The sequence below is a fragment of the Arthrobacter sp. TJ-236 genome (assembly GCF_058269235.1).
Map to the genome: position 1 here is coordinate 1,207,877 of NZ_JBZCNI010000001.1, position 55,075 is coordinate 1,262,951.

Genomic DNA, 55,075 nt, shown 5'->3' on the forward strand with positions numbered 1-55,075 from the left:
ACGCGCCGAGCCGCGGCCGCCGCGGGAGCAGCAGCGCGGACTGGTGGTCGGCGTCTTCTCCCCCAAGGGTGGTGTCGGCAAGACGACGATCGCCACGAACCTCGCGGTGGGTCTCGGCCGGCTCGCACCCATGGGGGTCGTCGTGGTCGACCTCGACCTGCAGTTCGGTGACGTGGCCTCCGGGCTCTACCTCAAACCGGAGTACTCGGTGCTGGACGCCGTCTCCGGTGCCGCCACGCAGGACTCGATGGTGCTGAAGGCCTTCCTCACGCTGCACCCGTCCGGGATCTACGCCCTGTGCGGCCCCCGCAACCCGGCCGATGCCGACAGGATCACACCCGAGCAGATCTCCCGACTCGTGCAGCAACTCGCGCTCGAATTCCGCTACGTGGTCATCGACACCGGCCCCGGTCTGTCGGAGACGAGCCTCGCCGCACTGGAGCAGTGCTCCGACGCCGTGTGGGTCACGGGGATGGACGTGCCGAGCGTCCGCGGCCTGCGCAGCGGGCTCGACGTCCTCGCGCAGTTGAACCTCCTCCCGGACACACGGCACGTGGTCCTCAACTTCGCGGACACCAAGACGGGGCTGTCGGTCGAGGACATCGAGGCCACTCTGGGCACCCCCGTCGACGTCTCCATCCCACGCTCGCGCGCCATCCCGCTCGCCACCAACCGCGGCGTGCCGCTGCTGCAGGACAAGGTCCGCGACCCTGCGACGAAGAGCCTGCTGGAACTGGTGCAGCGCTTCGACGAGCAGTGGCGCGCCTCGTCGCAGCGCAAGGTGCACCGCCGGGTGGTGATCCGATGAAGCTGTCGGCGCGCATCCAGGCCGCAGGTCTCGCCCCCGCGCCCGTCACGGCGGAACCCGCCGCCGAGGCGCCGCAGGAGGAGCTTCGGCCGCCGGCACGCTCCCCCGCCGTGGCGCGTGAGGTGAAGGACAAGCCGGGATCGGCGAAGATCGACGTCTTCGCGGGCCTGAAGCAGCGCGCGGCGTCCGCCCTGTTCGAGCGCATGGGTGTCCGGGCGAGTGACACCTCCATCACGGAGGACGAGCTCAAGTCGATCGCCCGGGAGGAACTCAGCCAGATCATCGACGCCGAGCAGGTGCCGCTGACACCGGACGAACGCCGGCGACTGATCCAGGACGTCGCCGACGACGTCCTCGGGTTCGGCCCCCTCCAGCGGCTCCTCGACGACCCCTCGGTCACCGAGATCATGGTGAACCGGATGGACCAGATCTACGTGGAGCAGAAGGGCAAACTGACGCTCAGCGACTCCCGGTTCAGTTCCGAGCAGCACCTCCGGCGCGTCATCGAGCGGATCGTCTCGAAGGTCGGCCGGCGGATCGACGAGTCCTCGCCGTTCGTCGACGCCCGGCTCGAGGACGGCTCCCGCGTGAACGCCGTCATCCCTCCCCTGGCCGTCAACGGCTCCTCCCTGACCATCCGCAAGTTCAGCAAGGTTCCCCTGACGGTCCAGAACCTCATCGACTTCGGGACGCTCACTCCCGAGATGGCCGAGCTGCTCGAGGCGTGCGTGAAGGCGAAGCTGAACATCATCGTCTCCGGCGGCACAGGCACCGGGAAGACGACGCTCCTCAACGTGCTGTCCTCCTTCCTGCCCGAGGACGACCGCATCGTGACCATCGAGGACGCCGTCGAGCTGCAGATCCAGCAGCAGCACGTGGTGCGTCTCGAGAGCCGGCCGCCCAACACCGAGGGCAAGGGCGCCGTGACCATCCGCGACCTCGTCAGGAACTCCCTCCGGATGCGCCCCGACAGGATCGTGATCGGGGAGGTCCGCGGCGGGGAGTCGCTCGACATGCTGCAGGCCATGAACACGGGCCATGACGGCTCCCTCTCGACGGTGCACTCCAACTCACCGCGCGACGCCGTGGCCCGGCTCGAGACGCTCGTCCTGATGGCGGGCATGGATCTCCCACTCCGCGCCATCCGCGAACAGCTGGCCTCCGCGGTGCACCTGGTGGTGCAGATCTCACGCCTTCGCGACGGCAGCCGGCGCATCACGCACGTGACGGAGGTGCAGGGGATGGAGGGCGACGTCGTCACGTTGCAGGACGCCTTCGTCTTCGACTACTCAGCAGGCGTCGACAACAAGGGCAGGTTCCTCGGGAAGCCGGTCCCCACGGGCATCCGTCCCCGCTTCATGGAGCGCTTCGAGGACATGGGCATCACCGTCTCCCCCGCCGTCTTCGGCGCCGCACCCGTGCGCGGGCGGTGACCGGGTGATGCTCCAGTTCGTCCTGGGTGTGGCGCTCGTCCTCGGGGCGATCGGAGCGACGGCGATCGCCCTGGCACCGCGCCAGTCGCCGGTGCCCCTCGATCGGCGCAGGCCGCCGCTCGGCACCCCGGATTCGCAGCTGACGCGCTTCGCCGGCGCCATCGGTCGCGCGATGGATGCGTACCTCACACGCCATCCGATGCGCTTCCTGGCGCAGAACGTGCTCGAGATGGCGGGCATTAGGGTGAGTCAGGCCGAGGTGTACCTGCTGATCGTGCTCGGCGGCATCACAGGACTGCTCCTCGGATGGTTTCTGGTCGCACCCGTCGTCGGGGTGCTCCTGCTTCTCGCGTCACCCGCCATCGCTCACGCCGTCGTGTCCTTCCTCACCGGACGCCGTCGTCGGCGCTTCGACGGGCAACTGGGTGACACGCTCCAGCTGCTGACCGGCGGGTTGCGCGCCGGACACAGCATCCTCCGCGCCATCGACGCCGCCGCCACGGAGGCGGACAGCCCCACGTCCGAGGAGATGCGCCGGATCGTCGCGGAGACGAGTCTCGGGAAGGACCTCCTCGCCTCGCTCATGGACACCTCGCAGCGCATGCAGAACGAGGACTTCGCCTGGATCGCCCAGGCCATCCAGATCAACCGCGAGGTCGGCGGTGACCTCGCGGACGTCCTCGACCAGGTGGGCAACACCATCCGCGAACGCACGGAGATCAAGGGGCACATCCGCGCACTCGCGGCGGAGGGCAAGTTCTCCGCCTACATTCTCGGGGCCCTGCCCTTCGGCATCGCCGTCATGCTCACCGTGGTCAGCCCCGGGTACATCGACCCCCTCTTCACGAAACCCCTGGGGTGGGTGATGCTCGGAGGCGCCGCCGTGATGATGACGATCGGCGGGCTCTGGCTCCGCAAGATCATCGATCTGAAGTTCTGAGGAGGGCGCCGTGGATCCGCTGCTACTCACCTCGCTCCTGCTGACGTCCGCTCCCGTCGCGTACTTCACGTGGTCGCTCATGACCTCCGACACGACGCTCCGGCGTGCCATCCGACGGAACCTCGCGCAGGGAGCCAGAGCCTCGACGGCGGGTTCCGAGAGGCCCAACCGACTGCTCGCCCTAGGCCGCCGCGTCACTCCCGCTTCCTACATCACGAAGCTCGACCGTCTGCTGTCACTCGCAGGGCGGCCCGCGTCGATGCCTCTGGCGAAGGTCCTGACCGCCAAGCCACTGCTCGGTCTGGCAGGTGCGCTCGCGGGATTGCTGCTCCTGCAGGGAAACTCGAGCAAGACGTTCGTTCTCCTCGCTCTGTTCGTCACGGTGCTCGGGTACATGGTGCCGGACCTGCTCCTCTACAGCAGGGGCCAGGAACGCCAGAAGGCCATGGCCCTCGAGCTCGCGAACACCCTGGACCAGATGCTCATCTCCGTGGAAGCCGGCCTCGGCTTCGAGAGTGCCATGCAGCGGGCCGGTGAGACCGGCAAGGGGCCGCTGGCGGAGGAACTGGTGCGGACCCTCCAGGACATGCAGGTGGGGCGGAGTCGACGGGAGGCGTACCTCGCGATGGCGGACCGCAGCTCCATCCCGGAGCTTCGAAGCTTCGTGAAGGCCATCGTGCAGGCGGACGCCTACGGGATCGCACTGTCAGGCGTGCTGCGTACGCAGGCGAAGGTCATGAGGGTCAAGCGCAGGCAGCGCGCGGAGGAGAAGGCCATGAAACTTCCGGTCGCAGTCCTGTTCCCGCTGCTGCTCTTCATCTTCCCCGTGCTGTTCATCGTCATTCTCGGCCCGGCAGCACTGAACGTGATGGACACGTTCGCAGGCGGATGAGCACGTCAGGAAGAGGACAGTCAGTCATGTCACAACACGCACCCAGCACCTGCGACGCTCTCCCCGGCTCACCACCAGCCGATCACCAGAACCTCACCGTAGGCTGAGGCGATGCTCCAGGACACCTTGCCGCTCGTCGACCTCGCCACCCTCGCCCACCTCGAGAAGCAGCTCAACGACCCCCGCCCTGCCCGAGCCTTCGCACGCGACTACATCACGGCCTTCCAGGACCGCTACCTCCGGCTCACCCACGCCGTGGGGAACCGCGATCTGGAGGCCGCCCTCGAGGCCTCCCTGAGCCTGCGCAATTCATCCCGCATGGTGGGCGCCGAACGCCTGTCCGCGATGACCGCCGGCTTCGAGTCCGCCATCGTGTCCGCCGACCTCGAATCCGCCCGCCGTGCGCTCCTCGACATCGAGCGCTGTGGCCTCGACACCATCGGCGAGCTGGAGTCGCGCTACCTCGCCTGACCCGGGTCGGTCACCGGGGTGTAGGCCCTGACAGGCGTCAGGGCGCGGCGGACGGCCGCAGCGGCGTCAGGCGGTATCCGACGCCCCGCACGGTCTGCAGCCAGCGCGGGTTCTTCGGATCCTCGTCGAGCTTGCGGCGCAGGTTCCCGACGTGCACCTCGATGGCACGCTCGTCGGAATCGCTGATGTAGGTGTTCTCGCCGTAGTAGTCCCCCCGAACCACGCGTACGAGGTCCGCCTTCGTGCGGACCGCGCCGTTGCTCTTGAGCATCTCCTTCAGCAGGTCGAATTCGCTGCGGGTCAGGGGGAGGTCGCGCCCGTCCACCATCACGGTGCGCGCCGCGGCATTGAGGACGAGTCCGTTGTGCTCGATCGCCGGGGCGACGGGCGCGCTCGCGGCCTGGGCCGGTGCGGTGGCTGCCGCAGCGGGGACGACGGCCGCGGGCGCCGCGGGCGATGCGGCCCCGACCGGCTCGGGGACGGCCCGCGGTCTACGCAGCATCGCGGAAATGCGGGCACGCAGTTCGCGCGGCCGGAAGGGTTTGGTGAGGTAGTCGTCGGCACCTGATTGCAGCGCAGTGAGAGTGTCCAGTTCGTCGCCGCGAGACGTCAGCATCACCACGTAGCAGTTACTGAAGGCCCGCACCCTGCGCAGCACCTCGTACCCGTCGATGTCCGGCAGCCCGACGTCGATGGTCACCACCGTCGCATCGTTGGCGCGGATGAGTTCCACCCCCGACTTGCCGTCCGGCGCCACGTGCACCTCGAATCCCGATTGCCGCAGCACGGCCGCCACGAGGTTCCGCACGTCCGAATCGTCCTCGATGACGACCGCCACTCCTGGATCGCTCATTCCCCATGCACCCCGTTCCCTTGTGTGCCGGCATGCTCTTTCGCCGTCATAATTCCCATTGTGCCCATACTTCCGCAGGAACCAGCGCCGTTTCGGGCGCTGAACCGGACCTTCACGCCATAATGGGGTCAGTACGTAGGTCTCAGCGTCGGGAAGTATCGAATGCAGCTTGTCATCGTGTGCTGGGTAGTGCATGCCTAGGGGGGCTCGGACGCTCTGGATGCGCTCCGCGGTAGCGCGTGCAACCCTGGACCGATCCGTGGTGCTCTGCCAGCTTCCCCTGGCGCTCATCGTGGTCGTCCTCGGGGTCACCTCCCCCGTCCTCCGGCCCGGCCTCCTGACGAACAGGACGTTCGAGCTCGGCCTGTCCATCGTCCTCGTGCTGCTGGCACTCAGCGTGATCGTCCCCTGGCGGGAGCTACCACGGGGTCTGCTCCTGATCGTGCCCGTCCTCGACTTCCCCGCCATCGCCATGGTCCGCGCGGGCGCCATGGAGACGCAGCCTGCGCTCGGCGTCCTCGTCATCTTCCCCGTGCTCTGGCTCATGCGGTCCTCTCTGCACGCAGGTGTCGCGCTGTCGATCACGGCGCTCGGATCCCTGCTCGTCACCCTGTGGCCACTGCTGGGGCAACTCGGGTCGACGTCGCTCCAGACGTTCGTCGGTCAGCTGCTGCTTCCTGTCGTCATGCTCTGCATCGGCGGTGCGGTGCGCATGATGAACCTCACCGCCCAGGCGCGGGAGCGCGAACTCGAGCGGAAGGATCGCGAACTCCATGGGCTCCTCCAGTCGGCGATCGACCGTGAGCGGCTGCTGACGGCGATCCTGAACACGGTCGACGTCGGCCTCACGGCTGCCGACGCCAGCGGCGAGATCACCCTGACCAATCGCCAGCAGGAGCTGTTCAACCGGCTGGCCACGAGACACGACGGCGACGGCGAACGCGAGCTGGTCTTCGGCGCCGACAGGGTGACGCCGCTGCCCGCGGACAGGAGGCCGGTGTACCGCGCCCTCACGGGCGAGATCTTCGCGGACCAACTCATCTGGGTGGGTGAGGGCGACGCCCAGCGCGGCCTGTCCACCGCCGCGCGTCCGATCACCGATGCCGACGGCACGATCACCGGCGCCCTCATCGCCTGCAGCGACGTCACGGAACTGGTCGACGCCGTCAGCGCGAAGGACGCCTTCATCTCGAACATCTCCCACGAGTTCCACGCGCCGCTCACCTCCGTTCTCGGGTACCTGGAACTCGTGCTCGAGGACGAGCATCCCCTCCCGCCGCACCTGCACGGGTACGTCGACGTCGCCGGGCGGAACGCGGAGCGGGTGCTGCACCTCGTCGCCGATCTGCTGTCCACGGCGGGTGACCGCGTCCGCGTGCACCCGCGACCGGTCGATCTCGCGGCGCTGATCGAGATGAGCATCCGGTCCAACCGCCTGCGGGCCCAGGACAACCGGGTGAAGCTCCGCTCCACGGTCGAGGATCCCCTCTGGACCCTGCTGGACCCCCTGAGGATCTCGCAGGTCCTGGACAACCTGCTCTCCAACGCCATCAAGTACTCGCCCGGTGGCGGGATCGTGACCATCACGGCCGAGGAGACCGACTCCACGATCGACCTCCACGTCGAGGACAAGGGGATGGGCATGACCGAGCAGGAGGCGCAGCAGGTCTTCTCGCGGTTCTACCGCACTCCTGCGGCGCGCAGCGCGGACATCGCGGGAGCGGGGCTCGGGCTCGCCATCACCAAATCCATCGTGGAGAGCCACGGCGGGCACATCGCCTGTTCGAGCGTCCCCGGCAAGGGCACGCGATTCACCGTGACCCTCCCGGTCAACGGCGAAGTGAGCCGTGTGGCCCACGATTCCTTCGAGGAATCCGTCTAGGTGCTGCCGGTCATCGTCGCCGCGGTGGTCGCGGCCGTTCTCGGCTTCCTGCTGTTCGGCCTCGCCGGCAGGGACGAGCGGACGGTCCTGCCGGTGGCCTGGCGAGTGCCTGTCACCCTCGTGTCCGGTCTGCTGGCGGGCGCTGGAGCGGCTGCGACCGACCTTCTCGCGGACGTGCCGCTGGTCGTGGCCCTCGCAGCATTCGGCACCCTGCTCTCCGCGATCGACGCGCGGTCCAAGCTCCTGCCGAACGCCGTGCTGGTGCGGTTCCTGGCACTGACAGTCACGCTCCTCCTGGTCGGCGCGGCGGTCACGGGTCAGTGGGTCGGCCTCGCCGGCGCTGCGGCGGGAGCCGGAGCCCTCTTCGCCGTGTACCTCCTGCTCGCGCTGATCTCGCCCGCGGGCATGGGCATGGGTGACGTGAAGCTCGCCGCGGTCCTCGGACTGTACGGCGGCTGGGCAGGGGCCGCCGCCTGGATGGGCACGCTGCTGGGCGGTTTCCTCCTCGGCGGCCTCGCGGGCGTCGCGGTCCTCGTGTTCCGTCGGGGATCGCGCGGCTCCACGTTCCCGTTCGGTCCCGGCATGCTGGTCGCAGCGTTCGCGAGCTTCGTCCTGCTCGGCTAGTCGCTCGCAGGCCGAGGCCCGTCGAGGTGTGCGGCGGTGCGCCGGGCCCGGGTGAGCCCTGCCCGCGCCGCCACGCCGTCGTCGTCCGGGTAGGCGATCTCCTCGAGCACCAGCGGGTGCGGTGCGGCGAGGATCGAGCGCGCGTCCTTGACGCGCGCGGCGAGCCTCTCCCCCAGCCATGCCGGAGGCATCTCGCCCTCACCGACACGCAGGGTGGAGCCGATCAGCGCCCGAACCATGTTGTGGCAGAACGCGTCGGCCTGGATCGTCGCGGTGATCACCCCGTCGTCGCCGCGCCGGAACGCGTAGCCCTGCAGTTCACGGATGGTCGTGGCGCCCTCACGCGGCTTGCAGAAGGCCGCGAAGTCCTGCATCCCGACGAGATGCGCCGCGCCCTCGTTCAGCAGAGCGACGTCGAGCGCGGCCGGATGCCACAGCGTCACATGGCGCCGCAACGGGTCCTGGCCCGTCACGGCATCCGCGATCGCGTAGCTGTAGCGGCGCCACAGCGCCGAGAACCGGGCGTCGAACCCCGGCGGCGCGAGTGCGGCGGCGCGGACGACGACGGCGGGCACGGAGTTCCGCACCGAGCGGCCCCTGCCCGTGATGCCGTCGGTCAGCTCCCGGTTGATGGTCCCCGTGAGACGCCGGAGGAAGGCGATCTCCGGGCCCACGTCACGCCCGCGCGCCATGCCCTGCCACTCGAGGGGCGTCAGATCGGCGTGGGCCACCTGGCCCCGTGCGTGCACCCCGGCGTCGGTGCGGCCGCCCACCGTGAGCCGGACCGGCCGCTGGAGGAGGGTGCCCAGGGCATTCTCGAGCACCCCCTGCACGGAGGGCAGGCCCGGCTGCAGCGCCCACCCGGAGAACGGCGAACCGTCGTAGGCGATGTCGAGCCGGACACGCAGAAGCCCGCCGTCCCTTGCGGGAACGGCGGGCTCAGGCGTGTTCATACGGTGTGAGGTGGCGAGAAGCTACTTCTTCTCGTCCTCGACCGTGCCTTCGACGACGACGACCTCGTCAGCGGCACCGGACTCGCCATCGATGGTGGTGTCCTCGGCGGACACCTCCTCCGTGGGCTCGACGGTGGTGGCATCCGTGGCGTCCGACACGGCGTCGACCGAGTCGGCGGATTCGGTGGACTCCGGAGCCTCGACGGGCGCTGCAGCAGGCACGGCGGCGGGGGTCGACGCGGCACGCTCGGCCTCGGCCACGACGGACTGCTTCGCGGACATGGGCTCCAGCACCAGCTCGATGACGGCCATGGGGGCGTTGTCGCCCTTGCGGTTACCGATCTTCGTGATGCGCGTGTAGCCACCCTCGCGGTTGGCGACGGCAGGAGCGATGTCCGTGAACAGCTCGTGGACGATGCTCTTGCTGCTGATGACACCGAGAACACGACGACGCGACGCGAGGTCGCCCTTTTTCGCGAACGTGATGAGACGCTCCGCGTAGGGGCGCAGGCGCTTGGCCTTCGTCACGGTCGTGGTGATGCGCTTGTGCTCGAACAGTGAGGCGGCCAGGTTGGCGAGCATCAGGCGCTCGTGCGCCGGACCGCCTCCGAGGCGTGGGCCCTTGGTGGGTGTGGGCATGATTGATTCTCCTCAGTGGGTGCCCGTCCCGCTTCCCAGCGGGCGGACGGATGGTGTTTTAGAGCTCTTCGTCGCCGTAGCCGGCGTCGTCGTCCTCGATGGCGGCTGCACGTGCGGCGAGGTCGAAGCCCGGAGGGGAATCCTTCAGGGACAGACCGAGCTCCACGAGCTTCGCCTTGACCTCGTCGATGGACTTCGCACCGAAGTTGCGGATGTCCATGAGATCGGCTTCGGAGCGTGCCACGAGTTCACCCACGGAGTGGATGCCCTCGCGCTTGAGGCAGTTGTACGAGCGGACCGTCAGTTCGAGGTCCTCGATCGGCAGCGCCATGTCGGCGGCGAGCGCGGCATCCGTCGGCGACGGGCCGATCTCGATGCCCTCGGCCGCCGTGTTCAGCTCGCGGGCGAGACCGAACAGTTCCACGAGCGTGGTGCCGGCGGAGGCGACGGCGTCGCGGGGAAGGATCGCGTCCTTCGTCTCGACGTCGACGATCAGCTTGTCGAAGTCGGTGCGCTGCTCCACACGGGTCGCCTCCACGCGGAAGGTGACCTTCAGGACGGGCGAGTAGATGGAGTCGACCGGGATACGGCCGATCTCCGAGTCGCCGGACTTGTTCTGCGATGCGGACACGTACCCGCGGCCACGCTCGATGGTCAGCTCGAGCTCGAACTTGCCCTTCGAGTTGAGGGTCGCGATGTGCAGGTCCGGGTTGTGGAACTCGACACCGGCGGGCGGCGCGATGTCCGCAGCGGTGACGACGCCGGGACCCTGCTTGCGCAGGTAGGCGACCACGGGCTCGTCGTGCTCCGAGGAGACGGCGAGGTTCTTGATGTTGAGGATGATCTCGGTGACGTCCTCCTTCACCCCGGGAACGGTGGTGAATTCGTGCAGCACGCCGTCGATGCGGATGCTGGTCACTGCGGCACCGGGGATGGAGGACAGCAGGGTGCGGCGGAGCGAGTTGCCGAGGGTGTAGCCGAAACCGGGCTCCAGGGGCTCGATGATGAACCGCGAGCGGTTGTCGGCGACTACTTCTTCAGTCAGGGTGGGGCGCTGTGCAATGAGCACGTACATTTCCTTTCAGGGAGCATCCGCTATATGACGCTTCCACATGGGTGGGACTGCTGGTCGGCCTGCTCGAAACTGCTGAACGGCACCGAACCGCCCTGCCTGAACGGATGTTCCTGCAGGGCGGCACGGTGACCGGGAGAGCTGACTAGACCCGGCGACGCTTCGGCGGGCGGCAGCCGTTGTGGGCGCTCGGAGTGACGTCCTGGATGGACCCGACCTCGAGGCCGGTCGCCTGCAGCGAGCGGATCGCCGTCTCGCGGCCCGAACCGGGGCCCTTCACGAAGACGTCGACCTTCTTCACGCCGTGCTCCTGTGCGCGCTTCGCAGCGGCCTCGGCGGCCATCTGCGCCGCGAACGGAGTCGACTTGCGCGAGCCCTTGAAGCCGACCTCGCCGGCCGAGGCCCACGAGATGACTGCACCGCTCGGGTCCGTGATGGAGACGATGGTGTTGTTGAAGGTGCTCTTGATGTGCGCCTGACCGAGCGCGATGTTCTTCTTGTCCTTGCGACGCGGCTTGCGCACCGCTCCACGAGTCTTGGGGGGCATTACTTCTCCTACGAAGGTATTGGGTAAAGCAGTGATCGGCTGATCGGACGTTTTCCGGTGATTTGGACCATCACCGAGCGGATGGGCCCCTGGTGGCGGGGTTCCCTGGCCGGGCGAGCGCTAGCGAGCCCGGTTAGGGGGCCATCAGGGATTAGCGTCCGACCTTCTTCTTGCCTGCGACCGTACGCTTCGGGCCCTTGCGGGTACGTGCGTTCGTCTTCGTGCGCTGTCCGCGCACAGGAAGGCCGCGGCGGTGCCGAATGCCTTCGTAGCTGCCGATCTCCACCTTGCGGCGGATGTCGGCGGCAACTTCGCGTCGGAGGTCACCCTCGACCTTGAAGTTACCCTCGATGTAATCGCGGAGCTGGACCAGCTCGATGTCCGAGAGATCCTTGACGCGCGTGTTCGGGGAGATCCCCGTGTCGACGATCGTCTTCTCCGCGCGGGTCTTGCCCACGCCGTAGATGTAGGTGAGCGCGATGACAACCCGCTTTTCGCGGGGAATGTCTACGCCTGCGAGACGTGCCATGGTGGCGGTGCTCCTTCAGTGGTGCCGGAGGTGTGGAGCAGAACGATCCCGGACGGTTCGTCCGGTCCCCGGCCTCCGAGCCGGGGGTGTACGCGCCGCGTGGCGCGCCGTTCTGCCGTTGATGTACTTCTACGCGTGGGTTTCGACCTCGGAGGAGGTCGTCAGCCCTGGCGCTGCTTGTGGCGCGGGTTCTCGCAGATGACCAGCACGTTGCCCTTACGGCGAACCACCTGGCACTTCTCGCAGATCCGCTTCACGCTCGGATTGACCTTCATGGCGTTCCTTCGAGTCGGTTCTTATTTGTAGCGGTAGACGATACGGCCCCGGGTGAGGTCGTACGGGCTGAGTTCCACGACAACCCGATCCTCGGGGAGGATCCGGATGTAGTGCTGGCGCATCTTTCCCGAGATGTGGGCGAGAACAATGTGACCGTTGGCGAGCTCAACGCGGAACATCGCGTTGGGCAGCGCCTCGTTCACAGTGCCTTCAATCTCAATGACACCGTCTTTCTTGGCCATATCCTCCGCTAACGTCGATTCCCGCTCATGTGAATGGCGGGTGGTGTGGGGTTTCGGTTGCCGGACCGCGCGAAGCCGGAGCTCGAACACGGAAGGTTCTCGGGGCCCTCGAGGGCACGAAAAGCAGAGACAACCAACAGACAACAGTACGCTACGTGCGCCGTGATCGTTAAATCAGTTCCCCAGCGGCGCGGGCGTCACTCCGAGGGGCTCCAGACGGGACGCTCCCCCGTCAGAAGCCGAGAGCACCCAGATGCCGTCCTCGTGCACGGCCACACTGTGCTCCCACTGGGAGGCGCGGGCGCCGTCGGTGGTGACGACGGTCCAGTCGTCGTCCACCACACGGGTCTCGAGACCACCCTGGACGAGCATCGGCTCGATCGCGAGGCAGAGACCGGGCCTCACCTTCGGGCCCCGGTTCGAACTCCGGAAGTTGAGGACGTCGGGCGCCTGGTGCATGGCGGTCCCGATGCCGTGACCCACGTAGTCCTCGAGGATCCCGAGCGGCGGGCCGGGTCGGGAGGACACGAAGTCGTCGATGGCCGCGCCGACGTCCCCGACGAAACGAGCCGAGGCGAGAGCAGCGATACCGTGCCAAAGGGCGTCCTCGGTCACCTCCGACAGGCGGACGTCCTCAGGTCGTGGTGTTCCCACGATGACGGTGCGTGCCGAGTCGGAGTGCCAACCGCGCACCACGGCGCCGCCGTCGATCGAGATGATGTCGCCGTCCTGCAGCACGTATCCGCCGGGGATCCCGTGCACCACCTCGTCATTGACGGATGTGCAGATGCTGGCCGGGAAGCCGTGGTATCCGAGGAAGTTCGACGTCGCACCGGCCTCCCGCAGGACACCCTCGAACACCTCGTTCAGGTGTTCGGTCGTGACGCCGACGGCCGCAGCGGCGACCGCTCGGTCCAGAGCGTCGGAGAGCACAAGACCTGCCTCGCGCATGACGCGCATCTGGGCGGTCGACTTGTACTCGACCTTCGGCTGGCGGAACACGGTGCGCTAGCTCGCCACCTTCAGGGCCGTCATGACCCGCTCGGTGACCTCGTCGATGCTGCCGATGCCGTCCACCTTCGTGACGATCCCGCGCTCGTCGTATCGCGAGACGACCGCCTCGGTCTGGTCGTGGTAGAGGCCCAGGCGATGCCTGATCACGGACTCCTGGTCGTCGGACCGCCCGTCGAGAGCGGCGCGGCCGAGCAGGCGCTTGACGAGTTCCTCGTCGTCGGCCGTCAGCTGCAGGACGACGTCGAGGGCCAGCTCGTTGGACTCGAGAATGTCATCCAGTTCCACCACCTGCGACGCCGTGCGAGGGTAGCCGTCGAGGAGGAAGCCCTCCTGCACGTCGTCCGCCGCGAGCCGGTCACGCACCATGCTGTTGGTGACGCTGTCCGGCACGAAGTCGCCGGCGTCCATGAACTTCTTGGCCTCCACACCGAGCGACGTCTCGCGCCGCACGTTGTCCCGGAAGATGTCGCCGGTCGAAATCGCCACGACACCGAGGCGCTCGGAGATCCGTGCGGCCTGGGTGCCCTTGCCGGAACCGGGCGGACCGATGATGAGCATCCTCGTCATCGCAGCAACCCTTCGTAGTGACGCTGCTGGAGCTGAGCGTCGATCTGCTTCACCGTCTCCAGTCCCACGCCGACCATGATGAGGATCGAGGTGCCTCCGAACGGGAAGTTCTGGTTGGCACCGATGGCCACGAGGGCGATCAGCGGGATCAGTGCCACGAGACCGAGGTAGATGGCGCCGGGGAGGGTGATCCGTGAGAGCACGTACTGCAGGTACTCCGCCGTGGGACGCCCTGCGCGGATGCCGGGGATGAAGCCGCCGTACTTCTTCATGTTCTCCGACACCTCGTCCGGGTTGAACGTGATGGCGACGTAGAAGTAGGTGAAGAACACGATCAGCAGGAAGTACATCGCCATGTAGAGCGGGTGATCACCGGTGGTGAGGTACGTGGTGATCCAGTTGACCCAGGCGGGGGGCGCGGAGCCGTCCTGCGGCGTGTTGAACTGCGAGATGAGGCTCGGCAGGTAGAGCATCGACGACGCGAAGATCACGGGGATGACGCCGGCCATGTTGACCTTGATCGGGATGTAGGTGCTGCTGCCCCCGAGGGTGCGGCGGCCGACCATACGCTTCGCGTACTGCACGGGGATACGGCGCTGCGACTGCTCCACGAAGATGACGAGGGCGACGACGACGACACCCATCGCGATCACGAAGGCGAAGACGGTGCCGCCCTGGGTGCGGAGGATCTCGCCGAGCGAGGTGGGGAAGCCGGCGGCGATGGCCGTGAAGATGAGCAGCGACATGCCGTTGCCCACGCCCTTCTCGGTGATGAGCTCGCCCATCCACATGATCAGGCCGGTACCCGCGGTGAGAGTGATGATGAGCAGGATGATCGTGATCAGCGAATCGTCCGGGATGATCGGCACCGGGCAGTCGCCCAGGAGCGCGCCCGAGCGGGCGAGGGACACCAGGGTGGTGGCGTTCAGCAGGCCGAGGGCGATCGTCAGGTAGCGCGTGTACTGGGTGAGCTTGGACTGACCCTGCGCGCCTTCCTGGTGCAGCTCCTGGAAGCGGGGGATGACCACCCGGAGGAGCTGCGTGATGATGCTCGCGGTGATGTAGGGCATGATGCCCAGCGCGAAGATGGAGACCTGGAGGAGGGCCCCGCCGCTGAAGAGGTTGACGAACTGGTACAGACCGCCCTCGGTGTTACCGAGCGCGAGGCATGACTGCACGTTGCTGTAGTCGACCCCCGGGGCGGGGATGAAGGCACCCAGACGGAAGATGGTGATGATTCCCAGCGTGAACAACAGCTTGCGCCGCAAGTCTGGCGTCCGGAATGCCCGGCCAATAGCGCTAAGCAAGCGTCCTCCTGAAGGTCTGGTGGTCCTGACGCGGACCGTGCACGACAACCGAGTCTAGCGGTTGGTCACCAGCGCGAGAGACCGCGCCGGTGGGAAGTGGCCGGAGCCGAAAAAAGACTCCTGGTGGGCTGGTCCAGCCCTGCCCACCAGAAGTCTAGTTCCTGAGTGCCGCGTATCACAGCCGGCCCTCCCCCGGCTCGCCGGGGAAGGGCCGCGATGATCGGCTACAGCTCGGTGACGGTCCCGCCGGCTGCGGCGATCTTCTCCGCAGCGGATGCGGAGAAGGCGTCGGCCGAGACGTTCACGGCCACCGTGATCTCGCCGGTCCCCAGCACCTTGACGGGCTGGTTCTTGCGGACGGCACCATTGGCCACCAGGCTCTCGACGGTGACGTCGCCGCCGGCCGGGTAGAGCTCGGACAGCTTGTCCAGGTTCACGACCTGGAACTCGACGCGGAACGGGTTCTTGAACCCGCGCAGCTTCGGAAGGCGCATGTGCAGTGGCAGCTGGCCACCGGCAAATCCGGCCTTCACCTGGTAGCGGGCTGCGGTTCCCTTGGTACCACGGCCTGCTGTCTTACCCTTCGAACCCTCACCACGGCCGACACGGGTCTTCGCCGTCTTGGCACCCGGTGCGGGGCGGAGGTGGTGGACCTTGAGCGTGTGAACGCGTTCGGCCTTCGCCTCGGTCGCGGCCGGAGCCGCGCTGTTGTTCTCTGCCATTAGTTGGCCTCCTCAACCTTCAAGAGGTGCGGAACCGTGTTGATCATGCCGACGGTGACGGCATCCGCTTCACGGACCACGGTGTGGCCGATCCGCTTCAGACCGAGCGACCGCAGCGTGTCACGCTGGTTCTGCTTGCCGCCGATGGCGGACTTGATCTGGGTGATCTCCAGCTTCGCTGTGCTGACACGCACGCGCTTCGGGGTAATCGCGGTCATCACGCACCTGCCTTCTGAGCTGCGATCGCGCGCAGCATCTGGTGGGATGCGACCTCGTCCAGCGGCAGGCCACGGCGAGCCGCGACTGCCTGCGGCTCCTCGAGGCGCTTGAGCGCATCGACGGTCGCGTGAACGATGTTGATGGCGTTCGAGGACCCGAGGGACTTCGAGAGGACGTCGTGGATGCCGACGCACTCGAGGACCGCACGCACCGGACCGCCGGCGATCACGCCGGTACCCGGGGACGCGGGACGCAGGAGGACGACGCCGGCTGCTGCCTCGCCCTGCACCAGGTGCGGGACGGTGCCACCGATCCGCGGAACGCGGAACATCGTCTTCTTGGCTTCCTCGACGGCCTTCTGGATGGCGGAGGGAACTTCCTTTGCCTTCCCGTAGCCGACGCCGACCATACCGTTGCCGTCACCGACGACGACGAGGGCGGTGAAGCTGAAGCGACGACCACCCTTCACCACCTTGGCGACACGGTTGATGTTGACCACGCGCTCGATGAACTTGTCCTTGTCATCGTTGCGTCCGCCGTCGCGGCCGCCGCGTCCTCCACGCTCGCCACCGCGGGCGTTGCCGCCACGCTGGTCGCCGCCGCGCTGGTCGCCGCCACGGGAGGTGCCGCGCGCGTTGCCGCGGTTGGCGTCAGTCGACGCGGTCTCCGTTGCGCCCGTCGCCGGAGCTTCGGCCGCGGGCTGCTCTGTAGCCGTATTCACTGTGGCTTCCTTTGCCTTGATTTCCTCGGTCACAGTGCCAGCCCACCCGTCCGTGCGCCGTCTGCGATTGCTGCAACGCGACCGTGGTACTTGTTGCCGCCGCGATCGAACACGACCGCCTCGACACCCACGGCCTTCGCACGCTCGGCGACGAGCTCGCCGACGCGCTTGGCCTTGGCGGTCTTGTCACCGTCGAAGGTGCGGAGGTCGGCTTCGAGCGTGGACGCCGATGCGACGGTCACACCCTTGGTGTCGTCGACGACCTGCACGAAGACGTGGCGGGCCGACCGGTTGACGACCAGGCGAGGCCGGACCGCGGTACCCGATACGCGCTTGCGGACGCGGAGGTGGCGGCGACTGCGCGAGGCGGACTTGCTCTTCGAGCTGCGCTTCTTGTTGATGCTCAGACCCATGATTACTTACCAGCCTTTCCGACCTTGCGGCGGATGATCTCGCCTGCGTAGCGGATGCCCTTGCCCTTGTACGGGTCTGGCTTGCGCAGCTTGCGGATGGTTGCAGCGACCTCGCCGACCTGCTGCTTGTTGATGCCGGCCACCGAGAGCTTCGTGGGGCTGTCGACCGTCAGCGTGATGCCCTCGGGCGCCTTGACGGCGACCGGGTGGCTGTAGCCCAGAGCGAACTCGAGGTCACTTCCCTTGGCCTGGACACGGTAACCCGTGCCCACGATCTCGAGGTTCTTCTTGTAGCCCTCGGTCACTCCGACGATCATGTTGGAGATCAGCGTCCGGGTGAGGCCGTGGAGCGAACGCGACTCGCGCTCGTCGTTCGGCCGGCTGACGGTGAGAGTGCCGCCGTCGAGGGAGACCTCGATGGGGCTGGGAACCGTGTGGTTCAGCTCGCCCTTCGAACCCTTGACGAAGACCTGGTTGCCGTTCACCGTGATGTCGACACCCGCGGGGACGGTGATGGGGAGACGTCCAATACGTGACATGGTGTGGTCCCTTTCCCGTTACCAGACGTAGGCGAGGACTTCCCCACCTACGCCCTTCTTGGATGCCTGGCGGTCGGTGAGCAGACCGGAGGACGTGGACAGGATGGCGATGCCGAGTCCGCCGAGCACGTGGGGCAGGTTGGTGGACTTTGCGTACACCCGGAGCCCCGGCTTGGAGATACGGCGGATGCCGGCGATGGAGCGCTGGCGGTCCGGGCCGAACTTGAGGTCGATGGTCAGCTTCTTGCCGACCTCCGCTTCCTCTTCCTTCCAGCCGGCGATGTAGCCCTCGGCCTTCAGGATGTCCGCGACGCGGGCCTTCAGCTTGCTGTACGGCATGGACACGGAATCGTGGTAAGCCGAGTTTGCGTTGCGCAGACGCGTGAGCATGTCTGCGACAGGATCTGTCATTGTCATGTGGGCTCTTGCCCTTCCTCGAAACGGTTTCCGTCATCCTGCTGCCACGCGTGGTGGTGGCCGGAGCGGACCTGCGACGTAGTTAGATTAATCTTCGGATTTGAAGGGGAAGCCGAGTGCCTTGAGGAGCGCGCGGCCCTCGGCGTCGGTCTTGGCGGTGGTGACGACGGTGATGTCCATGCCACGCACGCGGTCGATACGGTCCTGGTCGATCTCGTGGAACATGGACTGCTCCGTGAGGCCGAAGGTGTAGTTGCCGTTGCCGTCGAACTGCTTGCCGTTGAGTCCGCGGAAATCGCGGATACGGGGCAGGGCGAGCGAGACCAGACGGTCCGTGAACTCCCACATGCGGTCACCACGGAGGGTGACGTGGGCGCCGATGGGCATGCCCTCGCGGAGCTTGAACTGCGCGATGGACTTGCGGGCCTTCGTCACCTGGGGCTTCTGGCCCGTGATGGCGGTGAGGTCCTTGACGGCTCCGTCGATCAGCTTGGAGTCCTTCGCGGCGTCACCGACACCCATGTTGACGACGACCTTGACCAGGCGGGGAACCTGGTTGACGTTCGCGTAGGCGAACTGCTCCTGCAGGGTGGACTTGATCTCGGACGCGTAGCGCGCCTTGAGACGGGGAAGAACCTTGGTCTCCGTGGTTTCGACAGTCATGACAGATCCTTCCCTGATGACTTGGCCACGCGGATCCGGACCACGCGCTCGCGGCCGTCACGCTCGACGGTCTCGGTGCGGTACCCGACGCGGGTCGGCTTCTTGGTCTCGGGGTCGACGACGGCCACGTTGCTGATGTGCACGGGCGCCTCGATGACCTCGATGCCACCGGTCGTGGTGCCGCGCTGCGACTGCCCGACCTTGGTGTGCTTGGTGATCCGGTTGATGCCTTCCACGAGGACGCGGTTGGTCTCGGGGAACACCTTGAGGACCTTGCCCTGCTTGCCGCGGTCTCCGCCGCGCTCCTGCTTGGCTCCGGTGATGACCTGCACGAGGTCACCCTTCTTGATCTTGAGCTTCGTGTTCTGTGCCATGGACTACAGCACCTCCGGCGCCAGCGAGATGATCTTCATGAAACGCTTGTCGCGCAGTTCGCGACCGACAGGGCCGAAGATACGGGTACCGCGGGGGTCGCCGTCGTTCTTCAGGATGACTGCTGCGTTCTCGTCGAACTTGATGTAGGAACCATCCGCGCGGCGGCGTTCCTTCTTGGTGCGGACGATGACCGCCTTGACGACGTCGCCCTTCTTGACGTTGCCACCGGGGATGGCGTCCTTGACGGTGGCGACGATGACGTCTCCGATGCCTGCGTAGCGGCGTCCGGATCCTCCGAGAACACGGATGGTCAAGATTTCCTTGGCCCCCGTGTTGTCGGCGACCTTGAGCCGCGACTCCTGCTGAATCACTTGTTACTCCTGTCGTCGCGCCGGTTCTCTCATCGAGCCTTGCGGAACGGATATGGGTGGGCCCCGTAATACTGGTACTCACCACGCACGCGCCTGGGCGCACTCCCTGCGGGTCGATGCGCGCACGGACGCACAGGGATCAGTGGTGAACAAGATTATCGGGCTTTTGCCTATGTGCCCGGTGTGAGGGGAAGCATCCGAAGAGGCCGACGGCGAACGGCGACCTCTCGAGGGCATGCGCCAACCCACCAGACAGACAAGATTCTCATGGTATCGCGAGAATGCCCCGGACACGAAATCGCGTCCGGGGCATCCTGCGTGGGGACGGCTGTGCCGCCCCCGGGTGGAACGGGTGCTACTTGGCCTTCTCGACGACCTCGACCAGGCGCCACCGCTTGGTCGCGGACAGCGGCCGGGTCTCACTGATCAGAACCATGTCGCCGATGCCGGCGGTGTTCTGCTCGTCGTGAGCCTTGACCTTCGAGCTGCGACGAAGCACCTTGCCGTACAGGCCGTGCTTCACGCGGTCCTCGACCTCGACGACGATGGTCTTCTCCATCTTGTCGGAGACGACATAGCCGCGGCGTACCTTGCGGTAGCCACGCGAGGTGGCGTCGTGCACGGCCTTCTCGCTGCCTGCGGTCGTCCCGGTCTCGCTCTGCTGCTCACTCATTTGGCGTCCTCCTCAGTGGCCTCGGCGGTGACGGGCGCGTCGTCCTTGGAGGCCTTCTTCGCTTTCTTCGGCTTCTCCGCCTTCTCGGGCTTCGCTTCCTCGACGGGAGCTACCACCTCAGGACGGATACCCAGTTCGCGCTCACGCAGCACCGTGTAGATGCGGGCGATGTCGCGCTTGACCGACCGAAGGCGACCATGGCTCTCCAGCTGACCGGTGGCCGACTGGAAACGGAGGTTGAACAGCTCCTCCTTGGCCTTGCGCAGTTCTTCCACCAGACGGTCCTTGTCGAAGCCGTCCAGCTGGTCTGATGCCAGTTCCTTTGAACCCAGAGCCATAACTATTCACCACCCTCACGACGCACGATGCGTGCCTTCAACGGCAGCTTGTGGATCGCGAGGCGCAGGGCTTCGCGGGCTACCTCTTCGGTTACACCGGACAGTTCGAACAGAACACGTCCGGGCTTGACGTTGGCCACCCACCACTCGGGCGAACCCTTGCCGGAACCCATGCGGGTCTCGGCGGGCTTCTTGGTCAACGGGCGGTCCGGATAGATGTTGATCCAGACCTTGCCGCCACGCTTGATGTGGCGGGTCATGGCGATACGAGCGGACTCGATCTGCCGGTTCGTGACGTATGCCGGGCTCAGAGCCTGGATACCCCACTCGCCGAAGCTGACCTCGGTACCGCCCGTGGCAGCCCCGGAACGACCCGGGTGGTGCTGCTTACGGAACTTGACTCGACGTGGGATAAGCATTTAAGCCTGTCCTCCTTCAGTCGCAGCGGGAGCTGCGGCGGTCTCGCCGGATGCTGACGCACCCTGGCCCTCGGAACGCTCGGGAGCGCGACGACGACGGTCGCCTCCACGGTCGCCACCGCGGTCGGCGCCGGCAGGGCCGCGGCCCGGACGGTCTCCACCACGGCCGCGGGAGGGAGCTGCGGCAGCCTGGGCTGCGAGCTCCTTCGCCGTGACGTCGCCCTTGTAGATCCAGACCTTCACGCCGATGCGGCCGAAGGTGGTCTTCGCTTCGAAGAAGCCGTAGTCGATGTTGGCTCGGAGCGTGTGCAGGGGAACGCGTCCCTCGCGGTAGAACTCCGAACGGCTCATCTCGGCGCCACCCAGGCGACCGGAGCACTGGACACGGATGCCCTTCGCGCCGGCACGCTGTGCGGACTGCATGGCCTTCTTCATCGCGCGGCGGAACGCCACGCGTGAGGAGAGCTGCTCGGCGATGCCCTGGGCCACGAGCTGAGCCTCGATCTCGGGGTTCTTGACCTCGAGGATGTTCAGCTGTACCTGCTTGCCCGTGAGCTTCTCGAGCTCGCCGCGGATGCGGTCCGCTTCTGCTCCACGGCGTCCGATGACGATGCCGGGACGTGCCGTGTGGATGTCCACGCGGACTCGGTCACGGGTGCGCTCGATCTCGACCTTGGCGATGCCGGCGCGGTCCATGCCGGTCGACATCAGCTGACGGATCTTGATGTCCTCGCGGACGAAGTCGCGGTAGCGCTGGCCCGGCTTGTTGCTGTCGGCGAACCAGTGCGACCGGTGATCGGTGGTGATGCCGAGTCGGAACCCATGCGGGTTTACTTTCTGTCCCACTTAGCGGACCTCCACTTTCTCAGGGGTAGCGACGACAACCGTGATGTGGCTGGTCCGCTTGTTGATGCGGAACGCGCGGCCCTGGGCACGCGGACGGAACCGCTTCATCGTGGGGCCCTCGTCGACAAACGCTTCGCTGATGATGAGGTTGTCCTCGTCGAAGGCGACGCCGTCGCGGTCCGCGAGGACCCGTGCGTTCGCCATCGCCGACTGGACGACCTTGAATACCGGCTCCGAAGCAACCTGGGGGGCAAACTTCAGAATGGCCAGAGCCTCACTCGCCTGCTTGCCGCGAACAAGGTTGACGACGCGCCGGGCCTTCATGGGCGTTACGCGGATATGACGCGCAATAGCCTTGGCTTCCATTGCTTTCCTTCTCTCGTGGAAGAGCAGCGCCTAGCGGCGCTTGCCCTTGCGGTCGTCCTTCACGTGGCCGCGGAAGGTCCGCGTCGGAGCGAATTCGCCGAGCTTGTGCCCGACCATCGACTCGGTGACGAACACCGGGATGTGCTTGCGCCCGTCATGCACCGCGATCGTGTGCCCGAGCATGTCGGGGATGATCATGGAGCGGCGGGACCACGTCTTGATGACGTTCTTCGTGCCCGTTTCGTTCTCGCGAGCGACCTTTACGAAAAGGTGCTGATCGACGAAGGGGCCTTTCTTCAGGCTGCGTGGCATGTCTCCAGGCTCCTATCGCTTGTTCTTGCCGGAACGACGGCGACGCACGATGAGTGAGTCGCTCTCTTTGTTGGGGCGACGCGTACGGCCTTCGGCCTTACCGTTCGGGTTGACCGGGTGACGTCCACCGGAGGTCTTGCCCTCGCCACCACCGTGCGGATGATCGACCGGGTTCATGGCGACACCGCGGACGGTCGGGCGGATGCCCCTCCAGCGGTTACGGCCGGCCTTGCCCCAGTTGATGTTCGACTGCTCGGCGTTGCCGACCTCGCCGATCGTCGCGCGGCAGCGGACGTCGACGTTGCGGATCTCGCCGGAGGGCAGTCGCAGCTGGGCGAAGCGGCCCTCCTTGGCGACGAGCTGGACCGAGGCACCGGCGGAGCGTGCCATCTTCGCGCCGCCACCGGGGCGGAGCTCGACGGCGTGGATGACGGTACCCACGGGGACGTTACGCAGCGGCAGGTTGTTGCCGGGCTTGATGTCCGCGCCGGCCCCTGCCTCGACGAAGTCGCCCTGCTTCAGCTTGTTCGGGGCGACGATGTAGCGCTTCGTCCCGTCCACGTAGTGCAGGAGGGCGATGCGCGCGGTGCGGTTGGGATCGTACTCGATCTCGGCAACGCGGGCGTCGACGCCATCCTTGTCGTGGCGACGGAAGTCGATCAGACGGTACTGGCGCTTGTGTCCACCACCCTTGTGGCGGGTCGTGATCTTACCGGTGTTGTTACGTCCACCCTTCTTGGGAAGGGGACGGACCAACGACTTTTCCGGAGTCGACCGTGTGATTTCAGCGAAGTCGGCAACGCTCGAGCCACGACGGCCCGGGGTTGTCGGCTTGTATTTACGGATTCCCATAACTCAATTCCTCGTTAAAGTGGTCTCCGCTCTAGGAGAGCGGACCGCCGAAGATGTCGATCGAGCCCTCTTTGAGGGACACGATGGCACGCTTGGTGCCCTTGCGCTGGCCCCAGCCGAACTTGGTCCGCTTGCGCTTTCCGACCCGGTTGATGGTGTTGATGGAGTCGACCTTCACGGAGAAGATCTTCTCGACGGCCAGTTTGATTTCTTCCTTGTTCGAGCGGGGGTCGACCAGGAAGGTGTACTTGCCCTCATCGATCAATCCGTAGCTCTTCTCCGAGACGACGGGTGCAATGACGACGTCGCGCGGATCCTTTGCGATGCTGCCGCTCATTCTGCATCCTCCTCGGAGATGACATCAGCCGAACCGACGAACTGGTCGTAGGCGGCCTTGGTGAAGATGACGTCATCGGAGACCAGCACGTCGTACGTGTTGAGCTGGTCCACATAGAGGACGTGCACCTCGGGGACGTTGCGCACTGACAGTGCGGCGACGTCGTTGGCCCGCTCGATCACGACGAGCAGGCGGGGCCGCTCGGAGATCGCGCGAAGTGTCTCGATGGCGCCCTTGGTGGTCGGCTTGCCGCCGGCGACCAGTGACTCGAGGACGTGGATACGACCGTTGCGGGCCCGGTCCGAGAGGGCTCCGCGCAGGGCGGCGGCCTTCATCTTCTTGGGGGTGCGCTGGCTGTAGTCGCGGGGTGTGGGTCCGTGGACCACGCCACCACCGGTCATGTGGGGGGCGCGGATCGAACCCTGGCGGGCGCGGCCGGTGCCCTTCTGCTTGAACGGCTTGCGGCCTGCGCCACTGACCTCGGCGCGGGTCTTCGTCTTGTGCGTACCCTGACGGGCGGCAGCGAGCTGAGCGACGACGACCTGGTGCAGCAGCGGCACGTTGGTCTGGGCGTCGAAGATCTCCGCGGGGAGATCGACGTTGACGGTGTTGGCAGCCATCTGGCTATGCTCCCTTCACGGCGGTGCGTACGAGGACGACCTGTCCGCGGGCGCCGGGGACGGCACCCTTGATGAGCAGCAGCGACTTCTCGGTGTCGACGGCGTGAACCGTGAGGTTCAGCGTGGTCTGACGAACGGCACCCATGCGGCCTGCCATTTTCATTCCACGGAAGACGCGGCTGGGGGTGGATGCTCCACCGATGGAACCGGGCTTGCGGTGGTTCTTGTGTGCACCGTGTGATGCACCGACGCCGTGGAAACCATGGCGCTTCATGACACCGGCGAAGCCCTTGCCCTTGGTGGTGCCGATGACGTCGACCGTTTGGCCGGCCTCGAACATCTCGACGGAGAGTTCCTGACCGAGCGAGTAGGTGTCGACGTCGGACGTGCGCAGCTCGACGACGTGACGGCGAGGCGTCACCCCTGCCTTGTCGAAGTGACCGGCGAGGGGCTTCGTGACCTTGCGCGGGTCGATCTGGCCGAAGCCGATCTGGACGGCCGAGTAGCCGTCCTTGTCCGCGGTGAGGAGCTGCGTGATGACGTTGGAATCGGCCCTGACGACCGTGACGGGGATGAGGATGTTGTTCTCGTCCCAGACCTGGGTCATGCCGAGCTTGATGCCCAGCAGGCCCTTGACCTGACGTGTAAGTGAAGTAGACATGTGTATCCGCTCTCCCTTACAGCTTGATTTCGATGTTCACGTCCGCGGGCAGATCGAGACGCATCAGCGAATCGACGGCCTTGGGCGTGGGGTCAATGATGTCGATCAGACGCTTGTGAGTCCGCATTTCGAAGTGCTCACGGCTGTCCTTGTACTTGTGCGGAGACCGGATGACCACGAAGACGTTCTTCTCCGTCGGCAGCGGCACGGGGCCGACCACCGTCGCGCCAGCGCGCGTCACCGTCTCAACGATCTTCCGCGCTGATACGTCGATGACCTCGTGGTCATACGACTTCAGCCGGATGCGGATCTTCTGTCCCGCCATGGCGTCTCGACTCTCTCTCTGACTGCCTGAGCAGTTCCGATACGTTCGTACATTTCCTGCGTCCGTTGTACGACGCGCCCCGAACAGGCTGAATCCGGACGGATCCGGGTTCCTCACCCTGCCAGGGGCTCCGACCCCCGCGCTCGGGCGTGTCGCTCTGTGCGGCAATAAAACACAGTGTGGACATACGCGCTCCGCAGATTCCGGCGGAGCCGGACGGGGTGGAGTTTATTTTGGGCCGCACGTCCCGGTGGACCCCGACCCCGCATCAGGCATTATCCTGACCGGGAAGAAGCCGCTGACCGCGCGCGCGAGCGCTTGAACAACTTATCCAGTGTGGCAGATACCCGCCCCGATTGCGAACCGGGGCCGTGGTGCAACGCAGAAGGCCCCCGTCGTGTCGACGGGGGCCCTCTGTTCTCCTACCGGCGTCAGCCGGCGGGAAGGTGGTGCTGGACTACTTCAGGATCTTCGTGACACGTCCCGAGCCGACCGTACGGCCGCCTTCACGGATCGCGAAGCCGAGGCCCTCTTCCATGGCGATCGGCTGGATCAGCGCGACGGTCATCTCGGTGTTGTCACCGGGCATGACCATCTCGGTGCCCTCGGGGAGGGTGATGACACCGGTGACGTCCGTGGTACGGAAGTAGAACTGCGGGCGGTAGTTCGAGTAGAACGGGTTGTGACGCCCGCCCTCGTCCTTCGCCAGGATGTAGACGTTGGCCTCGAAATCGGTGTGCGGGGTGATGGAACCCGGCTTGACGATGACTTGGCCGCGCTCGACGTCCTCGCGCTTGATGCCGCGGAGCAGGAGCCCACAGTTCTCGCCGGCCCAGGCCTCGTCGAGCTGCTTGTGGAACATCTCGATACCGGTGACCGTGGTCTTCTGGACCGGACGGATACCGACGATCTCGATCTCCGAGTTGATCTTCAGCGTTCCACGCTCGGCGCGGCCGGTGACGACCGTTCCACGACCGGTGATCGTGAAGACGTCCTCGACGGGCATCAGGAAGGGCTTGTCCTTGTCACGCACCGGGTCGGGCACGTTGTTGTCGACAGCTTCCATCAGTTCCTCGACGGACTTGACCCACTCGGCGTCTCCTTCGAGGGCCTTCAGGCCGGAGACGCGCACCACGGGGGCGTCGTCGCCGTCGAAGCCCTGGGCGCTGAGGAGCTCGCGCACCTCCATCTCGACGAGGTCGAGCAGTTCTTCGTCGTCGACCATGTCCGACTTGTTCAGGGCGACGAGCAGGTACGGGACACCGACCTGGCGGGCGAGCAGAACGTGCTCACGCGTCTGGGCCATCGGACCGTCGGTCGCGGCGACCACGAGGATCGCGCCGTCCATCTGGGCGGCACCGGTGATCATGTTCTTGATGTAGTCGGCGTGACCGGGGGCGTCGACGTGCGCGTAGTGACGCTTCTCGGTCTGGTACTCGACGTGCGAGATGTTGATCGTGATGCCGCGCTGCTTCTCCTCGGGAGCCGAGTCGATCGACGCGAAGTCACGCTGCTCGTTGATGGTGGGGTACTTGTCGTACAGCACCTTCGAGATGGCAGCCGTCAACGTGGTCTTACCATGGTCGACGTGACCGATGGTGCCGATGTTAACGTGCGGCTTAGTCCGCTCGAACTTTGCCTTCGCCACGGGTTCCTCCTAGAACGTTTGAGAAGAATTGCTTCCCAGCCACGCTTGTCGCGGCTGAAACTCATGCAAGTCTACTGGGGGCTTTTGGTTTTGATGAAATTGCTCTACGCCGCCGGGAACAGCTGATCCGGCGGTCGGGGCGGGGGGTGGTCGGCACTCCTGCCGGCCACTCCCCCGCCCCTGGAATTCCCGTTCCCGGGAGGGCGATCTACTCGCCGCGCGTCTTCTGGATGATCTCGTCGGCGACTGCCTTCGGGACCTCCGAGTAGCTGTCGAACTTCATCGAGTACACGGCACGACCCTGGGTCTTCGACCGGAGGTCACCGATGTAGCCGAACATGCCCGAGAGGGGCACGTGGGCCGTGATGACCTTGACACCGCTGGCGTCCTCCATTGACTGCATCTGGCCACGACGCGAGTTGAGGTCACCGATGACTTCACCCATGTACTCCTCGGGCGTGCGGACCTCCACCTCCATCAGGGGCTCGAGCAGCACGGGCTTCGCCATACGGGCGGCTTCCTTGAACGCCATACGGCCGGCGATCTTGAAGGCCATCTCCGAGGAGTCGACGTCGTGGTAGGCGCCGTCGAGCAGAGTCGCCTTGATGCCCACCACGGGGTAGCCCGCGAGGACGCCGTCGTTGAGAGCATCCTGGATGCCGGCGTCGACGCTCGGGATGTACTCGCGCGGCACGCGGCCACCGGTCACCTTGTTGTCGAAGGCGTACAGCACGCCGTCCTCGACCTCCATCGGCTCGATGGCGATCTGGATCTTGGCGAACTGGCCCGACCCACCCGTCTGCTTCTTGTGGGTGTAGTCGTGCTTGGCGACCTTGCTCTTGATCGTCTCGCGGTAGGCGACCTGGGGCTTGCCCACGTTCGCCTCGACGCGGAACTCGCGGCGCATGCGGTCCACCAGGATGTCCAGGTGGAGCTCGCCCATGCCGGCGATGATCGTCTGCCCGGTGTCCTCGTTGAGCGACACCTGGAAGGTGGGATCCTCGGCCGAGAGCTTCTGGATGGCCGTGGAGAGCTTCTCCTGGTCACCCTTCGTCTTCGGCTCGATCGCGACGGAGATGACCGGAGCGGGGAAGCTCATGGACTCCAGGACGATCTGGTTCGTCGAGTCGGAGAGGGTGTCACCGGTGGTGGTGTCCTTCAGGCCGATGGCCGCGTAGATGTGGCCGGCCGAGGCCTCCTCGACAGGGATCTCCTTGTTGGCGTGCATCTGGAACAGCTTCCCGACGCGCTCCTTCTTGTTCTTCGTCGAGTTGACGAGCTGCGTGCCGGCCGTGACGTGCCCGGAGTACACGCGGATGAACGTCAGCTGTCCGAAGAACGGGTGCGTGGCGACCTTGAACGCGAGGGCCGAGAAGGGCTCCTCGGTGCTCGGCTTGCGCGTCATCTCGATCTCCTCGTTGCGAGGATCGTGACCGATCATCGGCGGGACGTCGAGGGGCGACGGCAGGTAGTCGATGACGGCGTCGAGCATCGGCTGCACACCGCGGTTCTTGAACGCGGAACCGCAGAGGATCGGGTAGAGCTCGGAGTTGATCGTCATCTTGCGGATGCCGGCCTTCAGCTCCTCGATGGAGATCTCCTCGCCCTCGAGGTACTTGCCCATGAGCTCGTCGGAGGACTCCGCGACCGTCTCCACCAGGGTGGCACGGTACTGCTCAGCCTTCTCCTGGAGATCCGCGGGGATCTCCTGGATCTCGTACTTGGAGCCCATGGTCACGTCGCCCTTGGCGTCGCCGGGCCACACCAGTGCGCGCATGTAGAGCAGATCCACGACGCCGACGAAGTCGTTCTCGGCACCGATGGGGAGCTGCAGCACCAGGGGCTTGGCGCCCAGGCGGCTGATGATCGTGTCGACGGTGAAGTAGAAGTCCGCGCCGAGCTTGTCCATCTTGTTGACGAAGCAGATGCGAGGGACCTCGTACTTGTCGGCCTGACGCCAGACGGTCTCCGACTGGGGCTCGACGCCCTCCTTGCCGTCGAACACGGCGACGGCACCGTCGAGGACGCGCAGCGAGCGCTCCACCTCGACCGTGAAGTCGACGTGCCCGGGGGTGTCGATGATGTTGATCTGGTTGTTCTCCCAGAAGCAGGTCACGGCGGCAGACGTGATCGTGATGCCGCGTTCCTTCTCCTGCTCCATCCAGTCGGTCGTAGAGGCGCCGTCGTGCGTCTCGCCGATCTTGTGGTTCACACCCGTGTAGAACAGGATGCGCTCGGTAGTAGTGGTCTTGCCGGCGTCGATGTGGGCCATGATGCCGATGTTGCGGACCTTGTTGAGGTCTGTAAGCACGTCCTGTGCCACGGTGTCTCCCTTATGACGAGAATGGAGTTCTGCTGGACCGGCGGCCGGGCTGCTCCTCGTGGGAGGCGGCCCGGCCGATCGGCCTGCTACCAGCGGTAGTGTGCGAAGGCCTTGTTCGACTCGGCCATCTTGTGCGTGTCCTCGCGACGCTTCACGGCTGCGCCGAGACCGTTCGAGGCATCGAGGATCTCGTTCTGCAGACGCTCGGTCATGGTCTTCTCGCGGCGGGCCTTCGAGTAGCCGACCAGCCATCGCAGTGCCAGTGCCGTGGAACGGCCCGGCTTGACCTCGACGGGGACCTGGTAGGTGGCGCCACCGACACGACGTGAACGGACCTCGAGGGTCGGCTTCACGTTGTCCATGGCCTTCTTCAGTGCTGCCACGGGGTCACCGCCGGACTTGGCGCGTGCACCTTCGAGGGCACCGTAGACGATGCGCTCGGCGGTGGACTTCTTGCCGTCGACCAGCACCTTGTTGATCAGCTGCGTGACCAGGGGTGAACCGTAGACGGGATCAACAACGAGCGGCCGCTTCGGGGCCGGGCCCTTACGAGGCATATTACTTCTTCTCCATCTTCGCGCCGTAGCGGCTACGAGCCTGCTTGCGGTTCTTGACGCCCTGGGTGTCCAGTGCGCCGCGGACGATCTTGTAGCGAACGCCCGGAAGGTCCTTCACACGGCCACCGCGCACGAGCACGATGGAGTGTTCCTGGAGGTTGTGACCGACGCCGGGAATGTACGCCGTGACCTCGATGCCGCCGTTGAGACGGACGCGGGCCACCTTGCGCAGTGCCGAGTTCGGCTTCTTCGGGGTGGTGGTGTAGACGCGGGTGCAGACGCCGCGCTTCATGGGGCTGCCCTTCAGCGCGGGAGCCTTGGTCTTCGCGACCTTGGGTGTCCGGCCCTTACGGACCAGCTGGTTGATCGTAGGCACTTTCGTGTTCTCCGTAATGTCTGAAGATAAGTTCTCTGTCGCCCTACTCCGCGGTTGCGGCGCCTTCTCAGGGCCGCACCATCGAGAGGCCGGGATGATCAGTCGTTTGCGCACTGCCGGGGAGCTGCCGAAACGACTGCAGGCGTGCAAAAGCGTGGCATTCGTTGTACAACCTACGTACAACACGGAGATACGTTTCGCAACGCCAATCCACTGCCACACAAACAATTACGCCCCAGTCTACCAGAGCGTGGACGGTGGCCCGCCCGGCGCCCTCCCCCGAGCCCGACCTGCACAGGCCTGGGAGGCCTCGCGTCTGGCGCCTGCCGTGCCGTCGAACCTCGAGGGCACGGGCCCGGAGACGGGACAGGCCCCGGACCAGATGGTCCGGGGCCTGTCTCCCTGTCCCGACGGCGGCGGTGCGTCCGCGGAACCTGGGGGTGTCGCCGAGAGCACTGCCCCCGGCGACGACGACATCCTAGCGGAAGTCGCTGTTACCCATGTCGTAGTCGTCCAGCGGGATCGCGTGGAACTCGGGGCTGAGGCCACCCTCGACACCGGCGTAGTCGAAGTCGCTGAACGCGCTCGGACCGGTGAAGAGGTTCGCCTTCGCTTCCTCGGTGGGCTCGACCGTGACCTTCGTGTAGCGGTCCAGGCCGGTACCGGCCGGGATGAGCTTACCGATGATGACGTTCTCCTTGAGGCCGAGCAGCGGATCGCTCTTGCCTTCCATGGCGGCCTGCGTGAGGACACGCGTGGTCTCCTGGAAGGAAGCGGCCGACAGCCACGACTCGGTGGCGAGCGACGCCTTGGTGATACCCATGAGCTCGGGACGGCCGGAGGCCGGCTTCTTGCCCTCGGACACCACGCGGCGGTTCTCGTCCTCGAAGCGGCGACGCTCGGCCAGCTCACCGGGGAGCAGGTCCGATTCGCCGGACTCGATCACGGTGACGCGACGGAGCATCTGCCGGACGATGACTTCCACGTGCTTGTCGTGGATGCCGACGCCCTGGCTGCGGTACACGCGCTGGACCTCGTCCACCAGGAACTCCTGGGCCTTACGGGGGCCGAGGATCCGGAGGATCTGCTTCGGGTCCACCGCACCGAAGACGAGCTGCTGCCCGACCTCGACGTGGTCGCCGTCGGACACCAGGAGGCGTGCACGGCGCAGGACCGGGTACGCGATCTCCTCGGACCCGTCGTCGGGCGTGACCACCAGGCGAAGCTGCTTCTCGGCATCCTCGATGGTGACGCGGCCGGAGACCTCGGAGATCGGGGCGACACCCTTGGGGGTACGCGCCTCGAACAGCTCCTGGATACGGGGCAGACCCTGGGTGATGTCCTCCGCCGATGCCACACCACCGGTGTGGAACGTACGCATGGTCAGCTGCGTGCCGGGCTCACCGATGGACTGTGCGGCGATGATGCCGACGGCCTCTCCGATGTCCACGGTCTTGCCGGTCGCGAGCGAGCGGCCGTAGCAGAGGGCACACGTGCCGACGCTGGACTCGCAGGTCAGGACCGAGCGGACCTTGATGTCGGTGACACCGGCCTCGAAGAGCTCGCCGATGACGACGTCCCCGAGGTCCGATCCCGCGGCTGCCAGGACGGCGCCCTTGGAGTCGACGACGTCGGTCGCCAGCGTACGGGCGTACGCCGAGTTCTCGACCTCCTCGTGCAGCACCAGCTCGCCGTCGGCGTTCGGCACGGCGATGACGACCTTCAGGCCACGCTCCGTACCGCAGTCGTCCTCGCGGACGATGACGTCCTGCGAGACGTCGACCAGGCGACGCGTCAGGTACCCCGAGTTGGCGGTACGCAGAGCGGTGTCGGCCAGACCCTTACGGGCACCGTGCGTGGCGATGAAGTACTCCAGGACCGACAGGCCCTCGCGGTACGAGGACTTGATCGGGCGCGGGATGATCTCGCCCTTCGGGTTGGCCACGAGGCCACGGATACCGGCGATCTGGCGGACCTGCAGCCAGTTACCACGGGCACCGGAGGACACCATGCGGTTGATGGTGTTGTCCTTCGGCATGGCGGCGCGCATGGACGCGGCGACCTCGTTGGTCGCCTTGTTCCAGATGTCGATGAGCTCCTGACGGCGCTCCTCGTCGGCAATCAGGCCCTTGTCGAACTGCGACTGGACCTTGGCGGCCTGCGTCTCGTAGCCCTCCATGATCCCGGCCTTGTTGATGGGCGCGGAGATGTCCGAGATGGCGACGGTGACGCCCGAGCGGGTTGCCCAGTAGAAGCCGGCGTCCTTCAGGTTGTCCAGCGTGGCAGCCGTGACGACCTTCGGGTACCGCTCCGCGAGATCGTTGACGATCGTCGAGAGCTGGCCCTTGTCGGCGACCTTCTCCACCCAGGGGTAGTCCAGTGGAAGCGTCTCGTTGAACAGGACCTGCCCGAGGGAGGTCTCGATGAGCGCGGGCGTACCCTGCTCCCAGCCCTCGGGAGCGGCGATGTCGGCGCTCGGCACGAAGTTGTCCACGCGGATCCGGACCACCGAGTTGAGGTGGAGCGAGCCCATGTCGAAGGCCATGATGGCCTCGGCCATGCTGGTGAACACGCGACCCTCGCCGGCACTTCCCTCACGCTTGGTGGTGAGGTGGTGCAGACCGATGATCATGTCCTGCGAGGGCAGGGTGACCGGACGGCCGTCGGACGGCTTCAGGATGTTGTTCGAGGAGAGCATCAGGATGCGCGCCTCGGCCTGGGCCTCGGGGCTCAGCGGCAGGTGGACTGCCATCTGGTCGCCGTCGAAGTCAGCGTTGAAGGCACCACAGACCAGCGGGTGGAGCTGGAGTGCCTTGCCCTCGACGAGCTGCGGCTCGAACGCCTGGATGCCGAGACGGTGCAGGGTGGGTGCACGGTTCAGCAGCACGGGGTGCTCGGTGATGATCTCCTCGAGCACGTCCCACACCTGGGGGCGGTAGCGCTCGACCATGCGCTTGGCGCTCTTGATGTTCTGCGCGTGGTTGAGGTCCACCAGGCGCTTCATCACAAACGGCTTGAAGAGCTCCAGGGCCATCTGCTTGGGCAGACCGCACTGGTGCAGCTTCAGCTGCGGGCCGACGACGATGACCGAACGGCCCGAGTAGTCGACGCGCTTGCCGAGGAGGTTCTGGCGGAAACGACCCTGCTTGCCCTTCAGCATGTCCGAGAGGGACTTCAGGGGACGGTTGCCCGGTCCGGTGACAGGACGGCCACGACGACCGTTGTCGAACAGGGAGTCGACCGCTTCCTGCAGCATGCGCTTCTCGTTGTTGACGATGATCTCGGGGGCACCGAGATCGAGCAGGCGCTTGAGGCGGTTGTTGCGGTTGATGACACGGCGGTACAGGTCGTTGAGGTCGGACGTCGCGAAACGGCCACCGTCGAGCTGGACCATCGGGCGCAGCTCCGGCGGGATCACCGGCACGGCGTCGAGGACCATGCCCAGCGGGCTGTTCGTCGTCGTCAGGAAGGCGTTGACCACCTTGAGTCGCTTCAGGGCACGCGTCTTGCGCTGGCCCTTGCCGTTCTGGATGACGTCGCGGAGCATCTCTGCCTCGGCGGGCATGTCGAAGTTCTCGAGGCGCTTCTTGATCGCCTCGGCACCCATGGAGCCCTCGAAGTACAATCCGTAGCGGTCACGGAGCTCGCGGTACAGGCCCTCGTCACCTTCGAGGTCGGCGACCTTGAGGGTCTTGAACCGCTCCCACACCTGGACCAGGCGCTCGATGTCGGCATCCGCGCGCTTGCGGACGTTCGCCATCTGGCGGTCGGCGGAGTCGCGGGCCTTCTTCTTGTCGGCGGCCTTGGCGCCCTCTCCCTCGAGACGGGCGAGCTCGTCCTCGAGGTCCTTGGCGATCGCGGCGATGTCGGAGTCGCGCTGGTCCGTCATCTGCTTCTTCTCGAGGTCGTGCTCGGCCTGGAGGTTCGGCAGTTCGGTGTGGCGGTTCTCCTCGTCGACCGAGGTGATCATGTACGCGGCGAAGTAGATGACCTTTTCAAGGTCCTTCGGAGCGAGATCCAGCAGGTAGCCCAGACGTGAGGGCACGCCCTTGAAGTACCAGATGTGCGTGACGGGAGCGGCGAGCTCGATGTGCCCCATGCGCTCACGGCGCACCTTCGCACGCGTCACCTCGACGCCGCAGCGCTCACAGATGATGCCCTTGAAGCGCACGCGCTTGTACTTGCCGCAGTAGCACTCCCAGTCACGGGAAGGGCCGAAGATCTTCTCGCAGAAGAGGCCGTCCTTCTCGGGCTTGAGCGTGCGGTAGTTGATGGTTTCCGGCTTCTTGACCTCGCCGTAGGACCAACCGCGGATTTCGTCCGCGGTGGCAAGGCCGATTCGCATGAGGCCGAAGGAGGATTCGCTGGACATAGGGTCCCTGTTCTCTCTTTGTTCTCTAAATTCTTGAAGTCTCGTGGGGTGCGGCGGGGAGCTGAGTCCCCCACCGGTCCAGGGAGGTGCCCGGAGGAAGGCGGCTTTAATATTTCAAGGCCGCCTGCGGCCGCAGAAATTTCGTTGCCGCCGTTCCGGGTACCGGACTGGACCGGTCGGGTGAAACCTAAACTTCCTCGACAGAACTCGGCTCGGCCCGTGAAAGGTCGATGCCCAGTTCCTCCGCGGCCCGGAAGACTTCTTCATCCGAGTCACGCATTTCAATCGTGGTGCCGTCGGTGGAGAGGACTTCCACGTTCAGGCAGAGCGACTGCATTTCCTTGATGAGGACCTTGAAGGACTCGGGGACACCCGGCTCGGGGATGTTCTCGCCCTTGACGATGGCCTCGTACACCTTGACGCGTCCGTGGATGTCGTCCGACTTGATCGTCAGGAGTTCCTGCAGCGTGTACGCCGCACCGTAGGCCTCGAGGGCCCACACCTCCATCTCACCGAAGCGCTGGCCACCGAACTGCGCCTTACCACCCAGCGGCTGCTGCGTGATCATCGAGTACGGGCCGGTGGAACGGGCATGGATCTTGTCGTCCACCAGGTGGTGGAGCTTCAGGATGTACATGTAGCCGACGGAGATCGGGTCGGGGAACGGCTCGCCGGAGCGGCCGTCGAACAGACGCGCCTTGCCGGATTCGCCGATCAGGCGGTCGCCGTCGCGGGTCACGTTCGTGGAGCCGAGGAGGCCGACGATCTCGTCCTCGGTGGCGCCGTCGAACACGGGGGTGGCGACGGTGGTGGTGTCGATCTCACGGGGCAGGTTCGGGAGGTTCTTCAACCACTCCGGGTTGCCGTCGATCTTCCAGCCCTGCTTGGCGGCCCAGCCGAGGTGGATCTCGAGCACCTGGCCCACGTTCATGCGTCCGGGGACGCCGAGCGGGTTGAGCACGATGTCCACGGGCGTGCCGTCCTCGAGGAACGGCATGTCCTCGATCGGCAGGATCTTGGAGATGACGCCCTTGTTGCCGTGGCGACCGGCGAGCTTGTCGCCGTCCGTGATCTTGCGCTTCTGCGCCACGTACACGCGGACGAGCTGGTTGACGCCCGGGGGCAGCTCGTCGTCGTTGTCGCGATCGAAGATGCGCACGCCGATGACGGTTCCCGACTCACCGTGGGGGACCTTCAGCGAGGTGTCGCGGACTTCACGGCTCTTCTCGCCGAAGATGGCGCGCAGCAGGCGCTCCTCCGGGGTCAGCTCGGTCTCGCCCTTCGGGGTGACACGACCGACGAGGATGTCGCCGGCCTCGACCTCGGCACCGATGTGGATGATGCCGCGCTCGTCGAGGGCCCCGAGGACCTCCTCGGAGACGTTCGGGATGTCACGCGTGATCTCCTCGGCACCGAGCTTGGTGTCGCGGGCATCGACTTCGTGCTCCTCGATGTGGATCGACGTCAGGACGTCGTCCGAGACGATGCGCTGCGACAGGATGATCGCGTCCTCGAAGTTGTGACCCTCCCAGGACATGAACGCGACGAGCATGTTCTTGCCCAGCGCGAGCTCGCCCTGATCGGTCGAGGGACCGTCGGCGATGATCGTGTTGAACTCGAGGCGGTCGCCCTCGGAGACCAGGACGCGCTGGTTGTACGCGTTGCCCTGGTTCGATCGGGCGAACTTCATGATCGGGTAGTTCGTCTCGGTGCCGTCGTCGTTGAGGACGCTGACCAGATCGGCCGAGACCTCCTTGACCACACCGGCCTTCGTCGCGGTGACGGCGTCACCGGCGTCGACGGCCGCGTTCTTCTCCATGCCGGTGCCCACGAGGGGACGCTCGGAACGGAGCAGGGGAACGGCCTGGCGCTGCATGTTCGCACCCATGAGGGCGCGGTTCGCGTCGTCGTGCTCCAGGAACGGGATCATCGCGGTGGCGACGGAGACCATCTGGCGCGGGGAGACGTCCATGTACTCGACCTCGTCGGGCGTGACGAGGACGGGCTCGCCGGAGCCACCGCGGGTACGCACGAGGACCATGTCCTCGACGAACGTGTTGTCAGCGGCCAGCGGGGCGTTGGCCTGCGCGATGAGGCGTTCCACCTCGTCGTCCGCCGTCAGGTAGTCGATCTGCTCGGTGACGATGCCGTCGACGACCTTGCGGTACGGGGTCTCGATGAACCCGAACGCGTTGATGCGGCCGTAGGACGCGAGCGAACCGATGAGGCCGATGTTCGGGCCTTCAGGGGTCTCGATGGGGCACATGCGGCCGTAGTGCGACGGGTGCACGTCGCGGACCTCCATGCCGGCGCGGTCACGGGACAGACCACCCGGGCCCAGTGCGGACAGGCGACGCTTGTGCGTCAGTCCGGCGAGCGGGTTGTTCTGGTCCATGAACTGCGACAGCTGGGACGTCCCGAAGAACTCCTTGATCGCGGCGACGACGGGACGGATGTTGATCAGGGTCTGCGGCGTGATCGCCTCGACGTCCTGCGTGGTCATCCGCTCGCGGACGACGCGCTCCATGCGGGAGAGGCCCGTACGGACCTGGTTCTCGATGAGCTCGCCCACGGCGCGGATGCGACGGTTGCCGAAGTGGTCGATGTCGTCGACCTCGACGCGGAGTTCCACGTCGCCGCCGTCACGCTTGCCGCCGAGGGTCTTCTCACCGGCATGGAGCGCGACCAGGAACTTGATCATCGCGACGATGTCGTCGATGTTCAGCACCGAGGCGTCGGAGTCCGTGAGGTCCTTGTCGATGCCGAGCTTGCGGTTGATCTTGTACCGTCCGACCTTCGCGAGGTCGTAGCGCTTGGCGTTGAAGTACAGGTTGTCCAGGAGCGTCTGGGCAGCCTCGACCGTGGGGGGCTCGCCCGGTCGGAGCTTGCGGTAGATGTCCAGGAGGGCGTCCTCGCGGGTCTCCGTGGCGTCCTTCTCCATGGTGGCGCGGATGGAGTCGTACTGCCCGAACTCCTCGAGGATCTGCCCCTCGGTCCAGCCGAGGGCCTTCAGGAGCACCGTGACGGACTGCTTGCGCTTGCGGTCGAGGCGGACGCCGACCTGATCGCGCTTGTCGATCTCGAGCTCGAACCAGGCACCGCGCGACGGGATGATCTTCGCGCTGAAGATGTCCTTGTCGCTGGTCTTGTCGGCGGTGCGCTCGAAGTAGGCACCCGGCGAGCGGACGAGCTGCGACACGACGACGCGCTCGGTGCCGTTGATGACGAACGTGCCCTTGTCGGTCATGAGGGGGAAGTCACCCATGAACACGGTCTGCTGCTTGATCTCACCCGTGTTGTTGTTCATGAACTCGGCCTTGACGTACAGCGGCGCCGAGTAGGTCGCGTCGCGATCCTTGCACTCGGCCATCGTGTACTTGGGGTCCGCGAACTCGGGCTCCGAGAAGCTCAGGGACATGGTGCCCTGGAAGTCCTCGATCGGGGAGATCTCCTCGAAGATGTCGGCGAGCCCGGACGTGGTGGCCACACCCTGCAGGCCCTTCTCCAACGCCTCTTCCACGCGCGCCTTCCAGCGCTCGTTGCCTACGAGCCAGTCGAAACTGTCCGTCTGCAGGGCGAGGAGGTTGGGGACGTCAAGCGGTTCGTGAATCTTTGCGAATGAGAGCCGTGGTGCGGCGCCGTCGGCGTCGACCTGGCTGGTAGCGGTTGCATTATTTGAGGTGCTCGAGGCGACCAAGAGGAGTCCTTCCACAGACCGTCAGGCTTGTCAGCGCTCCGCCTCAGTACCGCCACCGCAGGATGCTGCGGGGTTTTCGGTACTCACCTGTCGTCCGTCCGCGTGAACCCGAACCGTGTGGCCAGGTAGACGACGAGAGCAGAGCAAAGCCCACCGCTATATGAAGGCTGAGGTTTAGAGGGAAGACGCAAAGACCTACACTACGGCACGCCGCAGCGAAAGTCCACTAGCCTCTTTCCCCCTGGTGCGTCAAGCCCGGCGCGCCCGCTGTGGGCAGCGCGGACGCACCCTCCTACCCCAGGGCCGGCTCCCTCAGGGGACCCGTGCTGGTGTCCCCGCGGAGGCGCTTGACGATCAGTTCGGCGCTGATGAGGCACATCGGGATGCCGATGCCGGGGACGGTCGAACTGCCGGCGTAGAACAGGTTGTCGACCTTCGCGCTGCGGTTCGAGCCCCGGAAGAACGCGCTCTGCTTGAGGATGTGTGCCGGCCCGAGGGACGTGCCGCGCCAGGCGTTGAGATCCTCCACGAAGTCCTGCGGACCGTAGCTGCGACGGACCACGATGCGTTCGGCGAGATCCGGGATGCCGGCCCAGTCGGCGATCTGCTGCACGACGGTGTCGGCCAACTCCTCGACGCGTGCGTCTCCCCCGCCCTCGAGCCCTCCCTTGCCGATGGTGACGTCTGCCGGGATGGGCACCAGCACGAAGACGTTCTCATGGCCTTCCGGCGCCACGGAGTCATCGGAGGCGCTCGGTCGGCAGACGTAGAGGGACGCGGGCGACGGCACGGAGGTCTCCTTGCCGAAGATGCGCCCGAAGTTGTCCCGCCAGTCGGTCGTGAAGAGCAGCGTGTGGTGCTCGAGCTGCGGCAGGCCCCCACGGACGCCGAGGTAAAGGAGCAGGGCGCTCGGCCCGGGCACGCGCGTGTCCCAGTACTTCTCCGGGTAGGTCTGCAGCTCGCCCGGCAGCAGCGTGGTCTCGGTGTGGTGCAGATCGGCGGCGGAGACGACGATGTCGGCGTCGATCGTCGTCGTCGCACCCTTCGAGGCGTAGGTGACCGAGCGGACCGTCGCGACCTTCCGGTCGAGGGGTGAGCGCCCGGGTGTCCGCGCGTCGGTGTCGATGGAGACGACGTCGGCCTGCGTCCGGATGTCGACGCCTGCCTCCTCGGCGACGCGGCGCATCGCCTCGATCAGCGTGGTGAAGCCGCCCATCGGGTACAGCACGCCGTCGTCGAGATCGAGGTGGCTCATCAGGTGGTACATGCTCGGTGCGTCGAACGGCGAGCTGCCGAGGAACACGGCCGGGTAGCCGAGGATCTGCTGGATCCGGGGGTCCTTGAAGCGCTTCTCGACGAAGGACTGCAGGGGTTGCAGGAGGAGCGACCCGATGCGCGGGAGCCTCCGCAGCACGTCAGGCCTGAAGAACGGCAGGAAGGACTGGAAGGTGGAGTAGAGGAAGCGCTTCTTCGCGATCTCGTAGGCGTCCTCGGCCGAGTCGAGGTAGCGCGAGAGCTGCTGGCCGGCACCGGCCTCCATGGACTCGAACAGTTTGGTGACGGCCTCGCGGTCGGCGGGGACGTCGACGGTGTCGAGGCCCTTCTCGAAGATCACCCGGTACCCGGGGTCCAGCTTCACGAGGTCCAGCTGCTCGGCGGCGCTGGTGCCCATGAGCTTGAAGAAGTGATCGATCACCTCGGGCATGAGGTACCAGGACGGGCCGGTGTCGAAGCGGAAGCCGTCCTGCTCCCACGACCCGGCGCGGCCGCCCACCTGGTCACGCTTCTCGAGCAGCGTGACGCGGTGGCCCTCCTTGGCCAGCAGGGCCGACGTCGCAAGCCCTCCGATACCGCCGCCGATGACGACGACGTCCTGTCCGCCGACGCGCGGACGTGTTCCCCTGTTCGGTGAAGCTGTCGTGGTCATGCCATCCTCTCGTGCGCGGTGAGTCCCGGTAACGCGCGACCGGCGAAAGCTTGCGCCATGATGCGGACCTTGACCGGGTTGGGCACCCGGACGCGCGCCCTCAGGAGGTCGTCGGCGGGCGTGCGCCGCAACCGGAGGGCGAGCTCCGTGAAGAGTCCCTGGGCCAGGGCGACGGCGCGCCGCGGCGTCGCGGGGAGCCCCGGAAGGGCCGCGGCCGAGATCCTGAGGTCCTCGTCGATGTCGTCCAGCAGCCGTGCCTTGTCCGCCTCGGTGAAGCTTCCCGGGCGGACGCCGGGGAAGTAGCTGCGCCCGAGGGTCGAGAAGTCCTCCGCGAGGTCGCGCAGGAAGTTGATCTTCTGGAAGGCGGCACCGAGATGGCGGGCACCGTCGACGAGCACGGCGTCCTCCCCCGGGGTGACCGGGCGGCCGACGAGGAACGCCCGCAGGCACATCAGGCCGACGACCTCCGCGGATCCGTAGACGTAGACGTCGAACGACTCCTGGGTGTGCTCGTGCTGGGTGATGTCGGCCCGCATGGATGCGAAGAAGGGGCGTGTCAGGTCGACGTCGATCCCGGTGGTGCGTGCCGTGACGGCGAAGGCGTGGACCACGAGGTTCGCGCTGTAGCCCGTGGCCATGGCGTGCTCCGTCTCGCGTTCGAGGCCGTCGAGCAGTGCCCGTACGCCGTCGGGTGACACACCAGCTCCCGCGGCGGCGCCGTCGACGATCTCGTCGGCGACGCGCACGAGGGCGTACACGGCCTCGATGTGGCCGCGCGTGGTGCGGTCGAGGATCCGGGAGGCGAGCCCGAAGGACGTCGAGTAGCAGCGGATGACCTCCGCGGAGGTCTTGAGCGCGGCGGCGTTGTACCGCGCGAGGGAGTCGTCGATGCCCACTCAGTGCACCCGGTCCACGAGCGCCGTCACCACGGGGTCGAGGGCGTGCCGCATGGCAGCGGGGATCACGTCGGCGTCCAGGTGCGTCCGGGCGCGGTCCGCGTACTCGGCCGCGAGGTCTACCGAGTACTGCTTCGCCCCGCTGTCCACCAGGACGCGGCGCACCACGTCGGCGTCGGCCGCGGACATGCCGGGGCTGCCGACGAGCGAGGAGATGCTGGCCCATTCGGGCCGTGCCGCGACATAGGCGAGCAGGGCCGTGCGCTTGCCCTCCCGGAGGTCACCCCAGTTCGTCTTGCCGGTCCGGGTCTCGTTGCCGAAGACGCCGAGGAGGTCGTCTGCGATCTGGTAGGCGATCCCCGCGTCACGGCCGAAGTCGCCCAGGCGCACGATGACCTCCTCCTCCGCGCCGGCGAGGACCGCGCCAGCCTGCAGGGGACCTTCGAACGAGTACACCGAGGTCTTCAGCCGCGCCATGTGGACGATCTCGTCGAGCGGCGGCATCTCGGAGGTCAGGGACGTCTCGATGTCGAGGAACTCCCCCGCGGCCGAGGCGAACACCGCTTCGTCGAAGATGTCGCCGAGGCTGCGGCGCATCGCCGGTTCCGCGTGGACGCGGTCCAGCAGACGGTGGGCGTTGGAGAGGGCGAGGTCACCGGCCACCACGCCTGCCGAGATGCCGATGTGCTGCGCGCCTGCGGGAGCGATGCCCGCCGCCTCCGCGAGATTGCGGTACCGGCCGGACACGTTGGGGATGCCGCGGCGCACGAAGTCCCGATCGATGACGTCGTCGTGCACGATCAGTGCGGTGTGCAGCAGCTCGAACGCGGCGCCGAGGACGGCGGCGTTCTCGAGGTCACGCCCGCCGAGCGTCTGGTAGGCGGACATCACCAGGCGCGGACGGAACCGTTTGCCGCCGGCGGTGCACCGCTCGAGGGTCTCCCAGAGCGCGTGGTACCCGGGGCCGATCTTCGCGGCGCGGACCTTCGACTCCTCGAACAGACGCTCGAGGGCACCCTCGACCTGCTGGAGCCCGGCGGGCTCGACCAGCAGAGTGTCCATGTCCATAGGTAAAGTAAACAACGGATGAGGCGCGCCTGACGAAACGCGGACGGACGACGGCGGCCCACGGGCCCGAGCCGACGGGCCGCGGGGTGCACGGACGAACAGCGGGAAGAGAGCCATGATGGCGAGCGAAGCAGGGACGATGCAGCAGGACGTCACGGGTGGCACGGCCGCGGACGGCGCCGCCGAACTGGTGGTCCTGCTCGCCGAGGACGGCACTCCGCTCGGGACGCACGAGAAGGCGACCGTCCACACCCTCGACACCCCGCTGCACCTCGCGTTCTCCACCCACGTCTACGACGACGCCGGCCGCATCCTGGTCACGCGCCGTGCGCTGGGCAAGAAGGCCTGGCCCGGCGTCTGGACCAACTCGTTCTGCGGACACCCCGCCCCCGGTGAGGCCTTCGAGGACGCCGTGCATCGTCGCGCGGCGCAGGAGCTCGGTTTCACCGTCCGCGACATCAGGCCGGCCCTGCCGGACTTCCGGTACCGGGCGGTCGACGCCTCGGGGATCGTCGAGAACGAGATCTGCCCGGTGTACACGGCGATGGCCGACAGTGCGGTCGATCCGCTGCCCGACGAGGTCATGGACGTGCAGTGGGTCGACGCCGCGGAGCTCGTCCGGGCCGTCACCGCCACCCCCTGGGCCTTCAGCCCGTGGCTCACCCTCCAGCTCCCCCTGCTCTACCCGCAGGGCGCCGACGGGCCCGGGCCACGCACGTCCGCCTGACGCTCCACCCCCGCACGATACGCCCCGGGGCAGCGCCCCAGGACACCACGGCATCATTCAAGGACGAAAGAGAGCATCGCCATGGCGACACCCACGCCCGCACCCGACGACGTCGTGATCGTGGGAGGTGCCCGGACACCCCAGGGGCGCCTCAACGGTCAGCTCGCGTCCTTCACCGCCGTCGAGCTCGGCGCACTCGCCATCCGGGGCGCGCTCGAGCGCTCGGGTGTCGACCCCGCGTCCGTGGGCGCCGTCCTGATGGGTCACGTGGTCCAGGCGGGGTGCGGTCAGAACCCGGCGCGGCAGTCCGCCGTGAAGGCGGGCGTCCCCTGGAACGTCCCCGCGACCACCCTGAACAAGGTCTGCCTCTCCGGGCTCACCGCCGTCATCGACGCCGCGCGCCTGATCCGGGCCGGCGAGGCCGACGTGGTGGTCGCCGGTGGGCAGGAATCGATGACGCGAGGGCCTCACCTGCTGCCCGGCTCGCGCCAGGGCTGGACCTACGGATCCATCCAGGCGCTCGACTCCGTGGCCCACGACGGCCTGACCGACGCCTTCGACGCCGAGTCGATGGGCGCCTCCACCGAGCGCGGCAACGTGCGGCTGGAGATCGACCGCGCTGCGCAGGACGGCGTGGCCGCGGCGTCCCACCAGCGTGCCGCAGCGGCGACGGAGAGCGGCGTCCTGGCCGAGGAGATCGTGGCCGTCACGGTGAAGCAGCGCAAGGGCGACGACCTCGTCCTCACCACGGACGAAGGCATCCGACCGGCCACCACGGTGGAATCACTCGGTGCCCTGCGGCCGGCGTTCAACCCCGATGGCGCCATCACGGCGGGCAACTCGTCGCCGCTGTCCGACGGCGCCGCAGCGCTCGTGCTCACCTCGCGGTCCTACGCGGAAGAGGCGGGGCTGACCGTCCTCGCCGTCGTCGGGAAGCCCGGTCAGGTCGCCGGACCGGACAACACCCTGCACTCACAACCGTCGGCGGCGATCGCGCAGGCGCTGGAGCGCGCGGGCTGGACGGCGGCGGAGCTCGACTTCATCGAGATCAACGAGGCCTTCGGATCGGTGGCCGTGCAGTCGCTGAAGGATCTCGGGTACCCGCTCGAGCAGTGCAACATCCACGGAGGCGCGATCGCCCTCGGCCACCCGATCGGCGCATCAGGTGCGCGCCTGGCCCTGCATGTGGCCATGGAGCTCACGCGTCGCGGTGGAGGGCGGTCGGCGGTAAGCCTGTGCGGCGGCGGCGGCCAGGGCGAGGCCCTGCTGCTCTGGCGCTAGCCCCTCCCCGACGCCCCCGACCGCGGCGACCCCTGGCCTGACCTCCGGGCACAAGCCACCCGCGTCCGCGCCGGAGCCGGAGGGGACCCGCTGAGAACATGAAAGGCCCCGCTTCGCAGGAAGCGGGGCCTTTCGGGTGATGCGTGTCCCGTCGAACGGGACGATGCGTCGGTACTACTACTTGAGCGTGACGGTGGCGCCGGCAGCCTCGAGGGACTCCTTGGCCTTCTCGGCAGCTTCCTTCGTTGCGCCCTCGAGGACGGCCTTGGGCGCGCTGTCGACGACGTCCTTGGCTTCCTTGAGGCCGAGCGAGGTGAGCGCGCGAACTTCCTTGATCACTGCGATCTTCTTGTCGCCTGCAGCCTCGAGGATGACGTCGAATGCCGTCTGCTCCTCTTCGACTGCGTCGGCGCCGCCACCGGCGGGGCCTGCGACGGCGACCGCAGCAGCGGTCACGTCGAAGGTCTCCTCGAACAACTTGACGAAGTTCGAGAGTTCGATGATGGACAGTTCCTTGAAAGCTTCGATGAGCTCTTCGTTGGTGAGCTTCGCCATGAGTGGCGTCCTTCCGTTAGTGGTGCTGGGCACCGTGAGCATGAGGGGGTCGAGAAGAACTACGCTTGTTCGGGCGCAGCGGCTTCCTCGGCAGCGGGGGCTTCAGGAGCAGCGTCTGCGGGTGCAGCAGCTTCCTCTGCGGCGGGGGCTTCGGGAGCGGCGTCTGCAGGAGCAGCAGCTTCCTCGGCGGCGGGGGTTCCGGCGTCGTCCGCCGATGCGGCTCCGCCTTCTTCCTCGAGCTTGACCCGCAGGGCGTCGGCAGTCCGCGCGAGAGCGGACATCGGTGCCTTGAGGACGGCTGCGACGCGCGAGAGCTGGAGCTCACGTGATTCGAGTGCTGCCAGGGCGACGACCTCGGAGGCCTCGAGAGCCTTGCCCTCGAAGATGCCGGTCTTGATGATGAGCTTCGGGTTGGCTTTCGCGAAATCCGTGAGGCTCTTCGCTGCTGCAACGGCGTCGCCCTTGATGAAGGCGATCGCGGTGGGTCCGGACAGCTGGCCTTCGAACGCGTCGATGCCTGCTTCCTTCGCCGCGATGCCGGTCAGGGTGTTCTTGACGACCGAGAACTTGGTGTCGGCACCGAGGGCGCGACGCAGTTCCTTCAGCTTTGCAACGGTGAGTCCACGGTATTCGGTCAGGACAGCAGCGGTGGATTCGTTGAAATCGGTGGTGATCTCATCCACTGCGGAAACCTTTGTAGGCGTTGCCATAACCCTCCTTCCGGGAATAGGCGCCGGGCGTGCCAGCCCCAATAAAAAACGCCCCGCGCAGATGCACGGGGCTGGGCTCGACACGGGCGCAAGGCCGGTGGGGAGAAGCTTCGTTCACCTGCGTAGGCCGTCCCTCACGGGAACTTTCGGATCCTCGTCCTTCTTCATCACGACGCACGGGTGCGCTGCTCGGAAGCGGAAAGGGATCGACCGACGGTCTTTGGTCCTCCAAGCGTACGGGACGCCGGGAGTGCTCACCAAATCAGGCCGTCGCGGTGACCTTCTGCCAGCCCGCGGTGCGTCCGGACGGACGGAACCCCAGCGCCGTATTGACGTCGAGCATGAAGGCGTTCTCCTCCGCGTTCCACCTCCCGGGCACAGAAAAGCCCCGCGGCGCATGCCGCAGGGCTTTTCCGTGAGCGTGGGTCGACCTAGACGGCGAACACCTTGGTGACGGCCGGGTCGACCGGGATGCCGGGACCGAAAGTCGTCGAGACGGTCGCCTTCTGGATGTAGCGTCCCTTCGAGGCCGACGGCTTGAGGCGGAGGATCTCCTCGAGCGCCGCAGCGTAGTTCTCGCCCAGCTGCTGCTCCTGGAAGGAGACCTTGCCGATGATGAAGTGGAGGTTCGAGTGCTTGTCCACGCGGAAGTCGATCTTTCCGCCCTTGATGTCGGTGACCGCCTTCGCGACGTCGGCCGTGACCGTGCCGGTCTTCGGGTTCGGCATCAGGTTGCGGGGGCCGAGGATCTTTCCGAGGCGTCCCACCTTGCCCATGAGGTCCGGGGTCGCAACGGCGGCGTCGAAGTCGGTCCAGCCGCCCGAGACCTTCTCGATCATGTCGTCGGAACCGACGAAGTCGGCGCCGGCAGCGATCGCGGCCTCTGCCTTCTCACCGGTGGCGAAGACCAGGACGCGGGCGGTCTTGCCCGTGCCGTGGGGAAGGTTCACCGTTCCGCGAACCATCTGGTCCGCCTTACGGGGGTCCACTCCGAGGCGGAGTGACACCTCGACCGTGGCGTCGAACGAGGAGGGGTTGGTCTCCTTCGCGAGGACGACCGCCTCGAGGGGGGCGTAGTGCTTGTCCGCCTCGATCTTCGCGGCGGCTCCTCGATATGCTTTGCTGCGCTGTGCCATCTGCTTGTTCTCCTTATGCAGTCGTGGTCGTCGGACCGCGCTGGGCCCTGCCACTCACGCCGTCGTACGCCGGAGCGTCGTCGTCGTGCCGTCTGGTGGTGGTGTGCCCTGGCCGGAGGGACCGGCCGGGGCGGATGTCGAGGTGCGTCAGCCCTCGACCGTGATGCCCATGGAGCGGGCGGTGCCGGCGATGATCTTGGCAGCTGCCTGGACGTCGTTGGCGTTGAGGTCGTCCATCTTCATGGTGGCGATCTCCTCGACCTGCGCGTTGGTCAGCTTGGCGACCTTCACCGTGTGGGGCGTGCCCGATCCCTTGGCGACTCCGGCTGCCTTCTTGATGAGCTCGGCTGCCGGCGGGGTCTTGGTGATGAAGGTGAACGAGCGGTCCTCGTACACCGTGATCTCCACGGGGATGACGTTGCCGCGCTGGGACTCCGTGGCGGCGTTGTACGCCTTGCAGAATTCCATGATGTTGACACCGTGCTGACCGAGCGCGGGACCAATGGGAGGAGCCGGGTTGGCGGCGCCTGCATTGATCTGCAGCTTGATGAGGCCGGTGACCTTTTTCTTGGGGGCCATGAAAGGGTCCTTCTCTTGCATTGCGATCCCGCGGGACAGGAGCGTCCGCGCGGGGTGGTGGCCGTCATGGCGTGACGGCCTGACGTCGCTCCCCGGCTAAGCGAGCCGGGAGGCGACGAAGCTTACTGGATCTTCGTGACCTGCGTGTACGAGAGCGTGACCGGGGTCTCGCGCTCGAAGATCGAGACCAGCACGACGAGCTGCTGCGACTCGTGCTTGATCTCGGAGATGGTGGCCTGGAGGGTCTCGAAGGGTCCCTCGTTGACGGTCACGGGCTCGCCGACCGTGAAGTTGACCGTCGCCGGGGTGAAAGCGGGCTGGACCGGCTTGCCCGACTCGGCGTCCATGTGGACGATCGTGTGCTCGAGCATCGAGAAGACCTCGGACAGGCTGAGCGGAACGGGGTTGTGAGCGTTGCCCACGAAGCCCGTGACGCCCGGCGTGTGGCGCACGGCGCCCCAGGACTCGTCCGTCAGTTCCATCCGCACGAGCACGTAGCCCGGGATGCGCACGCGGTTGACGATCTTCCGCTGCGTGTTCTTGATCTCGACGACCTCTTCCATCGGGACCTGGATCTCGTAGATGAAATCCTCCATGTCCAGCGTCTGGATACGGGTCTCGAGGTTGGCCTTCACGCGGTTCTCGTAGCCGGCGTAGGAGTGGATGACGTACCAGTCACCGTCCTGGCGACGGAGCTTGGCCTTGAACTCCGCGACGGGATCGACGACGGGAGCCTCCTCGGCGTCCGCGTCCTCCGAACCGTCGGCATCGGCGTCGGTCTCCTCGGAGTCGGCCCCGTCCTCGGTGTCGACTCCGTCCTCGGTGTCGACCCCGTCAGCTCCGGCCTCGTCGATGCCGAGCTCGTCGGATCCGGCGGCCGGGTCGGCCTCGACGTCGTCCGCGAGCAGGCCGTCCCCTGCAGCGACATCGGTCGCTGTGGGGTAGGCGTCGGAATCGTCAGCAGGTACGTCGGAGGCGGGGCCCTCGGCCTCCCCCTCCGTTCCGTACTCCTCGTTCTCCAGACCATCTTCGGGAGTGATCTGCCGTTCGAGTTCTTGCTCGGACACCTAGCCGCCTGCTTTCTGACATTCTTCGGGAGTTGTTCTGCTTGCGTACGCTCGGGCGCCGCCTCGGGTCCTACGGAGGACCGTCGACCGGGGTCGCGGCGTCAGTTGCCGCCGAACACCCAGATCGCCCCGCGCCCGAACAGGAGGTCCAGGCCGGTCACGAGGAGCATCATGATGACCACGAAGACGAGCACGGTGATGGTGAACCTGACCAGTTCCCGGCGGGTCGGGGTGACCACCTTGCCGAGTTCCGCGAAGACCTGACGGATGAACAGCATGATGCGTCCGAAGAACCCTCGCGTGGGAGCCTTCTTCTCGGAAGGGCTTCCCTGGGAGCTGCTCGCAGCCGTATCGGTCACCGTCAACCTCATCAATCTGTGTGGTCTCCCAGCCGGACCACCAGTGGCGCCCTCAGCTGATCATGTTTACCGCCGCGCGGGGCCTGTGCCTGCACCGGGGTTTCGTGATCTGTTTCTGCCGTACCCTCACCGAACATCTGCGAGGGCCACGCGCAGGGCAGACAGGACTCGAACCTGCAACCTGCGGTTTTGGAGACCGCTGCGCTACCAATTGCGCCACTACCCTTCGGGTCGTCACCATGATCGGGCCGCTCCCCGAGGGCACGAACCATCATGGTGTTTCAACACCGAGGGTCAAGTCTACGCATGGAGCGGCGGAACGTCGAACCCAGGGGTGGGGCGCACCGCTTCGCCTCCCCGCCCGCGGCATCGCGGCGCCCTGCTCCTTCGCGTCCGCTTCATGACGGCGCCCGGCACGCTGCCTTCGGCCGCCGTGGGCGCCCCGCCTAAGCTGGGAGCAGCCAACGACTCCTCCAACGCCACGGAAACGGGACCCGATGAACGCGATGACCCACGACTCCACCCGCGCAGCGCTTCCCCGGATCTCCCGGCGGATCGGGTCCATCGCGGAGTCCGCCACGCTCGCCGTCGACGGCAAGGCCAAGGCGCTGAAGGCGGCTGGACGCCCCGTGATCGGCTTCGGCGCGGGAGAACCGGACTTCCCCACACCGGACTACATCGTCGAGGCGGCCGTCGCCGCGGCCCGGCAGCCGAGATTTCACCGCTACTCCCCCGCGGGAGGCCTGCCCGAGCTCAAGCAGGCCATCGCCGAGAAGACCCTGCGGGACTCGGGCTACGCGGTGGACCCCGCGCAGGTGCTGGTGACCAACGGCGGCAAGCAGGCCGTCTACGAGGCGTTCGCGGCGCTGCTGGATCCCGGCGACGAGGTGCTGGTCCCCACGCCGTACTGGACCACCTACCCGGAGGCGATCAGGCTCGCGGGAGGCGTGCCCGTGGAGGTGTTCGCCGGCCCCGAGCAGGGATACCTCGTGACCGTCGACCAGTTCGAGGCGGCCCTGACCGAACGCACCAAGGTGCTGCTGTTCGTCTCGCCGTCCAACCCCACGGGCGCGGTGTACGGCGCCGACGCCGTCCGCGAGATCGGTGAGTGGGCCTCGGCGCGGGGCCTGTGGGTGGTGACGGACGAGATCTACGAGCACCTGACGTACGACGGCGTACCGTTCACCTCGATCGCGACGGCTGCGCCCGCGCTCGCGGACAAGGTGGTCATCCTCAACGGCGTGGCGAAGACCTATGCCATGACGGGCTGGCGCGTGGGATGGATGGTCGGCCCGACCGACCTGGTGAAGGCCGCGACGAACCTGCAGTCCCACGCGACCTCGAACGTCTCCAACGTGCCGCAGATGGCCGCCCTCGCCGCGGTGTCCGGGCCTCTGACCGCCGTCGAGGAGATGAAGGCGGCGTTCGACCGCCGTCGTCGCGCGATGGTCTCGGCGCTGGACGCGATCGACGGCGTGGACTGCCCCACCCCGCACGGTGCCTTCTACGCCTACGCCGACGTCCGCGCGCTCCTCGGCCGGAGCCTCGACGGCGTGAGGCCCGCGACCTCCGCGGAGCTGGCCGCGCTGATCCTCGAGAAGGTGGAGGTCGCGGTGGTCCCCGGCGAGGCGTTCGGGCCGAGCGGCTACCTGCGCCTCTCCTACGCACTCGGCGACGACGACCTCGCGACCGGCGTGGGCCGCCTGCAGGAGTTCCTGGGCTCCGCGACCTAGGACGCGGAGCTGCCCGCCCGGCCGCCCGGGCCACCGACGGTCCGCACACACCATCCGCACACGCCGTCCGCGGAGGTCACAGGAGCCTGCGCTCCGTGGCCCAGCGCGTGAGTTCGTGGCGGGACGAGAGCTGCAGCTTCCGGAGCACCGCGGAGACGTGCGTCTCGATCGTCTTGACCGAGATGAACAGCTCCTTCGCGGTCTCCTTGTAGCTGTAGCCCCGGGCGATCAGCCGCATGACCTCCAGTTCGCGCGCGGAGAGTCGGTCGAGCTCGTCGTCCACGGCCACGGAGGCCGTACCGAAGGCGTCGAGCACGAAGCCGGCGAGCCGGGGCGAGAACACGGCGTCCCCCGACGCGATCCGCTGGACGGCGTCGGTGATCTCGGGACCGGAGATCGTCTTGGTCACGTAACCGCGAGCGCCGGCACGGATGACCGCCACGACGTCCTCGGCCGAGTCCGAGACGCTCAACGCGAGGAACCGGGACGCCGCTCCGCGCCGGGTGCAACGGTGGATCACCTCGGCCCCGCCCCCGCCGCTCCCGCCGGGCAGGTGCACGTCGAGGAGCACGACGTCGGGCGCGGTAGCTGCGATGACCGCCTCCGCCTCCTCGACCGTCGCGGCCTCGCCGAGCACGGTGATGGCGGACCCCAGCGCGGCGCGCAGGCCCGAGCGGAAGATGCCGTGGTCGTCGACGATCACCACGGAGACCGTCGCCGGCCCTGATGACCTTGCTGCCAGGTCGCCGTCCGGCCTGCTCTCGTCCGTTCTGCTGTCCCCTGTCATGGTCCCGCCCACCTCCTCGTCCGGGTACTCCCGGACATCGTCCTCACGGTCGTTCCCGGGCGATCCTCGCATTCATCCATCCAGTCATCCACCCAATGATCCGCGCAGTTATCCGCGCGGTGATGGGTGTGTCGCCGTCCGGCCTGCTCGCGGGATCCGGTATCCCGACAGGAACAGCCCGTCATGCTCGGCCCGCGTCGACGGGCGCCGCACCGGGCTGGGAGGAGGGTGCCGCGGCCGGCGTCGTAGGAGGCATCGTCCGTGGCAGGCGCAGGCGCACCTCCGTGCCGTCGTCGTCGCTCCTGATCTCCGACGAGCCGCCGTGGCGCCGCATCCTGCTGTGGATGGATTCGCGGATACCCGCCCGGTCCGCGGGCACCGCGCCCGGATCGAACCCGGCGCCGCGATCCCGTACGAACACCTCGACGGCGCCGGGTGAGGCCTCGAGATACACCGAGACGGGCCCGCCCGCATGCCGTGCGGCATTGAGCATCGCCTCGCGGGCAGCCTGCGCCAGGGCATCCCCCGCCGGCCCCGGTTCCGCATCGCCCACGGCGACGACGGACACCGGATGCCCGTACAGGTCCTCGACCTCGCCCGCCGTGACCCTCAGACGTTCGGCGAGGCTGCCGGGATCCCGCGCCGGGTCCGCGAACAGCCACTGGCGCAGTTCACGCTCCTGGGCGCGCGCCAGACGCAGGACGTCGGTCTCGGAACCGGCCCTGTTCTGGATGAGCGCGAGGGTCTGCAGGACGGAGTCGTGCAGGTGCGCGGCGATCTCCGCCCGCTCCGTCTCACGGACGCGAGCCTCGCGCTCGGTCTCCAGATCCCGCCAGAAGGCGAGCCCCCACGGCGCCAGCACCAGCCCCACGCCCGCCAGGACGGCGAGGACGGCGACCACGGTCGCCACTGTCAGGGTCCATGAGCCGCTGCTGGACAGCGCCACGAGCACACCCGTGACGACCAGGACGATCCCGGCGAGAAGGCGCAGCGGACCGCCGGCCCGCTCGGCTCCCGCCCGGTCCATGACGCGCGCACGCCGGACGTCGTCCAGCTGTGACCACGCGAGGGCGGCGCCGGTGGCGACCACGGCGATGGGGACGAAGAACCCCCAGTCGACGCGCACTCCGAGCAGCTGCAGGATCACGACGGCCGCCGTGAGCAGGAGGGCCGTGCCGAACAGGATCTCCCGCCGGCCCGCGCCGAGCGTCCACTCCCGCCAGTGCTCGCTCGCCGACTGACCCGCGGCCCGGCCGGCCGGTGGGGTCTGAGCCCCGGACACCGCGCCGGCGTGCGACGGTGATGCGCCGCGGGCTCCTGCGGGTACGGCAGCGCCCGCCTGCGCGCCCGCGCCCGCGCCCGCGCCGATGACGTCATGCATGAAGGCGGCCGGACCTGTGCGGCGCTCCGCCTGCGCCGCGCGATCCGCTGCGGTGGGGACGAAGATCCAGAGCCAGGCGTAGAGCACGAGGCCCGCGCCGGAGGCGAGGGTCAGGACGGCCATGGCCACCCGGACCCAGGACCGCTTCACTCCGAGGTGCGTGGCCAGGCCGGCGCACACGCCGGCGATCACGCCGTCGGAGCTACGGAGCAGGGCTGGTCTCACGTCCTCATGAAAGCACGCCTCCCTGCCGTCATGGAGGTTCCCGGTCAGGAATCAGGGCGCTCTCAGGGTCGAGTCAGGGTAGGCCCCCATGGTCCGGGGACTTCCCCGGCGCGACGATGGAGTCATGACCTCAGCACCCACCCCAGGCGGGCCGTCCTGGCAGCACGAACCGGCCGCACCGACGGCGGAGCCTCCCGGCTCCTCCCCGTTCTTCCGCTGGATCCGCGGACTCGACATCACCAGGACCTCCGACCGCTGGATCGGCGGTGTCTCCGGGGCGATCGCGCGCCGCACCGGCCTCGATCTCGCACTCGTCCGGGGGATCATCGTGATCCTCTGCGTGTTCGGCGGTATCGGCGTGCTGCTGTACGGCCTCGCGTGGGCGCTGCTCCCCGAACCCGACGGCCGGATCCACGTGGAGCAGGCCGGCCGCGGTTCCTGGACCTCCGGGCTGACGGGTGCAGCAGCCTTCGTGGTGATCGGACTCGTCCAGCCCAACGTCCCGCTCCTCGGCGACGGCGGGGCGGGCGGACTGCTCTGGGCGCTCTTCTGGATCGGCGCCGTGGTCCTGTTCGTCTACTGGATCGTCAATCGTTCAGGCCGTACGGGCGGCGCCGACGGGTCCGGCTCAGGTGGACCCGGTTTCGGCGGCCCCGGTTCCGGGGGGCCCGGTTCGGGTGGACCCGGGTTCAGCGGGCCCGGTTCGGGTGGACCCGGGTTCAGCGGGCCCGGCACCGGTGCCGGACCTACCCGGCCGTACGGACCGGTACCCGGCGGTCCCGTTCCCACCGGACCCGTCGGCGGGCCGGACCCGGCAGATCCCACCTCGCCAAGTCCGACGTCGGGCACGTCCACACCGGCGACGCCCGTCCATCCCGCCTCCCCGGGTGCGGGCCCAGGTGCCGAGGGGGCGAACGATGCCGCGGCACCGCCCGATGCCTCTGACGACACCGTCTCCCTGCCCTACCGTCCCGATTCCCTGACCCGCCCCCTCCCGACGCCGTTCCCGTCACCCGGTGGGCCCGCCGGCACCGCCTGGTCGGCGGAGGCCTACGGCACGCCGTCCTCCGGCTACGGGTACTCCTCCCTCTACCCACGCGGACCGGACTCCGCGGCACGGGGCGTGCCGTCGGCGCGAGCCACGCGGGTCCGTCCTGTGCGGCCCTCGGGCTCGGCGACGGCGTTGCTGATCGGCGCCGCCGTCATCGTCGCCGCGGCGGTCCTGGCGGCCGATTACCTCGGCGCCCTCGGCGTCGGGAACCCTGCTCTCATCGCGTGTGCCGCGGCCGCCGTCGTCCTCGCACTGGGGGTGATCGTCCTCGGCGCACGGGGGCGCACGTCCGGTCTCGTCGGCGTCGCGGCCACCCTGGCCCTGATCGGCGGCCTCGTCGCCTCCTTCTCGTCGGCCGGCGGCGCGTGGGTCGTCGCCCGGGACAACCGGACGACGCCGGCCACCCTGCAGACCGCCGCCGAGGGCTACACCATCCTCGCCGCGGAGAGCACGATCGACCTCACCGAGGTGCAGCGACCCGACGAGGACGTCACGGTGCCGGTCAACACCCTCGTCAGCGACGTTACCGTGATCGTGCCCGAGGACGTCCCCGTCGAGGTGCGGACCCGCGTGGCACTCGGTTCCGCGGATGCCCGCGGCACGGCCGTGGACGGGGATGCCGCCCCCGCATTTCGGAGCGACGCCGGGGTCCTGGAGGTCGGCGACCGCGACCTCACGCCGGGCGCGTCCGGCCCCCGCATCCTCCTCGACGTGACAGGCGCCCTCAGCGAGGTCACCGTCCTGACTGCCTCGGCAGCCGACGGCACGTCCTCCGAGTTCGCACCGCCGACCCCCAGCCCGAGCACGAGCCCAACAGGAGAGACCCCATGAGTACCGCGATCACCACCCCACCGCGCCGGGCCCGGCTCGTCACCGTCGTCTGGGGGGTGACCCTGCTGATCGGCGCGGGGCTCCTCCTCCTCGGCCCGCTCATCGCCGTCTCGATCGATCCCGTGATCGTGGCCCTCGGGCTGCTGGTCGGCGTCGGACTCGCGCTCGTGGCCGGGGGCGTCCTGTCCCTGCGGAAAGGTGGCGCCACGACCGAGGACCCGACCGGCGTCGACGACCTCGACGACGACTGGCGCAGCACCTACCGGGGCGATCGCGACCCGACCGCGTACTGACCCTCATGGCGGTGCAGTAGCGTCGTCGTCCACCGTCACGCCCGTCACCCGCACGACCCCGCCCCACCCCCTCCACCAGGTACGATCCTCTCCCCGAAAGGCACATCATGCAGTCCTTCTACCGCGTCCTCCGCTCCTCCCCCCTCAAGCGCGCACCCGGCGGACTCCTGGGCGGGATCGCAGCCGGGATTGCGCGCCAGTACGGCTGGCGCGTGAGCTACGTCCGCATCGCGATGCTCCTGAGCTTCCTGCTGCCCT

General features: G+C 67.2%; 61 protein-coding genes and 1 tRNA gene (2 of these 62 cut by a window edge). 13 read left to right on the forward strand and 49 right to left on the reverse strand.

Annotation, left to right across the window (positions count from 1 at the left end):
* The 5 genes from AC4D16_RS05570 to AC4D16_RS05590 form a co-directional block, all read left to right on the forward strand.
* A protein-coding gene (locus tag AC4D16_RS05570; RefSeq protein WP_490954245.1) for a CpaE/TadZ family protein crosses the window boundary here: on the forward strand, positions 1 to 808 show its 3' portion. Its footprint begins 389 nt before the window's first position; 808 of the gene's 1,197 nt are visible here — the last part of the coding sequence; the start codon falls outside the window, past its left edge; its stop codon occupies positions 806 to 808.
* Positions 805 to 2,241, forward strand: coding sequence for a TadA family conjugal transfer-associated ATPase (locus tag AC4D16_RS05575; protein ID WP_490954246.1), 1,437 nt, complete (start codon positions 805 to 807; stop codon positions 2,239 to 2,241). The genes AC4D16_RS05570 and AC4D16_RS05575 overlap by 4 nt, the downstream gene beginning before the upstream one ends.
* Before the next feature lie 7 nt (positions 2,242 to 2,248).
* Positions 2,249 to 3,181 (forward strand): type II secretion system F family protein, encoded by a 933-nt coding sequence (locus AC4D16_RS05580; RefSeq protein ID WP_490954247.1) that lies wholly within the window; start codon positions 2,249 to 2,251, stop codon positions 3,179 to 3,181.
* Positions 3,182 to 3,191: 10 nt separating this feature from the next.
* Positions 3,192 to 4,073, forward strand: coding sequence for a type II secretion system F family protein (locus AC4D16_RS05585; protein WP_490954248.1), 882 nt, complete (start codon positions 3,192 to 3,194; stop codon positions 4,071 to 4,073).
* Between the two features lie 111 nt (positions 4,074 to 4,184).
* Positions 4,185 to 4,544, forward strand: coding sequence for an Hpt domain-containing protein (locus AC4D16_RS05590; protein ID WP_490954249.1), 360 nt, complete (start codon positions 4,185 to 4,187; stop codon positions 4,542 to 4,544).
* 37 nt (positions 4,545 to 4,581) lie between these two features.
* Here the strand turns inward: AC4D16_RS05590 and AC4D16_RS05595 are convergent, their stop codons facing one another.
* The gene (locus AC4D16_RS05595; protein ID WP_490954250.1) at positions 4,582 to 5,397 is read right to left on the reverse strand and encodes a response regulator transcription factor; all 816 of its coding nucleotides are present in this window, start codon (positions 5,395 to 5,397) and stop codon (positions 4,582 to 4,584) included.
* A 220-nt stretch (positions 5,398 to 5,617) separates the two neighbouring features.
* Here AC4D16_RS05595 and AC4D16_RS05600 point away from each other — a divergent pair, with 220 nt between their 5' ends.
* Positions 5,618 to 7,279 (forward strand): ATP-binding protein, encoded by a 1,662-nt coding sequence (locus AC4D16_RS05600; RefSeq protein WP_490948375.1) that lies wholly within the window; start codon positions 5,618 to 5,620, stop codon positions 7,277 to 7,279.
* Positions 7,280 to 7,903, forward strand: coding sequence for a prepilin peptidase (locus AC4D16_RS05605; protein ID WP_490954251.1), 624 nt, complete (start codon positions 7,280 to 7,282; stop codon positions 7,901 to 7,903). It begins immediately after the preceding gene.
* Here AC4D16_RS05605 and AC4D16_RS05610 read toward each other — a convergent pair.
* The 39 genes from AC4D16_RS05610 to AC4D16_RS05800 form a co-directional block, all read right to left on the reverse strand.
* Positions 7,900 to 8,856 carry a tRNA pseudouridine synthase A gene (locus AC4D16_RS05610; RefSeq protein WP_490954252.1) on the reverse strand — a complete coding sequence of 319 codons (957 nt, stop codon included), beginning with the start codon at positions 8,854 to 8,856 and terminating at the stop codon, positions 7,900 to 7,902. The genes AC4D16_RS05605 and AC4D16_RS05610 overlap by 4 nt on opposite strands.
* Positions 8,857 to 8,877: 21 nt before the next feature.
* On the reverse strand, positions 8,878 to 9,495 hold the full coding sequence (gene rplQ, locus AC4D16_RS05615; protein WP_490954253.1) for a 50S ribosomal protein L17: 618 nt from the start codon (positions 9,493 to 9,495) through the stop codon (positions 8,878 to 8,880).
* Positions 9,496 to 9,553: 58 nt separating this feature from the next.
* Positions 9,554 to 10,564 (reverse strand): DNA-directed RNA polymerase subunit alpha, encoded by a 1,011-nt coding sequence (locus AC4D16_RS05620; RefSeq protein ID WP_490948367.1) that lies wholly within the window; start codon positions 10,562 to 10,564, stop codon positions 9,554 to 9,556.
* Between the two features lie 148 nt (positions 10,565 to 10,712).
* Positions 10,713 to 11,114: a 30S ribosomal protein S11 gene (gene rpsK / locus AC4D16_RS05625; RefSeq protein ID WP_019481517.1), complete on the reverse strand. Its 402-nt coding sequence runs from the start codon at positions 11,112 to 11,114 to the stop codon at positions 10,713 to 10,715.
* Between the two features lie 151 nt (positions 11,115 to 11,265).
* Positions 11,266 to 11,643, reverse strand: a complete 378-nt coding sequence (gene rpsM, locus AC4D16_RS05630; RefSeq protein WP_104166355.1) for a 30S ribosomal protein S13 — start codon at positions 11,641 to 11,643, stop codon at positions 11,266 to 11,268.
* A gap of 161 nt (positions 11,644 to 11,804) precedes the next feature.
* The gene (rpmJ, locus tag AC4D16_RS05635; protein WP_043440658.1) at positions 11,805 to 11,918 is read right to left on the reverse strand and encodes a 50S ribosomal protein L36; all 114 of its coding nucleotides are present in this window, start codon (positions 11,916 to 11,918) and stop codon (positions 11,805 to 11,807) included.
* Between the two features lie 21 nt (positions 11,919 to 11,939).
* Positions 11,940 to 12,161, reverse strand: a complete 222-nt coding sequence (gene infA / locus AC4D16_RS05640; RefSeq protein WP_019481515.1) for a translation initiation factor IF-1 — start codon at positions 12,159 to 12,161, stop codon at positions 11,940 to 11,942.
* A gap of 174 nt (positions 12,162 to 12,335) precedes the next feature.
* A complete protein-coding gene (gene map / locus AC4D16_RS05645; protein WP_490954254.1) occupies positions 12,336 to 13,163 on the reverse strand; it encodes a type I methionyl aminopeptidase in 828 nt (275 codons plus the stop codon).
* A 6-nt stretch (positions 13,164 to 13,169) separates the two neighbouring features.
* The gene (locus AC4D16_RS05650; protein WP_490954255.1) at positions 13,170 to 13,742 is read right to left on the reverse strand and encodes an adenylate kinase; all 573 of its coding nucleotides are present in this window, start codon (positions 13,740 to 13,742) and stop codon (positions 13,170 to 13,172) included.
* Complete coding sequence (gene secY / locus AC4D16_RS05655; protein WP_490948363.1) at positions 13,739 to 15,049, reverse strand: preprotein translocase subunit SecY; 1,311 nt, start codon at positions 15,047 to 15,049, stop codon at positions 13,739 to 13,741. Before secY ends, AC4D16_RS05650 begins: the two co-directional genes overlap by 4 nt.
* A 224-nt stretch (positions 15,050 to 15,273) precedes the next feature.
* Positions 15,274 to 15,771 (reverse strand): 50S ribosomal protein L15, encoded by a 498-nt coding sequence (gene rplO, locus AC4D16_RS05660; RefSeq protein WP_490948361.1) that lies wholly within the window; start codon positions 15,769 to 15,771, stop codon positions 15,274 to 15,276.
* Entirely contained in the window at positions 15,771 to 15,989 is a 219-nt protein-coding gene (gene rpmD, locus AC4D16_RS05665) for a 50S ribosomal protein L30 (RefSeq protein ID WP_104050948.1), read from the reverse strand. Before rpmD ends, rplO begins: the two co-directional genes overlap by 1 nt.
* Positions 15,989 to 16,711 carry a 30S ribosomal protein S5 gene (rpsE, locus tag AC4D16_RS05670; RefSeq protein WP_490948359.1) on the reverse strand — a complete coding sequence of 241 codons (723 nt, stop codon included), beginning with the start codon at positions 16,709 to 16,711 and terminating at the stop codon, positions 15,989 to 15,991. The genes rpmD and rpsE overlap by 1 nt, the downstream gene beginning before the upstream one ends.
* Before the next feature lie 29 nt (positions 16,712 to 16,740).
* Complete coding sequence (gene rplR / locus AC4D16_RS05675; protein ID WP_490948357.1) at positions 16,741 to 17,124, reverse strand: 50S ribosomal protein L18; 384 nt, start codon at positions 17,122 to 17,124, stop codon at positions 16,741 to 16,743.
* Between the two features lie 2 nt (positions 17,125 to 17,126).
* The gene (gene rplF / locus AC4D16_RS05680) at positions 17,127 to 17,663 is read right to left on the reverse strand and encodes a 50S ribosomal protein L6 (RefSeq protein WP_490948355.1); all 537 of its coding nucleotides are present in this window, start codon (positions 17,661 to 17,663) and stop codon (positions 17,127 to 17,129) included.
* Between the two features lie 18 nt (positions 17,664 to 17,681).
* Positions 17,682 to 18,080: a 30S ribosomal protein S8 gene (gene rpsH / locus AC4D16_RS05685; protein ID WP_043440638.1), complete on the reverse strand. Its 399-nt coding sequence runs from the start codon at positions 18,078 to 18,080 to the stop codon at positions 17,682 to 17,684.
* 87 nt (positions 18,081 to 18,167) lie between these two features.
* Positions 18,168 to 18,743: a 50S ribosomal protein L5 gene (rplE, locus tag AC4D16_RS05690; RefSeq protein ID WP_490948353.1), complete on the reverse strand. Its 576-nt coding sequence runs from the start codon at positions 18,741 to 18,743 to the stop codon at positions 18,168 to 18,170.
* Positions 18,740 to 19,117 carry a 50S ribosomal protein L24 gene (gene rplX / locus AC4D16_RS05695; protein WP_490948351.1) on the reverse strand — a complete coding sequence of 126 codons (378 nt, stop codon included), beginning with the start codon at positions 19,115 to 19,117 and terminating at the stop codon, positions 18,740 to 18,742. The genes rplE and rplX overlap by 4 nt, the downstream gene beginning before the upstream one ends.
* 3 nt (positions 19,118 to 19,120) lie before the next feature.
* The gene (gene rplN / locus AC4D16_RS05700) at positions 19,121 to 19,489 is read right to left on the reverse strand and encodes a 50S ribosomal protein L14 (protein ID WP_049829173.1); all 369 of its coding nucleotides are present in this window, start codon (positions 19,487 to 19,489) and stop codon (positions 19,121 to 19,123) included.
* Between the two features lie 355 nt (positions 19,490 to 19,844).
* A complete protein-coding gene (gene rpsQ / locus AC4D16_RS05705) occupies positions 19,845 to 20,162 on the reverse strand; it encodes a 30S ribosomal protein S17 (protein WP_490948349.1) in 318 nt (105 codons plus the stop codon).
* Positions 20,159 to 20,500 (reverse strand): 50S ribosomal protein L29, encoded by a 342-nt coding sequence (gene rpmC / locus AC4D16_RS05710; protein ID WP_490954256.1) that lies wholly within the window; start codon positions 20,498 to 20,500, stop codon positions 20,159 to 20,161. Before rpmC ends, rpsQ begins: the two co-directional genes overlap by 4 nt.
* A gap of 2 nt (positions 20,501 to 20,502) precedes the next feature.
* Positions 20,503 to 20,919, reverse strand: a complete 417-nt coding sequence (rplP, locus tag AC4D16_RS05715) for a 50S ribosomal protein L16 (protein WP_087030089.1) — start codon at positions 20,917 to 20,919, stop codon at positions 20,503 to 20,505.
* A complete protein-coding gene (gene rpsC / locus AC4D16_RS05720; protein ID WP_490954257.1) occupies positions 20,920 to 21,765 on the reverse strand; it encodes a 30S ribosomal protein S3 in 846 nt (281 codons plus the stop codon).
* Positions 21,766 to 22,131, reverse strand: coding sequence for a 50S ribosomal protein L22 (gene rplV, locus AC4D16_RS05725; RefSeq protein WP_104121366.1), 366 nt, complete (start codon positions 22,129 to 22,131; stop codon positions 21,766 to 21,768).
* A 30-nt stretch (positions 22,132 to 22,161) separates the two neighbouring features.
* Positions 22,162 to 22,443 (reverse strand): 30S ribosomal protein S19, encoded by a 282-nt coding sequence (gene rpsS / locus AC4D16_RS05730; protein WP_104050958.1) that lies wholly within the window; start codon positions 22,441 to 22,443, stop codon positions 22,162 to 22,164.
* Positions 22,444 to 22,455: 12 nt separating this feature from the next.
* Positions 22,456 to 23,295 carry a 50S ribosomal protein L2 gene (gene rplB / locus AC4D16_RS05735; RefSeq protein ID WP_490948342.1) on the reverse strand — a complete coding sequence of 280 codons (840 nt, stop codon included), beginning with the start codon at positions 23,293 to 23,295 and terminating at the stop codon, positions 22,456 to 22,458.
* Between the two features lie 31 nt (positions 23,296 to 23,326).
* Entirely contained in the window at positions 23,327 to 23,632 is a 306-nt protein-coding gene (rplW, locus tag AC4D16_RS05740; protein ID WP_049829181.1) for a 50S ribosomal protein L23, read from the reverse strand.
* Positions 23,629 to 24,252: a 50S ribosomal protein L4 gene (rplD, locus tag AC4D16_RS05745; RefSeq protein ID WP_490948341.1), complete on the reverse strand. Its 624-nt coding sequence runs from the start codon at positions 24,250 to 24,252 to the stop codon at positions 23,629 to 23,631. The genes rplW and rplD overlap by 4 nt, the downstream gene beginning before the upstream one ends.
* 4 nt (positions 24,253 to 24,256) lie before the next feature.
* Positions 24,257 to 24,913, reverse strand: a complete 657-nt coding sequence (gene rplC, locus AC4D16_RS05750; RefSeq protein ID WP_490948340.1) for a 50S ribosomal protein L3 — start codon at positions 24,911 to 24,913, stop codon at positions 24,257 to 24,259.
* 16 nt (positions 24,914 to 24,929) lie between these two features.
* Positions 24,930 to 25,238, reverse strand: a complete 309-nt coding sequence (rpsJ, locus tag AC4D16_RS05755) for a 30S ribosomal protein S10 (RefSeq protein ID WP_026531952.1) — start codon at positions 25,236 to 25,238, stop codon at positions 24,930 to 24,932.
* Positions 25,239 to 25,695: 457 nt separating this feature from the next.
* Positions 25,696 to 26,886, reverse strand: coding sequence for an elongation factor Tu (gene tuf, locus AC4D16_RS05760; protein WP_490948339.1), 1,191 nt, complete (start codon positions 26,884 to 26,886; stop codon positions 25,696 to 25,698).
* 208 nt (positions 26,887 to 27,094) lie between these two features.
* Positions 27,095 to 29,209 (reverse strand): elongation factor G, encoded by a 2,115-nt coding sequence (gene fusA / locus AC4D16_RS05765; RefSeq protein ID WP_490948337.1) that lies wholly within the window; start codon positions 29,207 to 29,209, stop codon positions 27,095 to 27,097.
* A gap of 86 nt (positions 29,210 to 29,295) precedes the next feature.
* Positions 29,296 to 29,766 (reverse strand): 30S ribosomal protein S7, encoded by a 471-nt coding sequence (gene rpsG, locus AC4D16_RS05770; protein WP_043440595.1) that lies wholly within the window; start codon positions 29,764 to 29,766, stop codon positions 29,296 to 29,298.
* 1 nt (position 29,767) lies between these two features.
* Complete coding sequence (gene rpsL / locus AC4D16_RS05775) at positions 29,768 to 30,142, reverse strand: 30S ribosomal protein S12 (protein ID WP_490948335.1); 375 nt, start codon at positions 30,140 to 30,142, stop codon at positions 29,768 to 29,770.
* A gap of 478 nt (positions 30,143 to 30,620) precedes the next feature.
* Positions 30,621 to 34,514, reverse strand: coding sequence for a DNA-directed RNA polymerase subunit beta' (locus tag AC4D16_RS05780; protein ID WP_490954258.1), 3,894 nt, complete (start codon positions 34,512 to 34,514; stop codon positions 30,621 to 30,623).
* 187 nt (positions 34,515 to 34,701) lie between these two features.
* A complete protein-coding gene (gene rpoB / locus AC4D16_RS05785) occupies positions 34,702 to 38,211 on the reverse strand; it encodes a DNA-directed RNA polymerase subunit beta (RefSeq protein WP_490954259.1) in 3,510 nt (1,169 codons plus the stop codon).
* A 292-nt stretch (positions 38,212 to 38,503) separates the two neighbouring features.
* Entirely contained in the window at positions 38,504 to 40,138 is a 1,635-nt protein-coding gene (gene crtI / locus AC4D16_RS05790) for a phytoene desaturase family protein (protein ID WP_490954260.1), read from the reverse strand.
* Complete coding sequence (locus AC4D16_RS05795; RefSeq protein ID WP_490954261.1) at positions 40,135 to 41,034, reverse strand: phytoene/squalene synthase family protein; 900 nt, start codon at positions 41,032 to 41,034, stop codon at positions 40,135 to 40,137. The genes crtI and AC4D16_RS05795 overlap by 4 nt, the downstream gene beginning before the upstream one ends.
* Positions 41,035 to 42,096: a polyprenyl synthetase family protein gene (locus AC4D16_RS05800; RefSeq protein WP_490954262.1), complete on the reverse strand. Its 1,062-nt coding sequence runs from the start codon at positions 42,094 to 42,096 to the stop codon at positions 41,035 to 41,037.
* 145 nt (positions 42,097 to 42,241) lie between these two features.
* Between AC4D16_RS05800 and idi the strand changes: the two genes are divergently transcribed.
* Together idi and AC4D16_RS05810 are read left to right on the forward strand one after the other, a co-directional pair.
* Positions 42,242 to 42,829 (forward strand): isopentenyl-diphosphate Delta-isomerase, encoded by a 588-nt coding sequence (idi, locus tag AC4D16_RS05805; protein ID WP_490954263.1) that lies wholly within the window; start codon positions 42,242 to 42,244, stop codon positions 42,827 to 42,829.
* A gap of 81 nt (positions 42,830 to 42,910) precedes the next feature.
* Positions 42,911 to 44,110 (forward strand): acetyl-CoA C-acetyltransferase, encoded by a 1,200-nt coding sequence (locus AC4D16_RS05810; RefSeq protein ID WP_490954264.1) that lies wholly within the window; start codon positions 42,911 to 42,913, stop codon positions 44,108 to 44,110.
* Between the two features lie 177 nt (positions 44,111 to 44,287).
* Here the strand turns inward: AC4D16_RS05810 and rplL are convergent, their stop codons facing one another.
* From rplL to AC4D16_RS05845, 7 genes are all read right to left on the reverse strand, one after another.
* Positions 44,288 to 44,665, reverse strand: coding sequence for a 50S ribosomal protein L7/L12 (rplL, locus tag AC4D16_RS05815; protein ID WP_490948327.1), 378 nt, complete (start codon positions 44,663 to 44,665; stop codon positions 44,288 to 44,290).
* A 59-nt stretch (positions 44,666 to 44,724) separates the two neighbouring features.
* The gene (gene rplJ / locus AC4D16_RS05820) at positions 44,725 to 45,375 is read right to left on the reverse strand and encodes a 50S ribosomal protein L10 (protein WP_490948326.1); all 651 of its coding nucleotides are present in this window, start codon (positions 45,373 to 45,375) and stop codon (positions 44,725 to 44,727) included.
* 431 nt (positions 45,376 to 45,806) lie between these two features.
* A complete protein-coding gene (gene rplA, locus AC4D16_RS05825; RefSeq protein WP_490948325.1) occupies positions 45,807 to 46,511 on the reverse strand; it encodes a 50S ribosomal protein L1 in 705 nt (234 codons plus the stop codon).
* 147 nt (positions 46,512 to 46,658) lie between these two features.
* The gene (rplK, locus tag AC4D16_RS05830) at positions 46,659 to 47,090 is read right to left on the reverse strand and encodes a 50S ribosomal protein L11 (RefSeq protein ID WP_490948323.1); all 432 of its coding nucleotides are present in this window, start codon (positions 47,088 to 47,090) and stop codon (positions 46,659 to 46,661) included.
* 122 nt (positions 47,091 to 47,212) lie between these two features.
* Positions 47,213 to 48,157 (reverse strand): transcription termination/antitermination protein NusG, encoded by a 945-nt coding sequence (nusG, locus tag AC4D16_RS05835; RefSeq protein ID WP_490954265.1) that lies wholly within the window; start codon positions 48,155 to 48,157, stop codon positions 47,213 to 47,215.
* Between the two features lie 101 nt (positions 48,158 to 48,258).
* Entirely contained in the window at positions 48,259 to 48,516 is a 258-nt protein-coding gene (secE, locus tag AC4D16_RS05840; RefSeq protein WP_490948321.1) for a preprotein translocase subunit SecE, read from the reverse strand.
* A gap of 153 nt (positions 48,517 to 48,669) precedes the next feature.
* Positions 48,670 to 48,742 (reverse strand) — tRNA-Trp (locus tag AC4D16_RS05845).
* A 280-nt stretch (positions 48,743 to 49,022) separates the two neighbouring features.
* Here AC4D16_RS05845 and AC4D16_RS05850 point away from each other — a divergent pair.
* Positions 49,023 to 50,249, forward strand: coding sequence for a pyridoxal phosphate-dependent aminotransferase (locus AC4D16_RS05850; protein WP_490954266.1), 1,227 nt, complete (start codon positions 49,023 to 49,025; stop codon positions 50,247 to 50,249).
* Positions 50,250 to 50,325: 76 nt separating this feature from the next.
* Here the strand turns inward: AC4D16_RS05850 and AC4D16_RS05855 are convergent, their stop codons facing one another.
* Together AC4D16_RS05855 and AC4D16_RS05860 are read right to left on the reverse strand one after the other, a co-directional pair.
* Positions 50,326 to 51,036 (reverse strand): response regulator, encoded by a 711-nt coding sequence (locus AC4D16_RS05855; protein WP_490948770.1) that lies wholly within the window; start codon positions 51,034 to 51,036, stop codon positions 50,326 to 50,328.
* A gap of 181 nt (positions 51,037 to 51,217) precedes the next feature.
* Positions 51,218 to 52,642 carry an ATP-binding protein gene (locus AC4D16_RS05860; RefSeq protein WP_490954267.1) on the reverse strand — a complete coding sequence of 475 codons (1,425 nt, stop codon included), beginning with the start codon at positions 52,640 to 52,642 and terminating at the stop codon, positions 51,218 to 51,220.
* A 124-nt stretch (positions 52,643 to 52,766) separates the two neighbouring features.
* On the opposite strand from AC4D16_RS05860, the gene AC4D16_RS05865 reads away from it, so the two are divergent.
* From AC4D16_RS05865 to AC4D16_RS05875, 3 genes are all read left to right on the forward strand, one after another.
* Positions 52,767 to 54,524, forward strand: coding sequence for a PspC domain-containing protein (locus AC4D16_RS05865; protein ID WP_490954268.1), 1,758 nt, complete (start codon positions 52,767 to 52,769; stop codon positions 54,522 to 54,524).
* Positions 54,521 to 54,817: a hypothetical protein gene (locus tag AC4D16_RS05870; RefSeq protein WP_490954269.1), complete on the forward strand. Its 297-nt coding sequence runs from the start codon at positions 54,521 to 54,523 to the stop codon at positions 54,815 to 54,817. Before AC4D16_RS05865 ends, AC4D16_RS05870 begins: the two co-directional genes overlap by 4 nt.
* Before the next feature lie 107 nt (positions 54,818 to 54,924).
* Positions 54,925 to 55,075, forward strand: the 5' portion of a protein-coding gene (locus tag AC4D16_RS05875) for a PspC domain-containing protein (RefSeq protein WP_490948316.1). Its footprint extends 89 nt past the window's final position; 151 of the gene's 240 nt are visible here — the first part of the coding sequence; its start codon is at positions 54,925 to 54,927; its stop codon lies beyond the right edge, outside the window.

What these genes read in the sequence shown, in the direction of transcription:
- AC4D16_RS05575 (WP_490954246.1), top strand. Translation starts at nt 805, where the DNA reads ATGAAGCTGTCGGCGCGCATCCAGGCCGCAGGTCTCGCCCCCGCGCCC.
- AC4D16_RS05580 (WP_490954247.1), top strand. Translation starts at nt 2,249, where the DNA reads ATGCTCCAGTTCGTCCTGGGTGTGGCGCTCGTCCTCGGGGCGATCGGA.
- AC4D16_RS05590 (WP_490954249.1), top strand. Translation starts at nt 4,185, where the DNA reads ATGCTCCAGGACACCTTGCCGCTCGTCGACCTCGCCACCCTCGCCCAC.
- AC4D16_RS05595 (WP_490954250.1), bottom strand. Translation starts at nt 5,397, where the DNA reads ATGAGCGATCCAGGAGTGGCGGTCGTCATCGAGGACGATTCGGACGTG.
- AC4D16_RS05600 (WP_490948375.1), top strand. Translation starts at nt 5,618, where the DNA reads ATGCGCTCCGCGGTAGCGCGTGCAACCCTGGACCGATCCGTGGTGCTC.
- AC4D16_RS05610 (WP_490954252.1), bottom strand. Translation starts at nt 8,856, where the DNA reads ATGAACACGCCTGAGCCCGCCGTTCCCGCAAGGGACGGCGGGCTTCTG.
- rplQ (WP_490954253.1), bottom strand. Translation starts at nt 9,495, where the DNA reads ATGCCCACACCCACCAAGGGCCCACGCCTCGGAGGCGGTCCGGCGCAC.
- rpsK (WP_019481517.1), bottom strand. Translation starts at nt 11,114, where the DNA reads ATGCCCCCCAAGACTCGTGGAGCGGTGCGCAAGCCGCGTCGCAAGGAC.
- rpsM (WP_104166355.1), bottom strand. Translation starts at nt 11,643, where the DNA reads ATGGCACGTCTCGCAGGCGTAGACATTCCCCGCGAAAAGCGGGTTGTC.
- rpmJ (WP_043440658.1), bottom strand. Translation starts at nt 11,918, where the DNA reads ATGAAGGTCAATCCGAGCGTGAAGCGGATCTGCGAGAAGTGCCAGGTG.
- infA (WP_019481515.1), bottom strand. Translation starts at nt 12,161, where the DNA reads ATGGCCAAGAAAGACGGTGTCATTGAGATTGAAGGCACTGTGAACGAG.
- AC4D16_RS05650 (WP_490954255.1), bottom strand. Translation starts at nt 13,742, where the DNA reads ATGACGAGGATGCTCATCATCGGTCCGCCCGGTTCCGGCAAGGGCACC.
- rplO (WP_490948361.1), bottom strand. Translation starts at nt 15,771, where the DNA reads ATGGCAGAGAACAACAGCGCGGCTCCGGCCGCGACCGAGGCGAAGGCC.
- rpmD (WP_104050948.1), bottom strand. Translation starts at nt 15,989, where the DNA reads ATGACCGCGATTACCCCGAAGCGCGTGCGTGTCAGCACAGCGAAGCTG.
- rplR (WP_490948357.1), bottom strand. Translation starts at nt 17,124, where the DNA reads ATGGGTCTGAGCATCAACAAGAAGCGCAGCTCGAAGAGCAAGTCCGCC.
- rplF (WP_490948355.1), bottom strand. Translation starts at nt 17,663, where the DNA reads ATGTCACGTATTGGACGTCTCCCCATCACCGTCCCCGCGGGTGTCGAC.
- rpsH (WP_043440638.1), bottom strand. Translation starts at nt 18,080, where the DNA reads ATGACAATGACAGATCCTGTCGCAGACATGCTCACGCGTCTGCGCAAC.
- rplE (WP_490948353.1), bottom strand. Translation starts at nt 18,743, where the DNA reads ATGACTGTCGAAACCACGGAGACCAAGGTTCTTCCCCGTCTCAAGGCG.
- rplX (WP_490948351.1), bottom strand. Translation starts at nt 19,117, where the DNA reads ATGGCACAGAACACGAAGCTCAAGATCAAGAAGGGTGACCTCGTGCAG.
- rpsQ (WP_490948349.1), bottom strand. Translation starts at nt 20,162, where the DNA reads ATGAGTGAGCAGCAGAGCGAGACCGGGACGACCGCAGGCAGCGAGAAG.
- rpmC (WP_490954256.1), bottom strand. Translation starts at nt 20,500, where the DNA reads ATGGCTCTGGGTTCAAAGGAACTGGCATCAGACCAGCTGGACGGCTTC.
- rplP (WP_087030089.1), bottom strand. Translation starts at nt 20,919, where the DNA reads ATGCTTATCCCACGTCGAGTCAAGTTCCGTAAGCAGCACCACCCGGGT.
- rplV (WP_104121366.1), bottom strand. Translation starts at nt 22,131, where the DNA reads ATGGAAGCCAAGGCTATTGCGCGTCATATCCGCGTAACGCCCATGAAG.
- rpsS (WP_104050958.1), bottom strand. Translation starts at nt 22,443, where the DNA reads ATGCCACGCAGCCTGAAGAAAGGCCCCTTCGTCGATCAGCACCTTTTC.
- rplB (WP_490948342.1), bottom strand. Translation starts at nt 23,295, where the DNA reads ATGGGAATCCGTAAATACAAGCCGACAACCCCGGGCCGTCGTGGCTCG.
- rplW (WP_049829181.1), bottom strand. Translation starts at nt 23,632, where the DNA reads ATGAGCGGCAGCATCGCAAAGGATCCGCGCGACGTCGTCATTGCACCC.
- rplD (WP_490948341.1), bottom strand. Translation starts at nt 24,252, where the DNA reads ATGGCTGCCAACACCGTCAACGTCGATCTCCCCGCGGAGATCTTCGAC.
- rplC (WP_490948340.1), bottom strand. Translation starts at nt 24,913, where the DNA reads ATGTCTACTTCACTTACACGTCAGGTCAAGGGCCTGCTGGGCATCAAG.
- rpsJ (WP_026531952.1), bottom strand. Translation starts at nt 25,238, where the DNA reads ATGGCGGGACAGAAGATCCGCATCCGGCTGAAGTCGTATGACCACGAG.
- rpsG (WP_043440595.1), bottom strand. Translation starts at nt 29,766, where the DNA reads ATGCCTCGTAAGGGCCCGGCCCCGAAGCGGCCGCTCGTTGTTGATCCC.
- AC4D16_RS05780 (WP_490954258.1), bottom strand. Translation starts at nt 34,514, where the DNA reads ATGTCCAGCGAATCCTCCTTCGGCCTCATGCGAATCGGCCTTGCCACC.
- crtI (WP_490954260.1), bottom strand. Translation starts at nt 40,138, where the DNA reads ATGACCACGACAGCTTCACCGAACAGGGGAACACGTCCGCGCGTCGGC.
- AC4D16_RS05800 (WP_490954262.1), bottom strand. Translation starts at nt 42,096, where the DNA reads ATGGACACTCTGCTGGTCGAGCCCGCCGGGCTCCAGCAGGTCGAGGGT.
- idi (WP_490954263.1), top strand. Translation starts at nt 42,242, where the DNA reads ATGCAGCAGGACGTCACGGGTGGCACGGCCGCGGACGGCGCCGCCGAA.
- AC4D16_RS05810 (WP_490954264.1), top strand. Translation starts at nt 42,911, where the DNA reads ATGGCGACACCCACGCCCGCACCCGACGACGTCGTGATCGTGGGAGGT.
- rplL (WP_490948327.1), bottom strand. Translation starts at nt 44,665, where the DNA reads ATGGCGAAGCTCACCAACGAAGAGCTCATCGAAGCTTTCAAGGAACTG.
- rplJ (WP_490948326.1), bottom strand. Translation starts at nt 45,375, where the DNA reads ATGGCAACGCCTACAAAGGTTTCCGCAGTGGATGAGATCACCACCGAT.
- rplA (WP_490948325.1), bottom strand. Translation starts at nt 46,511, where the DNA reads ATGGCACAGCGCAGCAAAGCATATCGAGGAGCCGCCGCGAAGATCGAG.
- rplK (WP_490948323.1), bottom strand. Translation starts at nt 47,090, where the DNA reads ATGGCCCCCAAGAAAAAGGTCACCGGCCTCATCAAGCTGCAGATCAAT.
- AC4D16_RS05850 (WP_490954266.1), top strand. Translation starts at nt 49,023, where the DNA reads ATGACCCACGACTCCACCCGCGCAGCGCTTCCCCGGATCTCCCGGCGG.
- AC4D16_RS05855 (WP_490948770.1), bottom strand. Translation starts at nt 51,036, where the DNA reads ATGACAGGGGACAGCAGAACGGACGAGAGCAGGCCGGACGGCGACCTG.
- AC4D16_RS05865 (WP_490954268.1), top strand. Translation starts at nt 52,767, where the DNA reads ATGACCTCAGCACCCACCCCAGGCGGGCCGTCCTGGCAGCACGAACCG.
- AC4D16_RS05870 (WP_490954269.1), top strand. Translation starts at nt 54,521, where the DNA reads ATGAGTACCGCGATCACCACCCCACCGCGCCGGGCCCGGCTCGTCACC.